Annotated in this window: 51 protein-coding genes, 1 pseudogene and 1 riboswitch (1 of these 53 only partly in view); of the genes and pseudogenes, 17 read left to right on the top strand and 35 right to left on the bottom strand. The window is 42.4% G+C overall.

The features are described 5' to 3' along the window. The 3 genes from MED222_RS13400 to MED222_RS13410 all read left to right on the top strand — a co-directional run. Window positions 1–537: the final stretch of an ABC transporter permease gene (locus tag MED222_RS13400; RefSeq protein WP_032555193.1), read on the top strand. The gene continues 780 nt to the left of window position 1, outside the view; 537 of the gene's 1,317 nt are visible here — the last part of the coding sequence; the start codon falls outside the window, past its left edge; the stop codon is at window positions 535–537. Further along, window positions 534–1,688, top strand: a complete 1,155-nt coding sequence (locus MED222_RS13405; protein ID WP_009846573.1) for an ABC transporter permease — start codon at window positions 534–536, stop codon at window positions 1,686–1,688. The genes MED222_RS13400 and MED222_RS13405 overlap by 4 nt, the downstream gene beginning before the upstream one ends. Window positions 1,689–2,244: 556 nt before the next feature. After that, on the top strand, window positions 2,245–3,786 hold the full coding sequence (locus MED222_RS13410; protein ID WP_009846571.1) for an alanine/glycine:cation symporter family protein: 1,542 nt from the start codon (window positions 2,245–2,247) through the stop codon (window positions 3,784–3,786). A 101-nt stretch (window positions 3,787–3,887) separates the two neighbouring features. On the opposite strand, the gene MED222_RS13415 is transcribed toward MED222_RS13410, so the two are convergent. Beyond that, entirely contained in the window at window positions 3,888–4,073 is a 186-nt protein-coding gene (locus tag MED222_RS13415) for a hypothetical protein (protein ID WP_009846570.1), read from the bottom strand. A gap of 331 nt (window positions 4,074–4,404) precedes the next feature. Next, window positions 4,405–5,139 carry a chromosome segregation ATPase gene (locus MED222_RS13420; RefSeq protein WP_009846569.1) on the bottom strand — a complete coding sequence of 245 codons (735 nt, stop codon included), beginning with the start codon at window positions 5,137–5,139 and terminating at the stop codon, window positions 4,405–4,407. 609 nt (window positions 5,140–5,748) lie between these two features. Next, window positions 5,749–5,883, top strand: a riboswitch (glycine riboswitch). 128 nt (window positions 5,884–6,011) lie between these two features. On the opposite strand from MED222_RS13420, the gene MED222_RS13425 reads away from it, so the two are divergent. Beyond that, complete coding sequence (locus MED222_RS13425; RefSeq protein WP_009846568.1) at window positions 6,012–7,382, top strand: alanine/glycine:cation symporter family protein; 1,371 nt, start codon at window positions 6,012–6,014, stop codon at window positions 7,380–7,382. 108 nt (window positions 7,383–7,490) lie between these two features. On the opposite strand, the gene MED222_RS13430 is transcribed toward MED222_RS13425, so the two are convergent. Then, window positions 7,491–8,126, bottom strand: a complete 636-nt coding sequence (locus MED222_RS13430; RefSeq protein ID WP_009846567.1) for a LysE family translocator — start codon at window positions 8,124–8,126, stop codon at window positions 7,491–7,493. A 297-nt stretch (window positions 8,127–8,423) separates the two neighbouring features. Here MED222_RS13430 and MED222_RS13435 point away from each other — a divergent pair, with 297 nt between their 5' ends. Further along, window positions 8,424–9,896, top strand: coding sequence for a carboxypeptidase M32 (locus MED222_RS13435; protein ID WP_009846566.1), 1,473 nt, complete (start codon window positions 8,424–8,426; stop codon window positions 9,894–9,896). A gap of 253 nt (window positions 9,897–10,149) precedes the next feature. Here the strand turns inward: MED222_RS13435 and MED222_RS13440 are convergent, their stop codons facing one another. From MED222_RS13440 to MED222_RS13460, 5 genes are all read right to left on the bottom strand, one after another. Beyond that, on the bottom strand, window positions 10,150–10,803 hold the full coding sequence (locus MED222_RS13440) for a class I SAM-dependent methyltransferase (RefSeq protein WP_009846565.1): 654 nt from the start codon (window positions 10,801–10,803) through the stop codon (window positions 10,150–10,152). 586 nt (window positions 10,804–11,389) lie between these two features. After that, complete coding sequence (locus tag MED222_RS13445; RefSeq protein ID WP_032555192.1) at window positions 11,390–13,006, bottom strand: endonuclease; 1,617 nt, start codon at window positions 13,004–13,006, stop codon at window positions 11,390–11,392. Between the two features lie 210 nt (window positions 13,007–13,216). Then, entirely contained in the window at window positions 13,217–14,221 is a 1,005-nt protein-coding gene (locus MED222_RS13450; protein WP_009846563.1) for a metal-dependent hydrolase, read from the bottom strand. A 143-nt stretch (window positions 14,222–14,364) separates the two neighbouring features. Beyond that, on the bottom strand, window positions 14,365–14,793 hold the full coding sequence (locus MED222_RS13455) for a hypothetical protein (RefSeq protein ID WP_017099093.1): 429 nt from the start codon (window positions 14,791–14,793) through the stop codon (window positions 14,365–14,367). A gap of 173 nt (window positions 14,794–14,966) precedes the next feature. Then, complete coding sequence (locus tag MED222_RS13460; RefSeq protein WP_009846561.1) at window positions 14,967–15,776, bottom strand: sulfite exporter TauE/SafE family protein; 810 nt, start codon at window positions 15,774–15,776, stop codon at window positions 14,967–14,969. A gap of 328 nt (window positions 15,777–16,104) precedes the next feature. On the opposite strand from MED222_RS13460, the gene MED222_RS13465 reads away from it, so the two are divergent. After that, the gene (locus tag MED222_RS13465; protein ID WP_009846560.1) at window positions 16,105–17,082 is read left to right on the top strand and encodes a DUF1852 domain-containing protein; all 978 of its coding nucleotides are present in this window, start codon (window positions 16,105–16,107) and stop codon (window positions 17,080–17,082) included. A 46-nt stretch (window positions 17,083–17,128) separates the two neighbouring features. Beyond that, a complete protein-coding gene (locus MED222_RS13470) occupies window positions 17,129–18,157 on the top strand; it encodes a methionine synthase (RefSeq protein ID WP_009846559.1) in 1,029 nt (342 codons plus the stop codon). A gap of 99 nt (window positions 18,158–18,256) precedes the next feature. Here the strand turns inward: MED222_RS13470 and MED222_RS22640 are convergent, their stop codons facing one another. The 12 genes and pseudogenes from MED222_RS22640 to MED222_RS13520 all read right to left on the bottom strand — a co-directional run bounded on the left by MED222_RS22640 (window position 18,257) and on the right by MED222_RS13520 (window position 26,608). Further along, complete coding sequence (locus MED222_RS22640; RefSeq protein WP_032555233.1) at window positions 18,257–18,739, bottom strand: tetratricopeptide repeat protein; 483 nt, start codon at window positions 18,737–18,739, stop codon at window positions 18,257–18,259. Further along, window positions 18,737–19,168, bottom strand: a pseudogene (locus MED222_RS22635) (GNAT family N-acetyltransferase); the annotation flags it as partial. The pseudogene MED222_RS22635 and the gene MED222_RS22640, both read right to left, overlap by 3 nt. Window positions 19,169–19,253: 85 nt before the next feature. Continuing rightward, window positions 19,254–19,760 carry a GNAT family N-acetyltransferase gene (locus MED222_RS13475; protein WP_009846557.1) on the bottom strand — a complete coding sequence of 169 codons (507 nt, stop codon included), beginning with the start codon at window positions 19,758–19,760 and terminating at the stop codon, window positions 19,254–19,256. Between the two features lie 46 nt (window positions 19,761–19,806). After that, window positions 19,807–20,274, bottom strand: a complete 468-nt coding sequence (locus MED222_RS13480; protein ID WP_009846556.1) for a cold shock domain-containing protein — start codon at window positions 20,272–20,274, stop codon at window positions 19,807–19,809. A gap of 86 nt (window positions 20,275–20,360) precedes the next feature. After that, window positions 20,361–20,573: a hypothetical protein gene (locus tag MED222_RS13485; RefSeq protein WP_009846555.1), complete on the bottom strand. Its 213-nt coding sequence runs from the start codon at window positions 20,571–20,573 to the stop codon at window positions 20,361–20,363. 221 nt (window positions 20,574–20,794) lie between these two features. After that, window positions 20,795–21,295: an opioid growth factor receptor-related protein gene (locus tag MED222_RS13490; RefSeq protein ID WP_009846554.1), complete on the bottom strand. Its 501-nt coding sequence runs from the start codon at window positions 21,293–21,295 to the stop codon at window positions 20,795–20,797. A 319-nt stretch (window positions 21,296–21,614) separates the two neighbouring features. Continuing rightward, complete coding sequence (locus MED222_RS13495) at window positions 21,615–22,088, bottom strand: response regulator (protein WP_009846553.1); 474 nt, start codon at window positions 22,086–22,088, stop codon at window positions 21,615–21,617. Next, window positions 22,075–23,430 (bottom strand): ATP-binding protein, encoded by a 1,356-nt coding sequence (locus MED222_RS13500; protein ID WP_009846552.1) that lies wholly within the window; start codon window positions 23,428–23,430, stop codon window positions 22,075–22,077. Before MED222_RS13500 ends, MED222_RS13495 begins: the two co-directional genes overlap by 14 nt. 6 nt (window positions 23,431–23,436) lie before the next feature. Next, entirely contained in the window at window positions 23,437–24,855 is a 1,419-nt protein-coding gene (locus MED222_RS13505; RefSeq protein ID WP_009846551.1) for an SLC13 family permease, read from the bottom strand. 294 nt (window positions 24,856–25,149) lie between these two features. After that, a complete protein-coding gene (locus MED222_RS13510; protein WP_009846550.1) occupies window positions 25,150–25,530 on the bottom strand; it encodes an MmcQ/YjbR family DNA-binding protein in 381 nt (126 codons plus the stop codon). A 29-nt stretch (window positions 25,531–25,559) separates the two neighbouring features. Then, a complete protein-coding gene (locus tag MED222_RS13515; RefSeq protein ID WP_009846549.1) occupies window positions 25,560–26,036 on the bottom strand; it encodes a hypothetical protein in 477 nt (158 codons plus the stop codon). 95 nt (window positions 26,037–26,131) lie between these two features. Continuing rightward, a complete protein-coding gene (locus MED222_RS13520) occupies window positions 26,132–26,608 on the bottom strand; it encodes a GNAT family N-acetyltransferase (protein WP_009846548.1) in 477 nt (158 codons plus the stop codon). A gap of 492 nt (window positions 26,609–27,100) precedes the next feature. On the opposite strand from MED222_RS13520, the gene MED222_RS22465 reads away from it, so the two are divergent. Then, on the top strand, window positions 27,101–28,057 hold the full coding sequence (locus tag MED222_RS22465; RefSeq protein ID WP_009846547.1) for an IS110 family transposase: 957 nt from the start codon (window positions 27,101–27,103) through the stop codon (window positions 28,055–28,057). Window positions 28,058–28,079: 22 nt separating this feature from the next. Here the strand turns inward: MED222_RS22465 and MED222_RS13530 are convergent, their stop codons facing one another. Both MED222_RS13530 and MED222_RS13535 read right to left on the bottom strand, forming a co-directional pair. Continuing rightward, window positions 28,080–28,607: a hypothetical protein gene (locus tag MED222_RS13530; RefSeq protein WP_009846546.1), complete on the bottom strand. Its 528-nt coding sequence runs from the start codon at window positions 28,605–28,607 to the stop codon at window positions 28,080–28,082. After that, window positions 28,597–28,896, bottom strand: a complete 300-nt coding sequence (locus tag MED222_RS13535; protein ID WP_009846545.1) for a hypothetical protein — start codon at window positions 28,894–28,896, stop codon at window positions 28,597–28,599. Before MED222_RS13535 ends, MED222_RS13530 begins: the two co-directional genes overlap by 11 nt. Window positions 28,897–29,291: 395 nt before the next feature. On the opposite strand from MED222_RS13535, the gene MED222_RS22460 reads away from it, so the two are divergent. Continuing rightward, on the top strand, window positions 29,292–30,248 hold the full coding sequence (locus MED222_RS22460; protein ID WP_009846544.1) for an IS110 family transposase: 957 nt from the start codon (window positions 29,292–29,294) through the stop codon (window positions 30,246–30,248). A gap of 45 nt (window positions 30,249–30,293) precedes the next feature. On the opposite strand, the gene MED222_RS13545 is transcribed toward MED222_RS22460, so the two are convergent. Beyond that, entirely contained in the window at window positions 30,294–31,241 is a 948-nt protein-coding gene (locus MED222_RS13545; RefSeq protein WP_009846543.1) for a RelA/SpoT domain-containing protein, read from the bottom strand. Between the two features lie 36 nt (window positions 31,242–31,277). Beyond that, on the bottom strand, window positions 31,278–32,021 hold the full coding sequence (locus tag MED222_RS13550; protein WP_009846542.1) for a hypothetical protein: 744 nt from the start codon (window positions 32,019–32,021) through the stop codon (window positions 31,278–31,280). 671 nt (window positions 32,022–32,692) lie between these two features. Here MED222_RS13550 and MED222_RS13555 point away from each other — a divergent pair. Next, the gene (locus MED222_RS13555; protein WP_009846541.1) at window positions 32,693–34,516 is read left to right on the top strand and encodes a M4 family metallopeptidase; all 1,824 of its coding nucleotides are present in this window, start codon (window positions 32,693–32,695) and stop codon (window positions 34,514–34,516) included. A 324-nt stretch (window positions 34,517–34,840) separates the two neighbouring features. Further along, a complete protein-coding gene (locus MED222_RS13560; protein WP_009846540.1) occupies window positions 34,841–36,052 on the top strand; it encodes a DUF3103 domain-containing protein in 1,212 nt (403 codons plus the stop codon). 92 nt (window positions 36,053–36,144) lie between these two features. On the opposite strand, the gene MED222_RS13565 is transcribed toward MED222_RS13560, so the two are convergent. Both MED222_RS13565 and MED222_RS13570 read right to left on the bottom strand, forming a co-directional pair. Beyond that, window positions 36,145–36,462: a Dabb family protein gene (locus tag MED222_RS13565; protein ID WP_009846539.1), complete on the bottom strand. Its 318-nt coding sequence runs from the start codon at window positions 36,460–36,462 to the stop codon at window positions 36,145–36,147. 213 nt (window positions 36,463–36,675) lie between these two features. Then, window positions 36,676–36,915, bottom strand: coding sequence for a hypothetical protein (locus MED222_RS13570; RefSeq protein WP_009846538.1), 240 nt, complete (start codon window positions 36,913–36,915; stop codon window positions 36,676–36,678). 256 nt (window positions 36,916–37,171) lie between these two features. On the opposite strand from MED222_RS13570, the gene MED222_RS13575 reads away from it, so the two are divergent. Next, window positions 37,172–38,056 (top strand): LysR family transcriptional regulator, encoded by an 885-nt coding sequence (locus MED222_RS13575; protein ID WP_009846537.1) that lies wholly within the window; start codon window positions 37,172–37,174, stop codon window positions 38,054–38,056. A gap of 166 nt (window positions 38,057–38,222) precedes the next feature. On the opposite strand, the gene tnaA is transcribed toward MED222_RS13575, so the two are convergent. The 3 genes from tnaA to MED222_RS13590 all read right to left on the bottom strand — a co-directional run bounded on the left by tnaA (window position 38,223) and on the right by MED222_RS13590 (window position 43,234). Further along, window positions 38,223–39,695 (bottom strand): tryptophanase, encoded by a 1,473-nt coding sequence (gene tnaA / locus MED222_RS13580; protein WP_009846536.1) that lies wholly within the window; start codon window positions 39,693–39,695, stop codon window positions 38,223–38,225. 745 nt (window positions 39,696–40,440) lie between these two features. After that, window positions 40,441–42,135 carry a GTPase family protein gene (locus MED222_RS13585; RefSeq protein WP_009846535.1) on the bottom strand — a complete coding sequence of 565 codons (1,695 nt, stop codon included), beginning with the start codon at window positions 42,133–42,135 and terminating at the stop codon, window positions 40,441–40,443. Beyond that, a complete protein-coding gene (locus tag MED222_RS13590; protein WP_009846534.1) occupies window positions 42,122–43,234 on the bottom strand; it encodes a YcjF family protein in 1,113 nt (370 codons plus the stop codon). Before MED222_RS13590 ends, MED222_RS13585 begins: the two co-directional genes overlap by 14 nt. A 239-nt stretch (window positions 43,235–43,473) precedes the next feature. Between MED222_RS13590 and MED222_RS13595 the strand changes: the two genes are divergently transcribed. Then, entirely contained in the window at window positions 43,474–44,001 is a 528-nt protein-coding gene (locus MED222_RS13595; protein WP_009846533.1) for a peptide-methionine (S)-S-oxide reductase, read from the top strand. Between the two features lie 187 nt (window positions 44,002–44,188). Here the strand turns inward: MED222_RS13595 and MED222_RS13600 are convergent, their stop codons facing one another. Together MED222_RS13600 and MED222_RS13605 are read right to left on the bottom strand one after the other, a co-directional pair. Then, window positions 44,189–45,805, bottom strand: a complete 1,617-nt coding sequence (locus MED222_RS13600; RefSeq protein ID WP_009846532.1) for a polysaccharide lyase 6 family protein — start codon at window positions 45,803–45,805, stop codon at window positions 44,189–44,191. Window positions 45,806–45,891: 86 nt separating this feature from the next. Then, on the bottom strand, window positions 45,892–47,664 hold the full coding sequence (locus MED222_RS13605) for a sodium:solute symporter family transporter (protein WP_032555190.1): 1,773 nt from the start codon (window positions 47,662–47,664) through the stop codon (window positions 45,892–45,894). Between the two features lie 543 nt (window positions 47,665–48,207). On the opposite strand from MED222_RS13605, the gene MED222_RS13610 reads away from it, so the two are divergent. Both MED222_RS13610 and MED222_RS13615 read left to right on the top strand, forming a co-directional pair. Then, the gene (locus tag MED222_RS13610) at window positions 48,208–48,819 is read left to right on the top strand and encodes a toxin-antitoxin system YwqK family antitoxin (protein ID WP_009846530.1); all 612 of its coding nucleotides are present in this window, start codon (window positions 48,208–48,210) and stop codon (window positions 48,817–48,819) included. Window positions 48,820–49,875: 1,056 nt separating this feature from the next. Next, window positions 49,876–50,610 carry an oligogalacturonate-specific porin KdgM family protein gene (locus tag MED222_RS13615; protein ID WP_009846528.1) on the top strand — a complete coding sequence of 245 codons (735 nt, stop codon included), beginning with the start codon at window positions 49,876–49,878 and terminating at the stop codon, window positions 50,608–50,610. Window positions 50,611–50,747: 137 nt separating this feature from the next. Here the strand turns inward: MED222_RS13615 and MED222_RS13620 are convergent, their stop codons facing one another. The 3 genes from MED222_RS13620 to MED222_RS13630 all read right to left on the bottom strand — a co-directional run bounded on the left by MED222_RS13620 (window position 50,748) and on the right by MED222_RS13630 (window position 54,250). Continuing rightward, entirely contained in the window at window positions 50,748–51,464 is a 717-nt protein-coding gene (locus MED222_RS13620; protein ID WP_009846527.1) for a 3'-5' exonuclease, read from the bottom strand. Further along, on the bottom strand, window positions 51,464–53,326 hold the full coding sequence (locus MED222_RS13625; protein WP_017103045.1) for a DUF294 nucleotidyltransferase-like domain-containing protein: 1,863 nt from the start codon (window positions 53,324–53,326) through the stop codon (window positions 51,464–51,466). The genes MED222_RS13620 and MED222_RS13625 overlap by 1 nt, the downstream gene beginning before the upstream one ends. A gap of 204 nt (window positions 53,327–53,530) precedes the next feature. After that, window positions 53,531–54,250, bottom strand: a complete 720-nt coding sequence (locus MED222_RS13630) for a FadR/GntR family transcriptional regulator (RefSeq protein ID WP_009846525.1) — start codon at window positions 54,248–54,250, stop codon at window positions 53,531–53,533. Window positions 54,251–54,691: 441 nt separating this feature from the next. Here MED222_RS13630 and MED222_RS13635 point away from each other — a divergent pair, with 441 nt between their 5' ends. Further along, window positions 54,692–55,414: a FadR/GntR family transcriptional regulator gene (locus tag MED222_RS13635; RefSeq protein WP_009846524.1), complete on the top strand. Its 723-nt coding sequence runs from the start codon at window positions 54,692–54,694 to the stop codon at window positions 55,412–55,414. Window positions 55,415–55,561: 147 nt separating this feature from the next. After that, window positions 55,562–56,929 (top strand): MATE family efflux transporter, encoded by a 1,368-nt coding sequence (locus MED222_RS13640; RefSeq protein WP_012603742.1) that lies wholly within the window; start codon window positions 55,562–55,564, stop codon window positions 56,927–56,929. 250 nt (window positions 56,930–57,179) lie between these two features. On the opposite strand, the gene MED222_RS22630 is transcribed toward MED222_RS13640, so the two are convergent. Next, on the bottom strand, window positions 57,180–57,671 hold a 492-nt coding region (locus MED222_RS22630), incomplete at its 5' end, for an NAD(P)-dependent oxidoreductase (protein WP_009846522.1).

Raw genomic sequence — 57,671 nt, 5'->3', positions numbered from 1 at the left:
TCAACACTAACGCCCTACCTTGTCTTGTTTTTGATGTTTGGTATCGCGTTTAGCTTTTGGTTCTATGTCCTCTTAGACTGGCCGTTTAACGGCAGTTTTGTGGCATTAACCATTGCCCAACTGCTTACTGTCATCAGTTGTATCATCATGGGGTGTTTGTTTTTCTTCTTAACGCTTGATCCAGCAAGGGCGATGAGTTTCGCTGGCGCCTTTACAGCACCAAGCTTTGCGTTCATGGGTATTACTTTTCCAGTCACCGACATGAACACGGCGGCGCAAATCTGGAGAAGCTTATTGCCCGTGAGTCACTACATCGAAGTACAAACAGCACAATCCAGTTATGGCGTGAGCGCGGCACAATCGCTAATCAGCCTCTCCTCGATGTTGTGGTATGCAGTTCCTGCTTTCGTGGTGATGTTATTAATTAAGAAACACTTGGCACAGTCAGCTTTGTCTGCACAAACGGCTTTATCTACACAAGCGGCTATATCATCAGCACAGCCAGATACATCAGCACAACAAGGAGTAAAACGATGAGCTTTACTCAACTACTCAAGCAAGAACTGTTAGCGGTACTGCGCAACCCTGTTGTACTTCTTACGGTATTTGGTGGTGTGTTCTTCTATTCATTCTTGTATCCGTTGCCTTACGTAAACCAAGTTCCTCAACAGCTTAAAGCTTCCGTTGTGAACTTGGATAAGAGCCAAAGCAGCTACCAGTTAGAAAGAATGGTAGATGCCACATCTCAAATTGACTTGGTACGCCGTGACTCCACCATTGCCGATGCTAAGCAAGCTGTTCTTAATCAAGAGATTGGTGGGTTCCTCGTCATCCCAGAGAACTTCTATAAAGACTTGCTCCTAGGTAAGAGCCCTACGCTTTCTTACGCCGGTGATGCATCTTACTTCTTAGTCTACGGAACCATTGTTGAAGGGCTTGCCAAGGCAGGCGGCACGTTAGCTGCACAAGTTAAAGTCAGTCACTTGTTAGTTGAAGGTGTGCCGTTAGAATCCGCAGCCAAAGGCTACAGTGCATTCAGCTTGAACCTAAAACCAACCTTCAATAGTCGCATGGGCTACATTGATTACGTGGTTCCAGCCGTCTTTGTGTTGATCCTGCAACAAACCTTAGCCATGGCTTCTGGTTTAGTTGGCGCGACCCAAAACGCTCAATCGACGTTTGGCTATTGGAGTAAGACCTCTCCAGCGAAACTGATACTTGCTCGCTGCTGTACCTTAGTCGGCATATATTACGTGTTGTCGATGTACTACTTCGGCGCGAGCTTTTCGATGTATGGCATTAACCTACTTGCCTCCATAACAAACATTTTGACCTTACTGCTACCCTTCTTATTGGCTAGTTGTTTGATCGGGATTTTTATTGGTGAGCTAGTGCCAAGAAGAGAGTTAGTCACGGTTGTGGTGTTAATCAGTTCAATGCCGCTGATCTTCTCTTCAGGTTTTATCTGGCCTGTTGAAATGATGCCTGAATGGTTAGTACTGCTGTCACAGTTATTCCCAAGCACACCCGCTATCCAAGGTTTTTTAGCGCTCAATCAGATGGGTGCATCTTGGCAAGAAGTAGCGTCTCAATGGACATTGCTATGGATACAAGTCGCTCTATGGGGCTCGTTACTCGCACTTAAGCTTTACCACAAATCGAGTAAACGTATCATTGGCTCTGTTTAACTCTATTCTCTATTCGTCATGCGCTAAACCTCACGCTCATTGAAACCATTAACAAAGCTCTGATAAAGGGCTTTTTTAATGTCTTTTAGCTTGATTACATCTTCAGCTATCAATTGTTTAAACACCTCCCCAAAACATATTGAACATTAAACTCACCGACTTCCCTATGCACCTCCACTATCATTCACCTTAGTTCATGCTATAACAGCTACTACATATACCTTTCTAACCTAAAAAATACCTGCTTATTCCCAAACAATGACAAAACCCGAATAATTGTAAATTTATTGTAAAAAAATCTTTGAAGGTATTATTTTTGTGTATAGGATTATCGGTATGACTTGGCAGGCCGAATGCCATAGTCTAATTGGTGCACATACCAAAAGGATATCCATATAAAGCAAGATCAGTACTTATATTTATTTCATTTTTCGACCTAGCTACAGCCGTTTATGTTGCCGTCGAATTGCAATAAATAAGTCGCTGAAATGTAAAAAATCAAATAGAAAAAACACAACAGCAACAAACATAATTTAATAAAAAGACAGGGAAAACCATGAAAAACATACGTGAATTATTTTTTGGGTTTATATTATTATTTAGTTCCAGTGCATTTGCAGAAGAAGGATCATTTAATCAAGCTATCAGTAACTTAAGTCAAAGTGTTGATGGTTTTTTCAACGAATATACAGGTTGGTTCGTTGGACTGATATTTAAAAGCGTACCGGTAGGTGAAGCAAACTTCCCAATTATTGTTGGCTGGTTACTGCTCGCTGCGATCATCTTTACTGTTTACTTTGGCTTTGTTCAATTTAAACGTGTCGGGATGGCCATAGACATTATTAAAGGTAAGTACACAGACCCTAACTCCAAACACGAAGGGGAAGTTTCTCACTTTCAAGCGTTAACAACCGCGCTTTCTGGAACTGTTGGGCTTGGTAATATTGCCGGTGTGGGTGCTGCACTCGCAATTGGTGGTCCTGGTGCAACATTCTGGATGATCTTGTGTGGTCTTCTGGGTATGGCGTCTAAGTTCTGTGAGTGTACCTTAGGTGTGAAATACCGAACTATCCTACCTTCAGGTGTCGTTTCCGGTGGTCCCATGTACTACCTAAGCCAAGGTCTTGGTGAAAGAGGGTTGGGTGGACTAGGTAAAGCCCTTGCTATTGGTTTTGCATTAATGTGTATTTTAGGCGCATTGGGCGGCGGTAACATGTTCCAAGCTAACCAAGCACATGCCATGTTAACTTACGCATTCGATGTACCAAGTGAATACGGTGTCATCACAGGCCTTGTACTCGCCGCTTTAGTTTTCTCTGTGATTGTTGGTGGTATGCCTTCTATCGCATCGGTAACGGAAAAAGTTGTTCCTTGGATGGCTGCTCTGTATATCGGTATGGCTCTGATTGTTATCGGTTCTAATCTTGATCAAGTGGGTCCTGCGTTCAGTGCAATCTTTACAGGTGCGTTTACTGGCGAAGGTGTGGTTGGTGGATTCATTGGTGCCTTAATCCAAGGTCTAAAACGTGCAACGTTCTCAAACGAAGCAGGTGTAGGTTCAGCAGCTATCGCTCACTCAGCGGTTAAAACAAAAGAGCCAATCACTGAAGGTCTAGTATCACTATTAGAACCGTTCGTTGATACAGTCATCATTTGTACAATGACAGCCTTGGTTATCACTATCGCTGGTCTAAATACAGGTCCATTCGATGGTTCTGGCTTAACGGGTGTAACGCTTACTGCTGCATCGTTTACTGAAACGGCAGAAGTGTTCAAATACACACTCGCTCTAGCGGTAATCATGTTCGCGTTTTCTACCATGATCTCTTGGTCGTACTACGGTCTTAAAGCGTGGACTTACCTATTTGGTGAAGGCAAAACAACGGAACTGATTTTTAAAGTGATGTTTTGTGTGTTTGTTGTTATCGGTGCGACGATTCAGTTTGGCGCGGTAATCGACTTCTCTGACGCAGCTATCTTTGCGATGTCTATCTTCAACATTCTAGGCCTGTACTTCCTAATGCCTGTTGTGAAGAAAGAACTGCAATCATTTGTTGCTCGCGTTAAATCTGGCGAAATCAAAACTTACGAAAAATAGTGACTCGTCAATAATTTATTGTCGAATAACACTGTTCTAAAAATTTTTGTAAGACCCTTTGCTTGAGAAAGCGAGAACAGTACTGCAACTTATCCAAATCCCTACCAGCTAAGCTTGTGGGGATTTTTTATGTTTGAATTTTCTTGTTTAAGCCGTTCAGGATCTTGGCTTACTGGTTTACGATCCAAGGCTTCTTCTACTTCAACCATTTCTCGTTGCGCCAATGCCGAATTACAATCATCAAAGCAATAAGCTACGGTACAAGTCTCGCACAGATATTCAGGCATCGCTCCATCCTTTGTCCTTTGTCCTTTGTCCTTTGTCCTTTGTCCTTTGAGATAGTCTAATCACCGAGTGGCAACAAACCACATATTCATCCTAGAACATAACAATTATGCTAATTTTCTGGCGTGTAAATATGCGTGCAAAGTCACCAACTATCCAACAAAGCACATATCAAGATCAATTTTACGTATCTAATCACTAATTTCAGAAATAACAATGTAAAGCGCATCTTAGCCATTTAGCGGGTGAAGAACGCAAAACGCCCACATCACGTGTGCGATGTGGGCGTTTAAATTCTTACTGCAAGCAGTCGTGATATATTAAGCGCTCAGCTTATAGACCCATCTCTTCAGTGAGAGTCTTGATCTGCTTGATATCCATGGTGTGAACTTCAATCATTTGTCTGATGTCACTTAAGCGGGAATTGGCATTATCCTGTTTCTCACAGGCGTCAGATTTTGTATCCCATGACGTACCATCTAAGAAAACATCACACGCTTTCTTCAAAGAACCAAGATTCTGTTCGATGTCATCTCTTTCTTTCTCGAGTTTTTCAAGCTCTTGAGATATCTGTAATTCTTTGCGGAAAAGCTCACGCGAACGTTCAAAAAGGGTCGACTGCATATCAGCTTGACGGCTCAACTTTTGATTGTTTTGTTGAGTTTGTTCTAACGTTTGCTTCTGTTCGTTTAACTGCTGCTCTAACGAGTAGTTTGCTTTCTCTAAAACTGCAGATTGTTTCGCTAAGTCTTGGAGTTCTTTTTGATGATCTTCTGCCTGTTTCACTAGAGCAGCTTCTACTTTCGCATCAATTTCGGTATCAACTTTTGCCACTTTCTCTTCAACTGATGTCACCAACTGAGTTTTACTATCACGCAGTTCTTGATAACGAGTTTCTAGTACCTGATAAGTGGATTCCCACTTCGAAGCCGTGACTGTAGATCCGATTAAGCCGCCTAACGCCAAACCGATAACCGCAGCAATGCCGATATAGAGCTGACTACGTTTATCGCGTTCCTCAATAACAACCACTTCATCTTGTTCGCCTTGTCCAGATTGCTGGTTCACTAGCGGGTACTCCCAAAAATTTGTTTAACGTTACACGGTCACTGATACTGATACTGATACTGATACTTTAAGCTCAGTTAAACCTATTGCCCAAGCCAGAAGCACTTGAGCTTTGCTAACACGTTTATCCTATCTGCTCACAGACAGACTTAACGAGTTAACTCCGAAATCATCAGGCTGGCAGTATACAAAAGGAAGCTGCTAACGATAACTATCACTACCCATTTTTGCAGTTTTTCGTTTGTCCGGTAACGAAACAGCACAAATGCCAAAGCCAATAAAAAAACAATCGCTATTAATCGAGTCATAACTCCTCCTTGTTTCTCTATTTTATACCATTTAAATAAGCAAGTTACGTCAGAGACTCGTTGTTTGATCATTTAATTGAACAACATTTAAGCAAACAGATATTTTGTAGCTGACATCACATTTTATATGATCTAGGATACGCCTACAGATTACCTAATTATTTAGGTAATTGTTCCGATGAAGACTGCAGGAGAGTGGTTTTTAACTAAATTTTAACATTTAGTTAGATCAACCCGCCGAAGAAGTAAATCTTTCAGGTGCTTTATGCTGGAGAAATCCAGAAAAGTGAGGACTGTCGTTGGAGGAACCTCTGGAGAGAACCGTACTACTTTTTTTGTAGCAAGCGGTCGCCGAAGGAGCAAGCTTAGTGCCCGTTACTTATCTATAAGTGATTCGCTAAGTGAAACTCTCAGGCAAAAGGACAGAGGAGTGGAAAGCAACAGCCTTAATTAACAAAAGAATTCTATCTAGAAATCCGTATGTATTAAGTAGTGCTCCCGATCCCTGTGATCTGCACTGCCTTCCCTCTTCTCCTTAAATTTTATATTTATTAAGGGGAATCTATGAACCAACTACAAGCTACACTACAAACCATCAATCAATTCGTTTGGGGACCACCACTGCTTATTCTGTTAGTGGGGACAGGTATCTATTTTACTTTTCGCTTAGGCTTACTCCAGTTTAGACACCTTCCAACCGCGCTAAAAATGGTGTTCACCAAAGACAAATCCGGTACGGGTGACGTATCAAGCTTCGCCGCTTTGTGTACAGCGCTTTCCGCAACGATTGGTACAGGCAATATTGTAGGCGTAGCGACCGCAATCAAGATTGGTGGTCCTGGCGCCCTATTCTGGATGTGGCTTGCCGCTGTATTTGGTATGGCGACCAAATACGCAGAATGTCTACTTGCCGTTAAATACCGCAGAACCGATAGCAATGGCGAAATGGTTGGCGGCCCAATGTACTACCTGCAATACGGTGTCGGCTCACGAATCTTAGCGGTCATGTTCGCTGTCTTCGCGCTCGGTGTTGCTTGCTTCGGTATCGGTACCTTCCCACAAGTAAACGCAATTTTAGACGCAACTCAAATCTCATTTGGCGCATCACGTGAAATGTCAGCGGTTGTCCTCACGATCCTTGTGGCGGTTGTAACCCTTGGTGGTATTCAATCTATCGCTAAAGTAGCAGGGAAAGTCGTTCCTACGATGGCGGTGATGTACGTCGTCGCGTGTTTAAGCGTTCTGATTTCAAATGCAGACCAACTACTGAATGCCATTACCCTTGTTGTGACTTCTGCGTTTACCAACACGGCAGCAACCGGTGGTTTCTTTGGCGCGAGCATCATGCTTGCTATCCAATCAGGTATCGCTCGTGGTGTGTTCTCGAACGAATCTGGCTTAGGTAGCGCACCAATGGCTGCAGCAGCGGCTAAAACAGACTCATGTGTGAAGCAAGGACTTGTCTCTATGACAGGCACCTTCTTCGATACCATCATCATCTGTACGATGACAGGTCTGGCACTTATCTTAACAGGCGCTTGGCAGACGGACCTTTCTGGCGCTGCGATGACCACTCACGCGTTCGCTGTTGGTTTGAATGCAGACACCCTTGGCCCTATGTTGGTTTCTGTTGGCTTAATCTTCTTTGCGTTTACAACAATTTTAGGTTGGAACTACTACGGTGAGCGCTGTGTTGTTTTCTTGCTGGGTACCAAAGCAGTATTGCCTTACAAGATTATCTTCATCGCCTTGGTTGCTTCTGGTGCATTCTTAAAGCTCGACATGATCTGGATAATGGCGGATATCGTGAACGGCCTAATGGCAATTCCGAACCTAATTGGGCTTATCTTACTGCGCCATGTTGTTATCGAAGAAACCAAGCTATTCTTCAAACCGTTAACTTCCTCAAAGGATTGCGAAGCAGTTAAAGCATAATAAGAATTGAGCGATCAAAAACGCCCGCAATGATGTGCGGGCGTTTTATTATAAAACTAATGGCTATGTGCCAGTGATTTAGATTCCAATAAACTAAGTCACTATGACTTAGCTAGGTTCTTCCATTAAAAGCTTCACACCCAGCCCCACCAGCACCATGCCCGTCACGCCTTCCATCCACTTCATAAAGCTCGCATTCTTAAGCAAGTTTTTAGCCGAGTTAAGTGCCCCTGCCAAACCGCATTGCCACACCATCGCAATCATAAAGTGTACCGAAGCCATCAACATAGATTGCAATAAAGGCGAACCTTCAGGGTTGACGAACTGAGGTAAAAAGGCCAAATAGAAAACTGCCGTTTTTGGGTTCAGCACATTAGATAAAAAGCCTTCACGCAAAGAACGCTTAGCACTGTATGCTTGCTGAGCTTGTTCACCCACCTTCAAACCGCCGCCGTTTTTCATCAAAGCTCGTAAACTGCTTAAGCCAAGCCAGATCAGGTAAACCGCACCTACCATCTTAACGGCTTGAAAGAGTTCAGCTGACTGGGCGAGGATTGCAGAAATACCCACAGCAAAGAAAAACGCGTGTACATACAAGCCGCTACAAATACCAAAGCTGGTCATCACGCCGTCAGATAAGCCAGAACGGCTCGTATTGCGAATCACCAAAGCCGTATCTAAACCCGGCGTTAGCGTTAAAATAGTAATGGCAATTAAAAATGCCTCAAAGTTCAAAATATCCATATTATTGTCATTGTTGTTCAGCGATCTATCATCAATACCGTGTATCTGAACAATTCGCAAGCAACAATTACCACCAGCTATACAAGTCACTGATTTTGTGCACAATAGAACAGTTTAATTTGTTAAGAAATAGTAAATTCAAGGCATCGTACCGCCTCATGCTTTTCTCGCTATATCTTCGACTCCGAAGGTCAGCGTCTTTTAAAGTAGAGCCATAATCAAAGTACATGAGAGATGAACCTTAACGCTGACGCTGTCCTAAGGATCATTTACAGAAACCAAATTAAGAGTAGTCAAATGAGCGCATTCAAAAAACTAGTCGAGCACTCTCAAAAATGTTCACGCTTTCAACACCTAGCCTCGATTTGTGGTTGGGACCAAGCTTCAATGATGCCTGCCGGTGGTAACCAAGCGCGTAGTGAAGCGATGGCCGAGCTTTCGGTTCATATTCACGGGTTGATGACGCAACCACAACTTGGAGATTGGATTGCAGACGCTGAAAACGAAGCGCTGAACAACGAACAACAATCATCTCTGCGTGAAATTAAACGCCAATGGCAACAAGCTAACCTACTTCCAGAAAAATTGGTGGAAGCGAAATCTCTAGCCGGTTCTAAGTGTGAACATGCATGGCGTAGCCAACGTGGTAACAACGACTGGGTTGGATTCGAAAAGAACTGGCGTGAAGTGGTTGAACTGTCTCGCGAAGAAGCGCAGATCCGTGCTGACGCGGCGAATCTAACGCCTTATGATGCAATGCTGGATATCTACGAGCCGGGCACCAGCTCTGCTTCGCTTGATTCCTTGTTTGCCGACGTTAAGGCTTGGCTACCGAACCTGATTGACGAAGTGATCGAAAAGCAATCGAGCGAGCAATTTAATGCGCCATCTGGCATCTATTCGACCGAGAAACAGAAAGCACTTGGTTTAGAAGTGATGAAGCTGCTTCAGTTCGATTTTGAACACGGCCGATTAGATGAAAGTGTTCACCCATTCTGTGGCGGCGTGCCTTCAGACGTGCGTATCACAACCCGATACGACGAAGCGGAGTTCGTTCAAAGCTTAATGGGTATAGTGCATGAAACAGGGCACGCGCGTTACGAACAAGGCTTACCAAAACACCTAGCAGGCCAACCGGCGGGCGAAGCGCGCTCTATGGGTATCCACGAATCTCAATCTCTGTTCTTCGAGATGCAAGTCGGCCGCAGTGACCCGTTCATTGGACACTTAGCAAACTTGGCGGGGCAGCAATTCTCTGGCTCAGAGTTTGAAAAAGAGAACTTCCAGAAGATCTACACTCGCGTGAAGAAAGATTTCATCCGTGTGGATGCTGATGAGCTCACCTACCCTGCACACGTTATCTTACGTTACGAAATTGAGCGTGACTTGATCAACGGTAAGATCAAACACACCGATGTGCCAGAACTATGGAATACTAAGATGCAGTCTTACCTTGGTTTAAGCACTCAAGGCAACTTCACTAACGGCTGTATGCAAGACATCCACTGGACAGACGGCGCATTCGGTTACTTCCCATCTTACACACTAGGTGCGATGTACGCGGCTCAGTTCATGGCTTCAATGAAGAAAACGGTGGATGTGAACTCAGTAATTGAAAGTGGTGACCTATCACCTATCTTCACTTGGTTAGAATCGAACATTTGGAGCAAGGGCAGCCTGCTGAGCACCGACGATTTGGTGAAAGGCGCAACGGGTGAAACCTTGAATGCGCAATACTTCAAAGATCATTTAAGAAGCCGCTACCTTTAATGGAATAAATCGATAGAGGCTGATCAATTTATTGATTCAGCCTTTTTAATCACATTTTCAAAACATACTTAGGTTGATTTGAAGATTTATCCCTTCATCGAACCTAACAATCACGGAATATCCTGGTACCTGCTAGCGCGGAATTGGACAATTCCGAGTTGCGTCTTTTGCTAATATAGCAAAGCATGAATTATTGAAAGTATGGAAAAATTCGCTTACGTGAGTGTCCAGTATCACTGGAGCAGATCATTTGTTATATTTTTTTACCTGAGAACAATGCAACACACCCTATAACTTCCACTTTTACATCAGTAAAGTGTTCATTTAACGATGTCACCAATGAGTCTAAATCATCGTTGTTATTACTAAATATGCCTTTCTTATTGTAAACACCCATCAATTTTTTAGCGAAAAAATTCAGTTTCGTACCCTTACCTAAAATTGTACTACCAAACAAAACCCCACCTTCGTTCATATAGCTTTTTAAATGCTTAAACATAATGCCTTTACCAATTAAATTTCCAGGCAAACAATGAAGTAAATAATTAACACTAATTGAGTCAAATTTTTCGATACTTAATTCAAGAGGCTCAAGTACATCCCCACAGTAAACTTCAGGTTGAAAATGACTAATTGCTTTTGAGGTTGTATCAAGACTATTTTCATTCAAATCTAGCAAAGCGATACGTTTTGTTGTTTGTGGTAGGTAATTCTTAAGGTAATAACCTGAGCCAACGCCAACATCTAAATGATTAGATGAAACTAACATTGAAAATTGCTCACTAATAAGTCTAGTTGGGCATTTCCAAAAATAGTTATTTGATACTCCTAAAACCCAGAAATCGTATATTGATAGTACTTTCTTCGAGTAAACCGCTTGTCCAGCAATTGAGGCTTCTTGATTCATGTTAATTTCATATAGTTATAAATTATTAAAGTGCAATTTATACTAAAAAGTGAAGATTGCAAATCATACCAGAGATAAGAAATATAACATTTTAATAACGTGCCAGCACACATTGCTTCCGATTCAAGGCACGTTATCAATCAAAAACTTCCCTTTAGTTCTCTACTATTCAGTAGCCGAGAAATAGTTGAACAACATATTCGTGCGTAACTGTGATTTAAGATCAGTCTGTTGTGGATTAGAAAATTTAGCTACATTGTTGGATCTCTAGGCATGAGGAAAAGTAAGGCAAGTTGCAGGGTTTAAAACTGAGTTCAATCCCTCTCTGGCTCACTTTTGGGCATAAATGATCTACAGCTTCCCCTAAATTAACAATTCAGAGATAACTAAAGGTATGGAAAGTCGCTTAACGTAGCGTCTAGTATTGATGGTGCAGACCACTGACAAGTATACGGGTCTTCTGACAATATGCTTTTTCAAATATTTAAAATCATGCTCTCTAATGCCCCTCAATAAAAAAGCCCAAACAAAGGGTTGGGCTCAATTCAATAATCATGAAGCCATTGTCATGGTGGTTATATTCCGACTAGTTTCCCCAGATTTGGCTTACAAACTCTGGATGGTCAATAAACGGATTACGATTCCCTTGAAAATCATGTACCGCCTTATTTCGGTCGATTTCTTTTTGGCTTACTGGGTCTTCAGAATGCCAACGCTTTAGCATAGTAAGTAGCCAAGGTTCAAAAACGGTTGTATTGGTTCCATCCAGAACGGCATCAGAGCTTGTAGAGTTCCCTTCCCAATTAGCGATTTCATTTTCATAACGTGTTGCCATGTAGAAATATGCTCTTGCGAAATCACCTTTAAACTCATCAATTGGCTCAAACACCGTACCCACATAACCAAGAGAGTTCGCTGCGCTGCCTAACTTAGAACCATTGCTTGATGTGTATGTCGCGCTACTCACCTCACCAAATGGCCAATTACTACGTTTCGAGTTAACGTAGCCGTCAGTGGCAAATAAATGGTGACCGTCAGAGTTCATTGGCTCGACTTTCCCTCCAAACCAGCTTTTCGGGAATGAGTGCTCACGGTTGTAGCAATCACCTTCTTTGCTGTATTGACCACATTGATCGGCCACCTTAGTAAATTGGATTGAATCAGAGCCTGAAGGTTTCTCCGAATACATATCGAGAATCGACCCATCAGTGTCATAGTATGCGTCTAGGTCAGCCTCAGACACCAACGTCCAAATAGCGGTGTAACCCTGACTGCTATGATTATCAATAATTTGATATAAGGCCGTTTTTAACGCAAAGCCCACTTTGCCTTCAGCGTCTTTATAATACTCACCTAAAACTGGTGGTTCAGTTGGTGGTGTAGTTGAACCACCAATTGTAAATTCTGTACTCTGACTTGCTTGGAAATCACCACCAGATGCCACAACGGTTCCGTTTACCGATAAACTGTATGAACCATTCCCCACACTGCAGCACATTCCATCTCCATAAGAGTCTAAGACTTCTAGGATGTAGCTACCATCCGCTAAACACATTTCCACTTCATTGATGGTGTTATTTTGATAGTCTGAACCAGAATAAAGAGTTTGAGAAACTGAGTTTTTGAGAGACCAACTGGTTTCAGAACCATAGTTATCCGTCACTAGCGTGAGTGCGGCACTTGTGTCATTGCAGCTTTGTGTGGGTGGAGTCTCCGTCGGCTGAAAGTTATCTAAATACACCACTTCCGAACCATCAAAACCTGCATCATCATAAAATCGTACGCCCACAACGATATCTTTAGTGCTCGTAGCGCTGTACAAGTGAGTCAATGCTTGCCACTGATTCGTTAAACCATTATTCGAGTAGCCTAAATAGCCATCAACAAAAAGGCGAGCTTTCACGTTGCCTTCCGTATGGTAAACATCGACAGAGAAATCATAAGTTTTCCCTTGTTCAACACGTATCGTTTGCAGAAAATCGGTATTACTTTGAGTGCCTGTATTCACTGTTACTTGCGCAGAGAAACTGCCGTTATTAACAGGTACGTTAGAGGGTGAAACTGCAATGCCGGAGTCAATCACACTCCATCCAGATGGTACGTTTCCTTCCCAGCTTTCGAAACTTCCATTTTGCATTTGCGCATGCGCACTCGCTGAACAAAGTAATGCAACGCCACTTAGTGTTATTATTCTATTTATCATATAACCTTCTGTTTAATTAGATAAAAAACCAACTAAGCTTAGAAAGTATTCAAAAGATGGATAGAGACATAAATCACACTTATAAATGTAAGCACTATCAGTTTTATTAATATATGTGATGTAAGCGATGCAACATCGACCTGTTAAACAAACGAATAAAAAAGGCTGAGCAGGTTATCTGACTCAGCCTTTTTACTGTTTAGAACTAGATCATTTATCGCCAGTGAGCATATCGAAGAAGATCTGTCTCGACTCTGGGGTGTTGTCTCGATGAGTTTCGTATTTTATATGCGAATTGGTATCAACAGATTTTGATAACTTGATGCTCCAAAGTGCTTTCATTTGATTCGGTACAATTGAGTATCGGACGTCGATAATACGCAACTCGTCCGTTGGGTCCTGAGCAATATAACCATTAGAGAACCAGCGGAAGCGTTCAATATCTTTGGCTTGTTGAGAATCCAAGTCAAGCCAAGGTAAGTCCCTGCTAACGTTCAGCTTAGCGACCGACTCTCCTGGATATACGTTTACCGATGTACCAACCCGCACTGCGTCTACATGATAATGAGCCTCTGTTTCGTACACCACTTTCCAAACTAAGATATTCGCAAAGCTTGGTTTTGCCTCTAATCGAATCGGCGTATGTTGTCTTTGTTCCGCTAATTGCCACCCAATCGCCTCTGCCCTATCTCTTTGTATCATCCCTAATGTTGGATAAATTAGAGCCCAAGCAAACGCAACACGTGCTAGCCAAGGTGCTCGTTTCAACGTTGCAAACACAAGCAAAACTAAGATGGGCAGCGTATAAACAGGATCGATGATTGATATGGTATTCCAAGCAAAACGCGCATTAGTCAAAGGCCAAAGTAACTGCGTGCCATAAGTGGTACAAGCGTCTAACAGTGCATGAGTGCCATAACCCAGAGCGCAAAACAGCCAGCTTTGCTTGAAAGTAAGCCCGCGCCTTTTTGCAATCAGATGATGTAGAACAAAGGCACAGATCAAACTGCCAATGGGGATAAAGAAGAGTGAATGAGTAAATTGTCGATGAAATTCCAAAGCCAACAAAGGATCACTTTGAGACTTAATCAGTGCATCTAGATCTGGAGCCAATCCAGAAAGTAGCCCTAATACACCTGCAACAGCCAAATGTTGTTTTTTGCTTGCTGACTGTGCCAAAGAAGCGCCTAACACGCCCTGCGTTAAAGGATCCATAAATCACTCATTGATAGCATTCCGTTGAATCAAACAAGATACATTTAGCTATAGCAGTGAATTGGGTTAAATAACAATGTTTTATCAAGATAATACTGTTGATAAAACACCCTGACATTAATGAATTCCATGAAGAGTTAGCGTTAAACGTTTTGCTGTGTGGCCTTGCTTAACAGCATTTCCCAATCAGATTTATCAACCTGTCCTTTGTGAACATTCACTTTGTAATAGCCAGTTTTAGTCAGTGATTTAACCTGAATATACTGACGAGAAAAGACAGAGTTTTTGATCACTAAGTTCGCTTTAACGTCATGTAGATGTATGTCTTCACCAACTAAAGATAAATGTCTTCGGGTGAACTTGGAGACCAAAGCATAGACAGCGATCATGATTAAGATAGAAGTAACAAAAGGGAAAAACTGGATCTCAGTCTGATAAAACAAGTTGATAGCTAAAGATGCGATCACGTAACTTATTATCATTGATAGAGCCACGTTCCAACGTGGGCCGTTGCCCTTAAATGAAATTTCTCGTGCCATCACTCGCTCCTTTAGATAAGTACTTGACCACATTTGAATATTTATTAAACGCGAACAACCTTATTATGAACTATGACGCATTAAAAGGAGTAACTCATGTTATTGAAGGGCTCAGATCGCAATTAGACATTTACATGCATTTTTTCGCACCTAAATGTCTAATGAATAAAGAAACTGAATCAGTTACAGGTTACTGAATTCTTTAATTAACGAGCAACCATACTTGCTGCGATAACCACCAACAGTACTGAGAAGATCTTCTTAATCGTTGGAACCGGTAAATGGTTAGTTGCTTTTGCGCCTAGCGGAGCTGTAAACCAAGATGTGCACACGATGCCTAGCAGCGCAGGCAAATAAACAAAGCCAGCAAAACCTTCTGTTAGAGCAAAGTGGCTGCTGCCCGAGGTGATATAACCGATAGACCCAAATAATGCGATCACAATGCCACAAGCCGACGCACAACCAATGGCCTTTTTCATATCGACAGAGAAGAACGTCAATAGTGGAACCAGCAATGCCCCACCACCAATGCCTATCATGGCTGACAAGCCGCCCGTAATAGTTGTAAGAACCGTTAGTACGCCCTTGTTCGGTAGCTTTCGTTCTTTAGGCGCGTCATTTTTGCTGCTTAAGAACATCTTGATCGCAATAAGAACCACACTCACGGCAAACACAATACGAACCACTTTTTCCGGTAAAAGAGCCGCCATAAAGCCACTAATCAATGCACCCAGAGCAACACCCAACATGATCCAAGGTGCCAAATCCCAAGGCACGTTGCCATTTTTGTGGTGAGCAAGCGCAGAAGAAGTTGAGGTAAACAAGATTGATGCCAAAGAAGTCGCAATCGCTGCAACGACCACTTGGTCAGCAGGTAAAACTTCTAAGTGAAGTAAAATACTGCTTAACACAGGTACAATGATAAGCCCCCCGCCAATCCCCAAAAGCCCGGCAAGAAAACCAACACCACTGCCTAATAATGCACAGTATAAAATCAACAACAGCAACTCACTCATTTCGTCCATCTCTTAATTAAATTAATTATCTTAAATAACACACTATTAATGTGGTTATATTTCCATCAAGCCAATTAATATAACTGACACCACCTAATATTTTCAAACATAATAGATCATGAATATTCCTCATGTTGATTGTGAAAGAATACCATTGTTAATCATTTATCGAACCAAGTATAAAAATACCAAGCGATTAACTTAATACCGTATTAATTTTTCATACAGTATTGCCTTCAACTATTAATCCGGTCACAAGCAAAAATAAAAGCAATTTTAATTCTAAAGACCGAGAAAGTCAGACAACAGATTGGGATATCAGATCAACATGAATACAGAATTTAATTTTACAATTAAGAGCATTAGCCTCGACGAGAACTATCAACCTGCGGACAGCACACGTATCACCACCAACTTCGCTAACTTGGCGCGTGGTGACAGCCGCCAAGCAAACTTGCGCAATGCACTGCAGATGATTGACAACAGTTTCAACGCATTAGCACACTGGGACAACCCAAAAGGCGACCGTTATTCTGTAGAGCTTGAAATCATTTCTGTTGATATGGACATTGAAAGCAACGGCGAAGCATTCCCTTCCATTGAAGTACTGAAAACCAATATTCTAGACCGTAAAACCAACGAGCGTATTGAAGGCATTATCGGAAATAACTTCTCTTCTTATGTTCGAGATTATGACTTTAGCGTACGTCTATTGGATCATAATAAAGGCCAAGATAAATTCAGCATTCCAGAAGATTTTGGTGATTTGCACGGCAAGCTTTTTAAATATTTCGTTAACTCTGACGCTTACAAAAAGAACTTTAATAAGCCACCTGTTATTTGCTTAAGCGTGTCAGATAATAAAACCTATTACCGCACTGAAAACCAACACCCAGTATTAGGTTTTGAATACCAACCGAATGAGTCTTCTTTAACTGAACAATATTTTAAGAAGATGGGGTTACAGGTTCGTTACTTCATGCCGCCAAACAGTGTTGCACCTCTAGCTTTCTATTTCTTTGGTGATCTACTGAACGATTACTCAAACCTAGAGCTTATCAGCACCATCAGCACCATGGGTACATTCCAAAAAATCTACCGTCCTGAGATTTACAACGCGAATGCGGTTGCAGGTAACTGCTACCAACCAAACTTGAAAAACTTGGATCACTCGCTAACTCAAATCGTGTATGACCGAGAAGAACGAAGCAAATTAGCTATCGAACAAGGTAAATTCGCAGAAGAGACTTTCATTAAGCCATACCAGTCAGTTCTAGAGAACTGGTCTGCCAACTACGCGCTTTAATCGAGCAATTGCGCTCTTAAATCACCAAGGATAGGCAGTATACGTTATGAAAACATTATTACCGACTTCAACAGCAGGCAGCTTACCTAAGCCATCTTGGCTAGCACAGCCAGAGACACTTTGGTCTCCATGGAAACTGGAAGGCGACGAATTAACCGACGGCAAACAAGACGCGCTACGTGTCTCTCTTCAAGACCAGCAACAAGCCGGTATTGATATTGTGAGTGACGGCGAACAGACACGTCAGCACTTTGTAACAACCTTCATTGAACACCTGAATGGCGTGGATTTTGAAAAGCGTGAAACCGTTAAAATTCGCGACCGTTACGATGCGAGTGTACCAACAGTCGTTGGCCCTGTTTCTCGTCAAAAGTCGGTTTTTGTCGAAGATGCTAAGTTCTTACGCCAGCAAACGGATCAACCAATTAAGTGGGCTCTACCGGGGCCAATGACCATGATAGATACGCTTTACGACGCGCATTACCAAAGCCGTGAAAAGCTAGCATGGGAGTTCGCAAAAATCCTTAACGAAGAAGCAAAAGAGTTAGAAGCGGCTGGTGTTGATATTATTCAGTTCGATGAGCCTGCGTTTAACGTATTTTTTGATGACGTGAACGATTGGGGTATTGCTTGTTTAGAAAGAGCCATTGAAGGGCTTAAGTGTGAAACTGCAGTTCATATTTGTTATGGCTATGGCATCAAAGCAAATACGGATTGGAAAAAGACACTAGGTACCGAATGGCGCCAATACGAAGAGGTATTTCCTAAGCTTCAGCAGTCGAATATCGATATCATCTCATTAGAGTGTCATAACTCTCATGTGCCGGTTGAATTGCTTGAGCTCGTTCGAGGTAAGAAAGTGATGGTCGGTGCTATCGATGTTGCAACCAATTCAATTGAAACGCCGGAAGAAGTTGCCGACACTCTACGAGAAACACTGAAGTATGTTGATGCCGATAAGCTCTACCCGTGCACCAACTGCGGCATGGCTCCCCTTCCTCGTGAAATTGCCTCAGCTAAGCTCAATGCGCTAAGCGCTGGCGCAGAGATCGTTCGTAAAGAACTTTCAGAGTAACGGTTTAAACTCAAACTAAAACCGAATTCTTGAAGCCTAAGTATCCTATTAATACTTAGGCTTTTTCTATATTAGTACATGATCTTTATAAGCAGCGGCTTACCAGGTTTTATCTAAGTCTTGAGCATATAAAGAGATCGCGCGTTGGTACTCTTTAATCGCATCGCTATTAGTCGTAGATACCAAAAGCTCAAGTAACAGCGACGTCGCCTCTTTATGGCGATCCAAATTGTACAAACACATTGCGTAGAAAGGTTTCACCTCTATCGAGTCAGGATATTCAGCCATAGTCTGTTCGAAATAGCCTAAAGCCTCTGCATAAAGACCAAGGCTTCGATAAGTACTCGCCAAACCGAACAGCGCATCAAAACGCTCTACTGAAGAAAGCACGCCAGACAGAGATAGCACATAATGCTCAATCGCCTGTCGCTCTTTACCTTGATTATCGTAAGACCACGCGATCTGCAAGTGCGCTTTCGCGGCATAATTTTCATCAGTGAGTAGCGTTGCCAACAAGTCACGTGACTCTTGGTACTTCTCTTCTTTTCGCAATTCGATTGCTTGTTTGATAATGGTGTCCATAGTTCTTCCTAAAATCAGTTCCATTTCAACGAGTCCTTTCACTTCAGACAACTGAGTAAAACCTTTTGATTGATAAAGCTTAATAGCGGGGTTCTCACTGAACACTCGCAACACTAACTGAGCCGATGATTGATTGTTCGCATGTTCAATAGCTAAATCGAGACACTTAGAACCAAAGCCTCTATCTTGATATTCAGCTAATATCTGCAAGTCCCTAAGAAACGTTGTATCACAGTTGTAACTGAAGCGGATAACACCAATACGGCTATCCCCTACATAAACTTCATAGTTATCCAGTTCATCCCAGCTGCGTAAAAACTGACTATGACCCCAAGCGATGCCACGAGCTTGGTAGTAACTCGCCATATTCGTTTTAGTGATCGATTCAGCGAACTTAGGATCGGAACCTTTGACTAACCTTACTTCCATATTGTGTCCTTTGTTTCTAAATCAAACATTGAGCAATACGTAATTTAAGTACCAAGAGTATTGCATCGTGTTTAAACCATCCTAATCAATCTGGTTCCTTGGTTAACGCCTTCTCTAACCACATTGAACTGATGTATTGACCGTTTTTCTTCGCATATTCATTGAACACTCCGACTTCTCGAAATCCAAAACGTTTATGAAGTGCTATTGAAGCCTCATTAGGTAAAGCAACACCTGAGAGTACGCGGTGAACACCATAATCACTAATCGATGCAAATAGCTGAGAATAAAGCTTAGAGCCTAAGCCTTTACCTTGAGCTTCTGTCGCAAGATAAATAGTGACCTCTGCGGTATCTTCAAATGCCGACATAACCCGGTATTGCTGAGAACACGCGAAGCCTAATAACGCATCACCTTCTGTCGCGACATAAAGTTGATATTTACTTTGACTAGAAAATTGAGAAAACCACTGCTGGCGATTTTCCAACGACAACTTCTCTTCTTCAAAGCGCGCATTGGTATGTTCAATATAAAAGTTGAAGATATCGGTGATGCCTGCAATATCAGGTAATGTCCCTACTCTGATTTCCATGTAATGTCCTTTTAGTTGTCTATTTTGAATGACTAGTAAACAGGCATCAATAGTGACTGCAGAACTGACTCTCGCAAGGAATACCATCACGATCACCATCTATTTTCACATTGGGACAGTTTGCCAAATAAAACTTTGCTTCATCACAAGATAACATCTCACTGCAGTACATTTTTCCTTGGCAGCTAAAACCCATACTCTCATATGCCGGATTTAACTTTGGCTCTAACAAAAAAAGATAAAAAGCTGCCCCTATAAGACCAACGATAAGTGCAGACAAAATAAGTGATAAAGGATTGGATTTGAGTGGTTCTATACCAACTAACTGAACACTCGAAGCGCTGAGTTTAGAAGAACTATGTGATAGTTGAAATTCAACGCTATCTCCCACTTTTGGAGAACGATAACCCTTTCGAAATTTGGATATATGAACAAAAATATCGCCCTTTAATTCATCTGAGTTGATGAATCCAAACCCCCTCTCATCAACCCATCGAACAATTTTTCCATTCATAACTATTCCTCTCCAAACCGTCTCTTGGTCTTAGTTCAAATCACTAACAATATTCCGTTACGCTTAATAGGGTTCAAGTTTTCCCATTAAGGACTCTTAACTTTACCCATTTTAGTCAGGATGCCTTTGCCCTTCTCATAAACAAAAGATAAACCAAAGTAGACTGAAACCCACAAGACAAAATCAAGAGCGGCTAACTTGATATCAAGTGGATCTGAAAAGATGTTATAGGTGTGCCCAAACTTTGCTTCAATTGATTTAACTAAAATCACTGTAACGATAAAAATCACAATCCTCATGGTTTTTCCTATCTATATCTTTAAACTAAATCGTACACATGCGTGTGGAAATTGTTTAAGTTATTCCAAGTATATAATGCGTTTACGGCCCTACATGTCATTGGCTTTTTCTATAAACCAAGTGCCTTTACACGGGCCATTGGTTAAATGCCAACGACCATCAAATCTATTGCTACTGTCATGTGCTGAAAGTCGATAATCCCACTGGCTATTGCGGACTTCTAACCATTTAACGCATTACGCCAATATTGCACCGTTTTATCAGAGACAGAACCGGTTTCGTTCGCTGATGCGATCAAGAAGCCACATAAGTTGGTCGCAACTTCCTCATTGCCTAACAAATATAAACTACGAATAGCTCGCGTTAACCTTAGTTGGTTATGATCATGGTTTTTAAGCCATACATGATTTGCGGGGCTAAGCGGTAACAACGAAGATATTTCGATACCCTCTCGCTGCATGCCCCAAAACTCAAGCATCAGGTCAAGCACTTGTATATGAGCAGCGCGAAGCTCTTCTGAATTAGCAAAAAGCGCCCTATCTTCTTGAGTAACCAACGGTGCATGTTGATTAAACTTAGTCCCCTCATCTATTGGGAAAAATACTTGAATGTACTTATGGTCATGCTCCAACCAAAAGTGATTGTAAGCTAACAACTGTTCTATATTTCGACCAAACTTATCCGGCGCTTCACCAGATATAAAGCGAGCAATCTCACTCATTTTCAAATCCTACTGACTATAAACCCCCACTTGTGGGCGAATGCATTATTACGCAGTAAGCCGTGAAAAGCCTAGTCCTTTACGTTGTAAGCACCGATCTGACTTCGAACGCCAAATACCGCACGTTAGGAATACTTGTTAATACTTCCAACTCACTGTTCTAACAGACGACACTGATACCCTGCGACGCATTTTAGCTCTGTAATATGTTCAGGGAATCGTTCCTGAAGAAAACACAATGCATCCGCTAGGGTTATCTGGTGCATACAATTTCAAGCGACTGACATAAGTGACTAGCGTAAGTCGCTAACATAAGAGACTAACGCAAGCGTCTCAACACAACCTGCTGGTCGAGATCATTCTGATAGTCCGTGTAATCAAGCCCTTGATCAAATATGTACTCAGTGACAAGAGTGCGAATGCACTCAACTAATGTGCTTGCTTGCCAAGGCTTCTCAAAATAACGGTCGATGCCTGCTGCATTAATCGCATTGATGGTATCGGTGTGAGTGGCCTGCCCGGTAAGAAGAATTTTCTTTGTATTCGGAAAGCGGCTGTCATGGAACACTTCAGTGAGTAACTCCACGCCCGTTTTCCCTGGCATCACATGATCAGACACGATGACGGTAATGTGTTCGCCTTCTGCGTCAAGTTCATCAATGAGATCAAGCACTTCTTGTGCTGATTCACAATCTTCAATATTCAGCCAACTCGCCAGCGGCTCTAAATCTTGTACCACTGCGCTCAGTACTTCTCTCTGGTCATCGACACAGATTAAATTAAGCTTCTCCATGTTCACCCTCTACTGGTAACTTGATTCTAAATACAGTTTTAGAAGCATCACTTTTCACAATGATACTTCCGCCATAACCCGCCACAATCCGCTTAACGATTGATAAACCCAAGCCCAACCCAAACGATAAACCACCTTTTTTAGTGGTGAAGTTGGGCTGAAATACCTTTCTACGAGTCGCCTCGTCTATCTCAGGGCCGTTATTCGTGATCGTAACTAATATTCTTTTCTTACTTAATCTGGTTTGAATTTCTATTGCAGCATCGTCTGAATTCGACATTGCATCGCAAGCATTCTTTACAATGTTGACCCAAATCTGAACGAGCTCTGTTTTCGAGCCTTTAAAAGTCGGCAAATCTGCAGGGCTCAATCGCACAGATACTCTACGTAACTCACTTTGTAACAACGACAAGGCATGGTTAATGGAGTCGTTAATATCAACCGCTTCTTCGGTGTCAATATCAACTCTGCCAAGTTGTTTAACCGATTTTACGATGCCAACGGTGTGTCTAGATGCCAAACGTAAATCATGTAAATCACAGCCCATCTGCCAAAAGCGAATCGCTTCTTCTGGGTTTTTCAACCAATGTTTTGAAATAACGTCTGTTGCAGATAAAGCGTCAATTGGAATCGCCTTTGCAAGAGAGCGTGCAATGTTTTTGTCTAAACCATATTTTCTTTCAAATTGTCGCCCACGTGTTCGCGCTTCTGACGACGACGTTTTCTGACCATGCATTAACCCAAAATCGAAAAATTGACTGGCTTCTGGATGCACTTCTTCAAGCAGATCCATGATGACCGTTTCAAGTCGACCAGATTTACTATTTACTACACCAATAGCGTTGTTAAGTTCATGAGCAATCCCTGCAGCTAATTGACCCAAGGTCGTCATTTGCTCTGCAGTATGTAACTTCTCTAGCGCTTTTTGTTTCGCTATCGCTTCTTGTGTTGCGCGGCGTTGACGACGCGACAACTCATTGACAATCACAGGTGTGAACTGTGCGGTAAGAGGGCCAAATTTCCGTTCATCTTCTGCAGGCGTGTCTTTATCGATCCACGCTAACTCAACATCGGTTTTAGCAACAACCGTTGAAGATGCTGTCCAATTACCTGAAAAGAAGCTATGAACGCCTATAAAAGCCCCACTACCCGCGCTAAACACGCGTACTCGTGGTGCATTCGCTTCGGTATAAAAACCTTCCAGTTCTCCACTAAACACATAATATAAACGAGTGTTTAACGCTGATTGTTCAATAATGGTGTTACCGGCACGGCACGTCACCCGACGTTCTGTCTGATTAAAATAACGCTCGATAAGTGCTTCTAGCTTTTGTTGATACACGTATCGTTATCCTATGTGACCAATTGAATGTAGCAGCCACACCATAACAAAACTCAGTAGCACACCAACCACACCCAAAATAATACCGATTCTGGCCATTTGATTACTTTGCACATGACCCGTGGCATGAGCCAACGCATTCGGTGGCGTACTGATTGGCAGCGACATACCTAATGAAGCGGCAAAAGTCACAACCAGAATTAACGTTAACTCACCGCCTAGTGGCGTGAGTGAAGCCATAGACGAACCCAATGCAGCCATAATTGGCATTAACAAGTTAGCCGTTGCGGTATGAGACATAAAGTTTGCCATTACCAAACACAAGAACGCCGCTCCGAACAACACCACATAGGGTGAGTAAGCATCAAACGGAATGCTGTGTACCACGAGCCTTGCTAAGCCAGTTTTATCGAGAGCTAAACCAAGTGCAATACCACCTGATACAAGCCACAGTACGTCCCAAGAAATTTTCTTCAGGTCTTCTTTATTGATGATCCCTGTGAGTGAGAACACAGCGACAGGAATCAGAGCGACGGTATAAGAGTTCATGCCATGGCTTGAGCCCATTAACCAAAGAATGATGGTCAGCGCAAAAGTGACGTATACCGCAATGGCTTTGGGCGTTTTAAGGAATTTACCTTTGATGCTTAGCTCGATTTTCTTTTGGTCAGCTTTGTACATAAAGCCTATTAAAAACCACGCTAACGCCATCATAATAACGACAAACGGCACACCAAACGCCATCCATTCACCGAACGTAATGAGGTTATCGCCAACTAAATATTTAAGGGCGATAGCGTTCGGGGGGGTACCGATCGGGGTACCAATTCCGCCGATGTTAGCGGCAACAGGGATACAAAGCGCAAACGCTATACGACCGGGGTCTTTCGGGCCAAACACAGCCAGTACCGGCGTTAAAATAGATAGCATCATTGCCGTTGTTGCCGTGTTAGACATAAACATCGAAAAGATACCGGTGATCAACATTAAGCCGAGCATCACAAACTTTGGGTCTTGTCCAAATGGCTTCAACAACACGCGAGCTAAGTTTACGTCTAATCGATATTTAGTGGCGGCCATCGCTAAGAAAAAACCGCCCAAAAACAGCATGATGATTGGGCTAGCGAATGTCGCCATGATATCGCTGTATTTTAACAACTCACCAAAATGTTCCTGCCCATGCTCAAACCTTAAAAAGATCAGCCCTTTATCCGACAACATCAACAATTGCAGAACGATAATAACAACAGACGTCGCGTAGATCGGGATGGGCTCGAACACCCAGCACAATGCCGCCAATAAAAAGATCGCAATAACGCGTTGTTGAATAATCGTAAGGCCTTCAAATGGAAACGCTGATAGCGGCATTACGAGGATAATGAAAGGAATTAAAATAGGGATAATGTATTTAATATAGTGGCGCATAGCACAAAAACTCTTCCTGAGATAACAACTACTTAGAAATTAGATTTAAAGTTCTAATTTAGATCCGACAACGAATTATCGACCTCTTATCTCTATCTCACTATCGGCTAGATCAATGATTACGTAATCGCGATATCTCCTTTTTCGTTTCTGTGCGCTACCTCTACGTTTGTGTGTGATTTACTGTTGCATATAACTTGATTAATCTCGTCGTCAGGATCTTCCATAGGGCTACTGGCCTGTCGATAAAGATTAAAAAGTATTACGTCAACGCCGAAATCTACCTTGAAGCATTTACGTGCGTGGTTCAGATAGGTGTTCTATGCCCAACTCTCGTTGTTTACGTTTACTTAAACCACTAGCAACAATACGATAAGACTCAGACAAGTAATACTTAAGGTCATCGTCTAATTGACCGGAAGTTTCAACTTGCTGTATCCATTTCATCCCACGGTTAGCAAAGTACGGAGCCGGTTTATAACCCTCACAATCACTGAGAAAATCGTAATTTAAGTTGGATGTCTTAAAAGTAAATGCCGCTTTTTTGCCATCACTCCAACCACCAATGGCAAAGACTTTACCACCCACCTTCCAGACATCTGAATTGCCCCATTGAACGACATGACTCGTCCCAGTAAATGTCCCGCAAAAATGGTTAAACTCATCGTAATTCATACTCATTTCCTTATGCACACAACCTCGGATTAAATGTCTAACGTCAGTTCTTGTATGTCAATTAGATCGACTTCCCTACCTAATATTCGCTTGTACTCTACTAAATGATGAACTGGGATTACTGGCAATTCGATACCGAGATAGCTTTTACTGACTGACTCTGAAAAATCGATTTCGAGTTGATGCCAAGATCCATCTAGAGCCGACTGTATCTTCGTATTATGAGATAAACCAATTTCAATTTTTTGGTCTTGGTAAACTAACTGGAAATACTCGAGATCCCAACCGTATTCTGCATAGTGAATTAACGGCTTAGATATGAATTGCGATACGCGAGCCAAAACCTTGTTTGCGTCAAAGTTGTGGATATAAAGGTCTATGTCTGCGATCTCACGACTGCCACCATGTATCGTTGCAGCTAGCCCTCCGACAATTTGATACTCAACACCATCAGCATCCAAGAGTTCTTTGAGCCACTTCAGTGCTACTTTCACTTTTTCACTCATCTAATTCCCTTAGCTGAATTTTCCCTATACCAAAACATCTAATTGAGCAGCAATCATCAGTTATAGATGCCGTGTACATTTGTTATGCCGCTATTTCAACTTAAATGGCTCTTTGAATATTCAAACAACTTGAAATCATCTGATTGGTCTGGCTGAACTTCACCGACTTTGATATAGCCTAACTTTTCGTAGAAATGGTGGTTTCTGTAGGACTGATAAGGGGTGAACAAAGTCCAGTTTGCGATATGCGAATACTGGTGTTCAATAAGGCTCATGGCTTGAGAGCCAATATGTTTATTTTGATACTGAACATCAATGTAGAAATATCGGATCTCAATACTGCTCTGCTCACCACACTCTACGCAAATTGCCCCAGCATAGTCGCTGTTGTACAGCACTTTATAAAAGTTGCCTTTACTAACCTCAGCTTGGAACCACTCTGTTGATTCTATGTTTGGCGGGAACGCACCGTATTTTTCCACATCGTCTGCAAATGCGCTGAGTGCAGACTTCTGCAGCTGTTGGATATCGGCAGTGCTGGCAAGTTCAAGTTGGAGGGAGATATCCGGCATAATTATCCTTAATTCATATACTTTCGACCAAGTGCCCATTTATGTAACGCATTGTACCAGCGCAACATTTTCCTTTAGCACATAGATATTATGGAAATATAAACCATTCACACTGCCAATAAAATCGCCAACTTACCAAGATCAAGCATAGCTCTCATGCTTCAGCCTTTGTGTTAGCGAACCAATAAGCTCATTAGCTTTAGACTTAAATGCTTCTGGCCAAATCACTAAGCTCAACAATGGAATGAAAAATGCTAAGCGTTAGGAATCCCTCTTGAACAGTTTGTATGGATAATAAGCACTCCAATCGGGTAATGTGAGACCCAGGCTTTAGCTGCAACTAAAGCTTTCTATGTAGCAGTTCGTTTAAACGCTGGCTCCTCTATCGAGAGACCGATAACAAACATGAACGCTACATAGGACTTCAAGCATAAACCTCGAATAGTCGACTGGGTCTCGAACCCGCATTACGCAAGCATGAGTTAGCTTATTATGAATACCAAAATCAATCAAAGCATCAACGTTGGAGTTGATACCGGCAAAACACAATTAGACATCCACATCAGGCCACTAGATCTATTTTTCTCAGTAGAGAACAATGATAAAGGCATCAAAAAAGCACTCAAAACAATTAAGAGTCATAGTCCTGAACGCATCGTTATTGAAGCAACAGGCCGGTTAGAAATGCCTTTTGTTCTTGCATGTGCAGAGGCTCAATTACCTATTGTCAGAGCAAACCCTGTCCACATAAAACGATTCGCTGGTGCTATTGGCCGCAGAGCCAAAAATGATCGTTTAGATGCAGAATTGATCGCTCACTATGGAGAAGCAATCAAACCAGCTATTACTGTCATAAAGCCAAAAAACATACGCCTAATGAGTGACTTAGTCATTCGCCGAAACCAGTTGTTATCCATGAAAACCATGGAAAAGAACCGAATCCAGATACTTCCCGCCTCTCTCCATCCGACTATCAAACCAATGCTAACCACGATAAAAAATCAAATCACCAAGTTAGAAGAAAAGCTCGTTAAACTCATTGAAGATAGCCCTGAATACCAAGCTAAAAACACAATATTGCAAAGCGTCCCAGGAATAGGAAACATTGCCGCTGCATCAATAATTAGCAACGTACCTGAACTTGGTTACATCACGAATAAACAAGCAGCATCACTGATTGGTGTCGCTCCAATAACACGTGAAAGTGGTCGCTACAAAGGTAAGCGCGTAATCCAAGGCGGTCGAGCGCAAGTACGAACCGTTTTATACATGGCGATGATGTCAGCCATGCAATGTAACCCCATATTCAAAGCGACTTATGCTCGACTTTTAGCTGCCGGAAAGCCTAAGAAAGTCGCAATAATCGCGTGTGTTCGAAAGATGGTTGTGACCCTAAACTCTATGCTGAGAAATGGCGCCATGTGGAATGAAAGTACAGCCAAAAACTAATCATTGACGCCATAGTCGTTTGTTAGCTTTTTTGGGCTACATACTTTGCGTGAATATCAAGGACAAATGGCTCCACTAAAGCTATACATCGGTCTAGATCGCCATCCGTTATATCTACTTTATCACCATCTAAAGTATTACCATTTCGATGCACAAGGTCATGGCGTAACTCAAGTTGTTTTAATAACTCTCTACTGATATTGAAACGAATGCCAAGAACTTTTTTATAATACATTTCAACATCATTAAGCCGATGCCATACCAATGCTTTCATTGAATGTATCAGATACTCATCAATAGGATTGTTTAAAGCAAAAGGAACCGTCACGGTAGCAGAACGAAACTTGTCATGGCTGGCTAGTTTTCGGAGTGATTCAGGAGAATTAGTAATCTCAAAAATGAACAGGTTTGAAAGATACTGTTCCATTAAACTTATCACGTTTGAAAAATACAATTGGTTGTGAAAACTATCTCGACTTTGCGCTCTTATTTGTGTAAGTCCTTCAGTGAAAGTATTGAGATATACATCAAATGCCGTATCAGAACTCATTAGCATGGTACTCCACTCTAATTTGCTCTTCTAACGTTCCATCCGCAGTCACAACATCTAGCGTCCAATCAACGCCAACATTGGAAGACCAAACATTAATGTTAAACTCATTACCATTCTCGTCTTCAAACGAATCATAGTTTTCGCTCACACTGTCCCTATAGCGATCTGCTGTAAAGTTAGGAGATGGTACGCTAACAACCGTAATTTCTTCAGAACCGCGATAAATAAGTAGATAGCCACCTGAAATAGGTGGCATACAGTCATTACCTTCTAACGTAAACTTCATCGTCTCATTTCTCAAAATACAAATACGTTTCAATTATAACAGCATAGTTTTAGGCTTACACCTTCAGAAAGCTAACGCCCAATTAAGGTGTGAAGCACGCTACCACAGAACCCAATTTGACTACTGTAAACACTGAACTAAACCCAAACCAAAAATGCCAAGCGTGCTGAATCACTCTTAAATTGTTTGTATGGATAATAAGCACTCCAATCGGGTAATGTGAGACCCAGGCTTTAGCTGCAACTAAAGCTTTCTATGTAGTAGTTCGTTTAAACGCTGGCTCCTCTATCGAGAGACCGATAACAAACATGAACGCTACATAGAACTTCAAGCATAAACCTCGAATAGTCGACTGGGTCTCGAACCCGCATTACGCAAGCATGAGTTAGCTTATTATGAATACCAAAATCAATCAAAGCATCAACGTTGGAGTTGATACCGGCAAAACACAATTAGACATCCACATCAGGCCACTAGACCTATTTTTCTCAGTAGAGAACAATGATAAAGGCATCAAAAAAGCACTCAAAACGATTAAGAGTCACAGTCCTGAACGAATCGTTATTGAAGCTACAGGCCGATTAGAAATGCCTTTTGTTCTTGCATGTGCAGAGGCTCAACTACCTATTGTCAGAGCAAACCCTGTCCACATAAAACGATTCGCTGGTGCTATTGGCCGCAGAGCCAAAAATGATCGTTTAGATGCAGAATTGATCGCTCACTATGGAGAAGCAATCAAACCAGCTCTTACTGTCATAAAGCAAAAAAACATACGCCTAATGAGTGACTTAGTCATTCGCCGAAATCAGTTGTTATCCATGCAAACCATGGAAAAGAACCGAATCCAGATACTTCCCGCCTCTCTCCATCCGACTATCAAACCAATGCTAACCACAATAAAAAATCAAATCACCCAGTTAGAAGAAAAGCTCGTTAAACTCATTGAAGATAGCCCTGAATACCGAGCTAAAAACACAATATTGCAAAGCGTCCCAGGAATAGGAAACATTGCCGCTGCATCAATAATTAGCAACGTACCTGAACTTGGTTACATCACGAATAAACAAGCAGCATCACTGATTGGTGTCGCTCCAATAACACGCGAAAGTGGGCGCTACAAAGGTAAGCGCGTGATCCAAGGCGGTCGAGCGCAAGTACGCACAGTGTTATATATGGCAATGATGTCAGCCATGCAATGTAACCCCGTATTCAAAGCGACTTATGCTCGACTTTTAGCTGCCGGAAAGCCTAAGAAAGTCGCAATAATCGCGTGTGTTCGAAAGATGGTTGTGACCCTAAACTCTATGCTGAGAGATGGCGCCATGTGGAATGAAAGTACAGCCAAAAACTAATCATTGACGCCATAGTCGTTTGTTATAAGCCTGATTGTGCAGAACTTAACGACCATCAAAGCATCGTTCAATCTCGGAATCTACTACATCGAGTAGCGCTGATAATCTATTTAATCCTACTTTCTTCTTCTTCTTTGCAACATTTTTATAGTGTAACTTGTGAGAAACTCTATTAAGTAAGAATTGAGATAGAGTCATAATCTGTACTTCTGCAATCACTTGATCTTTAGTCTCTGAGTTTTTGAGCTTGATAATAATATGCTTCGCATTACTTTCTTTATTAGCAATGTATTCAGGTCTATATCTTTTGACCACAGAAAAACTTTTCCCAATAACTTTTTCCACTTCCAACAAATCGCTTTCGAATATTGTTACGACTCGAACACCCAATAAATCCTGCAATTCTGTCAGCTTTTCAAAGCGAGAATTAAGACGAGCTAGTTTATCGACTGTAGAATCCCATGACTTAACTCTGATTTGAGGTTCGAAAGCTAGTTCATTTCTAATGAAATGTAGTTTTTTATTAATCAAATCTGATGTGGTTAGTTGTAGAGAATTTAATACAGGGGATATTTCAGAATATTCTTTGCCAAATTCATTCTTTATATCCTTCTTAGTGACCAGTCTATTCTTTTCTTCTACTTTTTGAACTTTTAATAAAATATGCCAATCAAGTATTTTATACAGCCGGTCATACTGCCCACTACCAAAAACCAAGCTATGATTATTAGCTAATTGCACATTTTGCCCTACCTTAGCAGGATTAAAGAGGCTTTTACCGCTTTCCAATACTTCTAAAGCTGACAATAGCTTTTTATTTGCTATTTCAGGGTTTGGCTCCGTTTTAAAACCTGAATCTAATGAATGCAATTTAGCCTGAAAGCACTCACCGGATTTTAAATGATAAGTAACACATCGAAGAAATCTTAAATAACGGATGCCTAATCTTTCTTCTTTATTTAGTACTGCATTTCTACTTTGATTATAAGCCATTTTTACACCTATCAGCCTAAGCTAACCTTCATAGTTTCACAAGCTCTCGCCATGTTTCTTATTATACAAATTTATATACTGCCTAGGTATATCCGAGTCAGAAATTCTAAACTGTAACAATTTAGATTCATACATGAGTTTAACTAAATCGCTATCTGTACTCATAAAAAGGCAACGGTAAAATATATACTTAACCTCATGAACAGTTAATTGAGAAGCAATTAACTTTATATAAAACCTTCTCTCATCAACATTACTTATATCTTTAGTAACAAGTAACAACAAACTCTCTAAGGTGCCTAAATATCTTGATTGGTGGACTAATGTATAGTTTATTTTCTCAAACACTATTTCTGACTCATCATCATTGAATGAACCTTCTTTAGGGAGTTTAATTATAGACTGAAATTTTCTTAACTGATGAGATAACACAGCGATACCAGTTAACTTTTCTTTTTCAACTGTTATTGTTATTTCATTAAGGTTGCTTCTATAGAAATCAAGGATTCTATAAAAGGCATCATCGAACTTTTGTGCCTTAAATATTTCTCTTGATTCATTCAACTCTTCTCTTTGAATGAGAATTGTAATAATCAAGCCTGCGAACGCTAAGCCTGAGAAAAGAGCGTTTACAATTCCAAAACTATCTCCCAATATAGCCGCACTAGACATAGAGTAGCTTGATATGGGTTGAGTTAGATAAAGTAATATCCCTAGGTAGCCAAAAATGATAAAAACTACAGTAACTCCCATAGCTATCGATATTTTTCTTATAGTCACGATTAACTCTCTGCGTAAAAGTAGTAAATTGGCATTGTACCATTAATTCGAGTGATTTTTTTGATTAAGGCTTATAACAGCTATTAGACAGAAATTTTTTATATTTAAATGCAGAGTGTTCCGCCTAGTTTTCTATGCTGCCTATCTTAATCGACTTACCTTACTCATAACAATGACTTATCGTTCTTAATTTGTGATTGAACAAGAAAATGTAGAATTTTCATGTCTAACAAAACTAAATGTAGAAAAGTTGAGAACTGTGCTTAGTAGTAATGTTAAAACAAGTTTACTATTGACAATAAAGACAATATCCCCACTTCAAAAAATCAGTTATTTACCAATCTGTAATTAAGATAAAATCAGAAAAATATCGGCTTCAACTTAGATACTTTCATTCTATAAATTAAAACAAATCGGATTTTAATAACTCCCGACCCTTCATACGTTTACGATAAATAATAAAATTGGATTTTATAAAAACAATTTGATCAATAAGGATTTTTGTAAACTTTGAATTACATACTCTAAAAATAAATCTCCCTGATAAACTTGTCATAATTCCAAATGCTCTTCCAATCTTGATTCGCAACACATGGCACAGATGTGTTGCATATAGACTTCCTATAAAGCCGTTGGGAAGAAGGAGTTTATATTAAAATCAGGAACGAAAAATGAACCAACAACGTCAACTAAGCTGGAAAATAGCAGCTATTCTAGGTACATCTTTTGGCTTTAATGCACACGCTGCAGAAATGGTCAGAGTCGATAATGATGCATTACTACAACAAAGCCTCGTCGCTCAGTCGAAGAGTGTTGCTCCACTTGAATTAGGTTTTTCAGAAGTTAAGCGGGTGGTATTGCCCAATGGAAAAACCAAAGTCCGCTATCAACAAACTCACCTAGGTTTACCCGTCTTTGATACCTCCGTTGTCGCCACCCTTTCCAAGAACCAACCCACTCAAGTATTCGGTTCAATGGCACAAGGGATCAGTGGAGACTTGTCCAGCATCGCACCAAAGCTGAATGAGGAACAAGCGATTGAAGCCGCTATTTCCTCTCACCGCACGTTTACTGTCGGCAAAAAGTCGATTGAAAATAAAAACGCGAAACTGATGGTGAGATTGGATGAGAACCAAGTCGCCCAAGTGGTGTATCTGGTCGATTTCTTTATCGCGGCCTCAATGCCAGAGCGCCCTTTCTACTTTATTGATGCTACGACTGGCGATGTGCTCCAAAAATGGAATGGACTAAACCACGCTAAAGCACTAGGTACTGGCCCAGGTGGCAACCTCAAAACCACTCGATATGAATATGGCAGTGACTTCCCTAGCTTTCCCATCGACAAAACAGGCACTACTTGTACGTTAGAAAATGATTCAGTTAAGACAGTCGATTTGAGGAACGGAACGTCTGGCAGCGCAGCCTACAGCTACAACTGTGCCGACGGAACTAACTACACCGATCATAAATACATCAACGGGGCTTACTCGCCTCTTAACGATGCGCACTATTTTGGTAATGTCGTATTCGATATGTACAAAGAGTGGATGAACACGTCGCCTTTAACTTTCCAGCTGACGATGCGCGTTCATTACGGTACCGATTATGAAAACGCCTTTTGGAATGGCTCATCCATGACATTTGGGGATGGCAAAAACACCTTTTACCCATTGGTCGATATCAACGTGAGTGCTCACGAGGTTAGCCACGGATTCACCGAGCAAAACTCCGGCCTTGTGTACCAAAACATGTCGGGCGGTATCAATGAAGCCTTCTCCGATATTGCAGGCGAAGCGGCTGAATACTACCTGCGTGGTAATGTCGATTGGGTGGTCGGAAGCGATATATTCAAATCAGAAGGCGGCTTGCGTTACTTTGATCAACCTTCAAAAGATGGCCGCTCGATTGATCACGCCTCTCAATACTACGATGGTTTGAACGTTCACTTATCTAGCGGTGTTTATAACCGCGCCTTTTACCTTTTAGCGAACAAATCGGGTTGGAATGTACGTAAGGGCTTTGAAATATTCACAGTCGCAAACCAACTGTATTGGACGGCAAACAGTACCTTTGATGCCGGTGCGTGTGGCGTAGCGAAAGCCGCTGCAGACATGGGCTATGTGGTTGCCGATGTTGAAGATGCTTTTAATACCGTAGGCGTGAATGCGAGTTGTGGTTCAACGCCACCAACTGGCAATGTGCTGACGAAAGGCACACCAATTACGAACCTAAGCGGGAACCAATCTTCAGAGAGCTTCTACACGTTCACTGTTGATTCTGCATCCAGCGTGACGGTTTCAATGTCTGGTGGTTCAGGTGATGCCGATCTTTATGTGAAATCGGGAAGCAAGCCAACAACATCAAGTTACGACTGTCGCCCTTACCGTGCTGGAAACAATGAGCAGTGTAGTGTGAGCGCTCAACCGGGTGTGACCTATCATGTGTTACTGCGCGGATACTCGAACTACTCTGGCCTAACGTTACGTTTAGATTGAGTTGGAGCGAGCCTCTCAAACAAGTTGTGAATCGAGAACTAGCGGTTAACCGCGAAATAAAAACCTACTCACTTTGAGTAGGTTTTTTTATGACACACCGTAGTAGCTAATAATATTGAAAGTTATTTACTGATACGTTTATTAATTTATAAATATCAAGGTTGCTTAGGTATTATTTTATAAAAACAGTTTAAATTGAGATCCTGTGCTGCACAACGAAACAAAAATAACTGACTAACTTTTGAACACATTCACGTTACTGATAGGTTAATCCTTATAGGGCAAATGCTCTATTAATGATAAAAATTAAAATAAGGATTATTTATGAGACCATCTTTTCCTATCAGTATGGTGCTTGCAACGACAGTGGTTGGCTTCCAGTCTTTTGCGCAAAATATTGAGACAACTGATTCATTAGGTATTGCAGAAAGTAGCGCTGCGCAAAAGCAATCTCTGGCGTTACAAATCAGCGAGCGTTATTCCGATCTTGAGCTTTCATTGAAGGCTCAGATCTCAGAAAAGAACTTATCCGCGCCTGTAGATAAATTGAGCTCTACTCAGCCCTACTCTGCATTTTCAAGCCGGATGCAGAAAGCGGATCTTGGTTATCGCAAGATGAAAGGGATCAACGACTTCAGCGACTCTGTGTTAGAGGTTCGCATGGCTGATGAAGCGATGATCGAAGCTTGGAAGAATGGTGAAAACCCGCTGTTTGCTTTCGAACCATCAGGCGATGATTCAAACTGGCAATACATCGAAGCCTATGATGTGTATGGGCAGGTTCACGAACTAAACGTGTACCAAATGCCAGACGTCCCAGTGTTTGTGGTTGATAGTAACGGTGCTGAAGAGCTCAAAGCAGGCCTAATGGCGATGCAGGCAGAGATGCAAAAGCTGGGTACTACAACGCAAATCAATGCCGATAGCGATACCAATGCCGCCGAGAGTAAACCTCAAAAACCGTCTTTGATGAACAGGGCACGTCGCTCGATGGCCTTGTCAGAGCCTGAGCCGTTGAATACCACACAATTAACCAAAATCCGTTTAGCCGTCGACCAAGAACCTTGGATCTCTGGTAAAGCGGAAATCTACGCTATCGTGACGGGAGTCGATTCAAGTCGTTTAGAGCCCCAGATCGACCTCGTTGAGATGCCTTATCTGGACTACGACAAACAGACGTACTACCCAAACCAGACCGTCATCTTCTGGCCTCGCTACCGCTGGGGAGCTGCGGACATGATTTTGATGGAGCAGGATGATGGTACTGACTATAAAGCGTTAGCAAAACTCTTGGTTCAAGCCGCAGAAGAGATACTGAAGATGATTCCTGATCCAGAAGTTCAGGGGTATGCGATCATCCCTCAGATCACAGGCAAGATTATCGATGTGATTCCTGATGGCGTATTAGTCAATGATGACGACTTCGTGGACGTGTACTACACCTTAATGCAGAACACACCTTATGTAGACCGTCCGGGCGCAGGCGGAAATGCTGTCGCATCGTTTGCACCAGTCACCATTTCACCAACAGAGTAAGTCGTTTCTTATTTAGTTAGGGCTTAATCGCTAGGCCCTAACTCTTCATTATCGAAGGTAAGTCAAACACAAAAAATCTACTCAGAACCTAATTACAAGGAGTAATCAAACACAATGATGTCTTCTAAAAGCGGACGAAACACATCTTTCAGCGCATCATGCTCAGGGTGCGGAAGGTAATTCTGGCGGCCTTCTTCATCGGCGAACGTCATTAACACCGAGTGGGTATAACCTTGATTCTTGTTTTCAGGGCTGTCATTTAATCCCCATTCTACTGAAGTGACCCCTTCAACCTTGTTTGGCATCGCTTCAAACAGCATCTTTAGTTTTTGAACCTCTGAAGCCTCAGCGTTTTCTTTAAACTTAATCAGTAAAATATGACGAATCATTCCCGTTTCTTTTTGAGTCATTCCTTGTCCTTTCGAGTCGTTCGCTTACTGGTTTGTAATGCTTAACCAACTCCCAATAGCGATCTAAAGTTAGAGCACAACAAAATGCCACACGTTACACAACATGCCAAGGCTAGATCACTAGAGTTTATAAAATACTCCACAACCCAATAACGAAAAATGCCGCACCGAGGGCGCAGCATTTCTCATGACAATGGTAAGCACGTTTTAACGTTAATCACGACGACCTGTAAGCTGGATCGTTTGGTCTTGATCTACGTTCTTTTGGAATTGGATTCCGCCGTTAGACGCTTCATTTCTTCCTTCCAGTGTTAAGTCAGATTCAACACGCTCAGCCTTTACTTGATTAGCTTCGCTCGTTGCCATGTCGATAGTACCGGTATACGTTCCGTCAGCAGCGAAAGCTGTGTTCATTGAAAGAGCCATCAAGCCTAGTGCGATAAACTTGTTCATACATCACCTCATATTATTTTTAATTATTTGTTCGTTTGATATCTGTGTTTATTTGTTGGGGTAACTTTAGCGCTTGAGTGAAAGCCATTCGAGGAAAAGCAAGATTTACCAAACGGAAAATCAAGGGATTAGCGAAGTTCTGACGCGGTGCTGTCTTATAAGATTTTTATTGGCACTATGATATTAGAGTCACATAATTTCAGCACGCCTACCGCACCGAAATTACTGCCTATAAAAGGATTCATTTGGAGAGCCTGTGGACATCAATCTAGACATTCAAAATATCCTCGTTATCAAGCGTATGTATGAACTTCGCAATGTTGGACTGGTTGCGGAGTCGCTAGGAAAAACCTCCGGAGCGATCAGCAAGAACCTTTCGAAATTAAAGTTACAGCTCGACGATCCACTGTTCATTCAAACCAAAAACGGGTTTGAACCCACGACTTTTGTTGAAACCAACATCGAAAATTTTGAGCAGATACTCAGCAGTATTGAAGCTATTAAACACCAAGTATTTTCGCCAGAAACTTACCAAGGTGATATCAAAATCTACGCAAATACCCTGTTCTGGGAGCGCTTTGGCTCGAAGCTCTACTTTGCTCTGAGTAAAGAAGCCCCGCATGCTCACTACTCATTCGTTCGGTGGGGAAGCAATGTGAGGAACAGGCTCATCGACGGCGAAGAATCCATAGCGGTTCATTACTTTGATGAAACCTTGCCACAGTCAATTTCTCAAATGGAATTCGGCAAAGGAAAAGTGGTGTTCTTCGTGAGAGAGGATCATCCAGCGAAAGACTTTGAGTCGCTCGCCAACTACCCAATCATTCTATTTAAAACCCCGGGATGGAATGACAATAAATACCCGATCCTTGATCGCCTTAGGAATATCGGATTTCACGTCAACCCAAGAGTGGAAGTCGACCACCCTGCGATGATTCACGATGTTGTGTTCAAATCCGACTATTTTGGTATCACCCTCAATGGCAGCGTACCAGAAGGCTGTCGTAGTATTGATTTACCCGAAAAACTGACGATCGATGTGGGTTATGTGATGAGCTGCCGTCGTTCACAGAAAGACGCGCCTTTGAATCAATGGCTATTCCAAATGCTAAAGTCTACGCTGAAAAGCAAGCAAGCATAGTTCAACATCTAAAGGCCTAAATGATTAACGGGTTAAGTACTTAAAAGCGTAAAAGCTTAAAGGCTTAGCTGCTTAACGACATAACTCCCCTATCATCCAAAAAAGAAAAGGCTCCCGAGGGAGCCTTTGATTAGGGTTCTAGTGACTATTCGCTTATGTTTTTATTTTAAAATGCTTCTTCGAGCGTTTGTTCATTCTTTTTTTCTGTTTGTTTCTCGCTGGTCTCTACCTCTTTCAAGCGCGCGGTGAAGTGTCTTAACACCGGTGGCTCGTAGGTAAAGTCGAGCCCTTTCACTTTCCCAGCATTCTCTTTCACTTTTTCGAATGCTTCGATGATGAAGTCCATGTGCGTTTGTGTGTAGGTCGCGCGAGGAATGGTAAGGCGCAATAACTCAGCAGGACATGGGTGTTGTTCACCGGTTGCTGGGTCGCGACCTTGCAGCAATGAGCCAATCTCAACCGCTCTGATACCAGCGACTTTATAGAGTTCACACGCCAAAGCATGTGCTGGGAACTGACCTGCTGGAATATGAGGAAGCAGTTTACCCGCATCCACAAACGCAGCGTGACCACCTGCTTGCTGGCACACGATGCCCATCGCTTCTAAGCCGTCAACAAGGTATTGCACCTGGCCAATACGGTATTCCAACCAGTCTTGACGCATACCGTCATAAAGGCCAACCGCAAGACGCTCCATCGCGCCGCCTTCTAAGCCACCATAAGTTGGGAAGCCTTCTTGCACGACACACAAGGTTCGACACTCTGTGTACACATCCATGAAAGAGTCGTCTTTAAAGCACAACAAGCCGCCCATTTGTACCATGGCATCTTTCTTAGCAGACATGGCTAAGCCATCCGCGTATTTGTAAGACTCACGCGTGATCTGTTCGATTGTCCAATCCTGATAACCCGCTTCACGTTGTTGAATGAAGTAGGCATTTTCAGCGTAACGTGCCGAGTCCATGATCACAGGAATGTCGTACTTCTGAGCGATTTCATACACGGCTTTTAGATTGGCGATGGACACTGGCTGTCCACCAGCAGAGTTACAGGTAATGGTGCTCACAATATAAGGAACATTGGCTGCGCCCGCTTCTAAGATCGCTTCTTCCAGCTTCACCACATCGAAGTTGCCTTTGAAGTCCGCATTCACAGAGGTATCAAACGCTTCTTTGGTATAAACGTTTTTCGCCACACAGCAATTCACTTGGGTGTGACCTTGTGTTGTATCGAAGAAGTAGTTCGACAGAGCGACCATTTTGCTTCGGTCGAGCCCTTTCTCCATTTCACGCTTCTTAATAAGAACCGGAATGTAGATCTGCTCTGCACCGCGTCCTTGGTGTGTTGGAATCGTCAACTCGTAACCGAAGATATCCTTAACCGCATTCGACAATGCGTAGTAACTGCGGCTACCACTGTAAGCTTCATCCCCCATTAACATCGCGGCTTGCATACGTTGGGTGATAGATCCGGTTCCGCTGTCTGTCAGTAAGTCGATAAACACATCATCACTATCCAGTAAGAATGGGTTCATGCCCGCTTCAACAATGGCTTGCTCACGATATGCAGAGGTTGTTCTTTTTACTGGTTCTACAACACGAATACGAAACGGCTCTGGTAGATGTTTGAAGTTTTCCATAATAGTACCTTTCTATACATTCCGATCAGGTCGAAATCTATTTTCTTTAGATGTCACGAATCCTCATCATTAATTTAATAGCTCCGCATAAAGATAGACGGAAATTAACAATGAAAATAAACAAGTTAAATAATGAGTTATTAATCGAACCTAAACAGAGGCTGAGATAATTAGCGAAAACGACAAAATAACGAATATTCTGCACGAAATAATAAGTGCGACATTCATGCGTTCAAAGGTTATCAAAGCTGCTGATAGGTAAACAAAGCGCGCTGCTTTGCTGGCGTGTGACGCCTAGAGGATACTACTCTGAAGAAAGGCGGAACGAGAGCTGGTGATCTAAGGTATACCAAGCTAACAAGGTTAGCCATGTTGTTGATTGCCATTTCAGATACATGTTCACAATATATCCCTACGTTGAAATCAAGATGATCCGAAATTTAAATATAGTGCAATTGTTTTATAAATAAAGCTTAGAAAAGTATAAATGTGATCAACATTTAGAATGATAATTAAATACGATAGCATGTTATATAAACTGTGAAGACCATCATTTTACATACTATTAAACTAGTTCGTGATCGCCTTAATAATAACGGACATTTTTAAATTCAATGCTTATCCGATATAGGATGAAGGTGGCTATTTTCGACAAAGCTATCTTCTAGAAATCTACTGAGCTAAAAAGATAAGCTCTGATGAGTCTCAAGCCTCATCAGAACCGTTTTGCAGCCGCAGTCGTGGATTACTTTTTCTTCACGACTTGCTTGATGGCCATTTCAGCCAGTTTTGGCGTCGCTGCTTTCAATGCACTGGGGGCAACCTTCTTACCCACCTTGACCGCTTTATTCAGTTGGCCTTTAACCGACGTCCCTCTTTTCATGGCCTCTAAACGTTGGCGGTTTCTCTGAACGTTATTTGCGTCAGCGATATGCTCGATCAACGTCTGCCTTAAAGTATCTAAACCAAACTGTACCTTTTCTGGCGCAATCGCCAGCGGTAACACGATATCGGTTTGCAGCAATATATGATTGTATTCGAGCGCTTGAGCAATGATCTTTGCTTTGGTCGATGTTGGATTCTCTAAGTCATACGGTGGTTGCCAATCGTCTACAGGCTTTAATCGGTCTACCTGATTCACAACCGACACCACAATCGGCTTCTTGCGTGAGATGTTCTTAGGATCGTCATAGAAAGCATCAAATCTATCTTTCAATTGCTTATCCAAATCACGTGCAGACTGATTGGCTTTAAGCACCCATAGCACCACATCGGCTTGGGTCATCTCTTTCAGCATTAAGGCTTCGGTTTTAGGATTGCCATCAAGCCCCTGAAGATCAACCACGCGAACATCATTGTCGTCGACAAACGCGTTGTACACCGTTGAAGTGTCGGTTGATGGCAGCACATCCACTTCTGCAACCAACTCTTGCTTGAGCGCATTGATAAGTGAAGATTTACCAGAACTGGTTTGCCCCACCAGCACGATTCGCACAGGTTCTAACTCTGGAGCAAAGCGTTGTTCGTCGAGTTCAGAAACATCCGACGCTCTCAGTGCTTCATCTTCAATGCTGAAACGTCCGCTGTAGAGATCAATCGCCACCGCCGCAACTTCATCTAACAAGGCTTGTTTAGCGGCGTATTGCATGTCATCAACCACACCTCTTGTCATTGAAGATGTCGCTTGCTCTCTCCCTAAATCAGAAACAACTTTTAGCGGGTTCAAATAGAGGTTTTTGAGGTGATTCCCCCAAATAGCGGCCTTAACGATCTTTTGCCCTAGTTCGCCATATTTATCATAGGCTTCGTAGCCCGCCTTAATGTAAGAAACCTTGAGATACTCAATGCCCGGTATATGCTCTCGCACTACCAGTTTGTAGCGTCGGCTTACCTCTTCGAACAGCTTTAGCCCTTCAGGAATCGAGAAATCGAGCGATTTCTTATCAAACTTTTTCGCCACAAACTCAAGTACTTCTAAACCGGTTTGGTCTAGGTTGCCCCACTCTATGTCGACCATTAATTGTTGGCGTACATGATGTTTTGAATCATTCCAGATCGACAGTTCTTTTTGAGACCAATCAGTCGAAGCCTTAACCAATGCATCGTTGATATCAGCTTTGTTATGTTGTGATTCAGATTCAGATTCAGAAGCATCTTCGCCAAGGCCGTCGCTCTCTTTATTTGAGAAGGGCTCCGTACTTGAAGATCGGCGTGAAGAATCGCGTGAAGAACGACTAGAAATGAACAAGGGAATGGTGAATACCAAGGTACTCACGGCAATGGCAATCGACATTTCGAGTAGGTAACCGTATTTGATCGCCAAGAAGACACCAAAAACCATCATGATAATGCTTGGGAAGATGGCAGAAATCAGAGCAATACCCCAACGGCCGCTCGATAGCACCGCCAGTAATCGAAATAGGTTTCTAATTTTCTTCATAGCCCGACGCCGCCTTTCCTTTTTTCAGGGATTCTTTGTAGATCTTCTGCATCTCTTGTTCAGACACTTCTTCGCCTTTGTTCTTATGATAGAAGTAAAAACAAGCCGCGCGACCTAAGCCATAAGAGGTGCCGAAACTCATTGCCGCTGCAGCCACCGCCCCTACCGTTTGACCATAAACTGGAATCAGCTTTATCAACTGTCGAGTGCCCAGTTTCATTCCGTATTGCAAAGCAAAGCTGCTTCCCAGAGTGCCTATCAGCTCACTGAAGACTCTCTTGTTCCACTCGACCCCATATTGATTCGCTAAACTATGTAGCATTTTCGCTTGAATCGCAGGTACCGACACCAAACCAACACCCGGAATCAGGTCGCTCGCTGCCGCACTTCCCGCATACCAAAGCACTTCGTTTTCTACTTGATCAAAGTTGGCTTCTTCCTGTGTGGAGTGCTCTTTGTCTTGCACCATCATTCCAATAACAGGAAGAATACTGGTCAGCTTTTCTAACAAGATGTCATAGTTGTAAATTGAACCACGGTTATTATTCGAGTCATCCGTTTCAAAATCGACCGATACCGATTCAAACTCTTTACCCCAAGCCTTCTCGACTTGGTTGGTGTTGAACTGAACCTGCCTTGCTCGATCTGGTTCACTGGAAGACAACACTGCAGTATGAACCAGCAGCAAGTGCTTAATTTTCTTCTGTTTCTTAATCTGCTTTAGAGCCGCAAGCACTGAGGATTGTTCAGGTTCGTCGGCTTTCATTACAACGACTAACGCATTACCTGCCTGACCAATCTCTTCCAGATCCTCTTTCGCATCGTAATTCGCTTCGCTTAGTCCTCTGGTATCGAGAAAGCGCATCACGGGTTTGTCTTGTGGGAATTCGTAAGACATCGCCGTCATGGTACAAGGCGCAAAACCATTGCCAACTTCAACAGAAGAGTTGCCAGTCACCGCTTGAATAAACGATGACTTACCTGCCCCCGTTTTCCCCAACAGCCACAAGGTCGGCAGATGCTGACGCTGGTATTCATGGGCCTGAGTCAAGTCTGGGTTCTTGCTTGGATTTATGAAGTCTTTTATTTGATCAAACATGTTTAGAGTAACGCTCACTTGATGTTGAGATTCGAGTTGATGACAAAGCAGTACTGACTTATATAATCACAAATCATATTAAACTTATGTTTGTTCAGTCGCACAGGTTTACAATACCTAAACGCTTGTTTTTATTTGCGCGCTCATTTTTATAGACGCTTTTTTATACGTACGGGTATCATCGTATTGATTAACGCATCGAACAAACATCAACAAACACAGAGAAGTAAAAGGTAAGTATGGAACAAATTTATTTAGCTGGCGGTTGCTTATGGGGCGTACAGGAATTTATTAAGTACGTTCCTGGTGTTATCAGCACAGAAGCAGGTCGTGCCAATGGAAGTGCCCAGCTAACAGAAAACAGGACGACACAATGCGATAGCACGCAATGCAATGGCACACAAAGCGATTACGATGGCTATGCAGAATGCGTACAAATTGAATTTGATCCAAGCGTTACGTCTGTAATGATTTTGATGAAACACTTGTTTGAGATTATCGACCCTTACAGCGTGAATAAACAAGGTGTCGATGTGGGAGAGAAATACCGCACAGGCGTATACAGCACCAACGCAGCACACTTAACAGAAGCTAAACACTATATCGCTTCACGAGACGACGCCGACCGTATCGCACTCGAGATATTGCCGTTAACTCACTATGTTGCGAGTGATGATATCCACCAGCATCACCTAAGCCACTTCCCTGAAGATCACCACTTATGTCATATCCCTTGGGATCTGCTGCATAAGTATAAATCGCAGTAGTCACGACGTAAGATTGAGATGGTCACGACCTAAGATCGATAAAGCCTCAACAGACATTACCCGTTGAGGCTTTTTAAGTGTTATTGGCCAAGACAGCTATCTGAATTTATTCGATAGCTCTAACCATTAAGCATTAGCCATTAAGCAATAACCCATAGCCAATAAGTAATAACCCATAGCCAATAACTTACTTAGTCGTATTCTCAAGCACGTAGTCCGGACCCGCTGTTTCAGCGGTTACCACTGCAAGTTTAGATACATCTGCACCTTCACCTTGGTAAGCGTTAATGCCGTTAGTAACGGTCATTGCGGGCAACTCAACAGAGAAGCTCGAGATCTGCTCATATGCTGTCACTTGGCCAACATATGTTTCATTGTCATACGTTGCGCCCATTAGCGGGTAATCTTGCGTTGCACGCACACTGACAAACTCAGGAGATTGCGAGTTATCAACCACGTTGTGTTTGAACGCCACATCAACACCTGCATAAATCTTTTCAACTTCCGCATTATTGAACAGGCTAACACGGTGAGTTTGGTTGCCATAGATAATGCCCCACTCAGTGTCGACTAGAGAGTTGTTCTCGATGGTGATATTTTTCGGCGTCCACTGCTTGTTCAGTTCTTTGCCCTTCACTGATTGATCTAGCTGCTCACCATTCGCTACGTCGATGATACCTGTGTTAATAACAATGCCGCCACGTAGGTCAGCATTGCCTTCAATCACACCGTCACGTCCACGAGTATTCGCAATGTAGTTATTACGGATAACATGGTCTTCGTCGTAGATTCGAATACCACCCGTTAAGTTCTTTTTATTACCTAGAATAATGTTATTTTCAACGCTACTACCTTTACCATGACGCAAAGAAATCAAAGCTGAACTTTCAAAAATTGTATTACCAGAAATTGTGTTGCCACCCGACTTAACTGAGACAAGCTCGCGCTCGCCATCCATGTCGATCATCAAGTTATTAACGAATTTTGAATTAGAGTCCCACTGAGAAGATTTTGAATCACCAATACGAAGTGCTTCCCAGCTGTTGCCGTTGTAACGAATCGCCTCTTTGATATCGAATTCGTTAAACTGGTTCGGCTTTTGATCCATGAAGATATTATTTGCGATTAGATGGTTGTCTGGCGTGTCATCTTTTTGTACACCAATCAACGTGCCGCGTTTTTGCTTACCTTCAAAACGATTGTTGATGACTTTACCGTCTTTACCCCACAAAGAAACCCATAGGTATCTTGGGTATTCAGAACGACGCTCATCTGGTTGATATTCATAAGCGTGGTTGAAATAGTAAAATGTTGAATTCTTTAAAGTGTTGTTGTCGCCCATCATTCGTACGCCGCCAAACCTTTCGTTAGGGCCGCCTTCGGTAAACACTAGGCCATCAAGCGTGATGTCATCGCCTTTCAGTTCAAATTGAACTAGGCCAGTTAACCAGGCGGAACCCGTTTGCTCGGCTTTAATGGTGATGTCATTCGCCGTGATCGTCACTTGACCTAAGTTCGCGTATTTACCAGCAGGGATCACCACTTCGTCGCCATCTTTTAGGTTTTCAAATTGTGCTTTAAGTGCAGCAACTTGTTCTTCTGAAGCAGCGGCTAAAGTGTCGCCATCGACCTCAGTTAAGCGGTCACTGCTCAACAGGTAACTACGGTCGATTTCGCTAATAGCTGGCGCAGCTTGTTCAGCGACACTGACTGCGGGTGCTGTTTTTTCTTGTGTTGTACAGCCAGTTGCAAAAGCGAGCGTGAACGCGCTAATAATGCTTACCGATAATAGTTTTTTGTTCATCGTACATCTCACGTTAAAGTTTGGATTATAAAAAATGACGGCCACCCATTTAGGTGGCCGTGATGTTATTTAGGATGCGTATTAAATTAGCCTTCGGCTGGAGTTACTTCGTCTTGTTGCTCGACTTTGTCATCGACCGCTTTAACAAGTAACAGGCCGACAGAGAACACAATCAAACCACACAGAACGAAGACCATGCGTCCCCACATTGGGTTTGGCAGTACGAACATAGTCATTACGCCCACACCCGCTACCGCGATAAGTGAACCCAACATACGACGTTGCTTGTTATCCAGTTTCTTCTGTTCATTACTTTCAGCAACTAGTGGTGTCGCTAGGTTGTTGAAGAACTTGTCTACGTCTTTCTCACGGTGCTCAGCAAGAGGCTTGTAGAACAGTGTTGAAAGTACGAAGAAGCCAGCAGTAAATACGATGTGACCGATAAGGCCGATAGCCACTTTCAGGTCAGCCCACTCACGGCCTGTTAGTTCATTTAGACCGAACCAGTTTTGAATCATGTCCGCTGTGATAACGAAACCAACGAAGTAAGAAACTACACCACCTACAACTAGCGTACCCCAACCTGCCCAATCCGGTGTTTTACGGATGAAGAAGCCACAGAATGCTGGAATTGTCATTGGGAAGCCGATCAATGCGCCCACGTACATCATGGTGTCGAAAAGGCTCAGACCTTTAAGAGAGTTGATGAACAGAGCAACCAAGATGATCGCGATGCCGAAGAAAGTAGACGTTAGTTTAGAAACAACCATTAGCTCTTTCTCTGTCGCTTTAGGGCGAAGAATCGGCTCGTAGAAGTTCTTAACGAAGATACCTGAGTTACGGTTTAGACCTGAGTCCATTGAAGACATTGTTGCTGCGAACATAGCGGCAATCAGAAGACCAACCATACCTGCAGGCATGTATTCTTGAACGAAGTAAAGGTAAGCGAAGTCAGCGGCTTTGCTGCCAGCTTCCGGGTAAGCAGCTGCTAAATCAACACCTTGACCAGCCATGAACCAAGAAGGCATGAACCAGATGATTGGACCAAGCGTCATTAGTACACAAGCAAGCAGTGCTGCTTTACGTGCGTTGTTTGAATCTTTTGCAGCAAGGTAACGGTAAGAGTTAAGCATGTTGTTGGTAATGCTGAACTGCTTTAAGAAGATGAACACAGCCCAGATGCTGAAGATGCTCATGTAGTTCAGGTTATCACCCGTAATGAATGAATCTGTTGGGAAGTCGTTAACGATCTGCGTAACGCCGCCACCGTGGTAAATCGCAACTACAGCACACGTCACCGTTACCGCCATGATGATAACCATCTGCATAAAGTCAGATGCGATTACCGCCCAAGAGCCGCCCGTTACTGACATCACCAGTACAACCAGACCCGTTAGGACAATCGTCGTTGTCATATCAAAGCCGAAGATACCCGATGCGATGATCGCAAGGCCGTTCAACCAGATACCAGCAGAGATAACGCTGTTTGGCATGCCAGACCAAGTAAATACTTGCTCATTCACCTTACCAAAACGCATACGAATCGCTTCAATTACCGTCACAACGCGCAGTTGGCGGAACTTCGGAGCGAAGTAAAGGTAGTTCATTAGGTAACCGAATGCGTTCGCGATGAAGATAATCGCTACGGCAAAACCATCGGTAAAAGCTTTACCTGCTGCACCAGTAAATGTCCAAGCACTGAACTGGGTCATAAATGCGGTTGCACCTACCATCCACCACAGCATATTACCTCCCCCACGGAAGTAATCACTTGTCGTACTTGTAAACGTTCGGAACATCCACCCTATCGCAATTAAGAATAGGAAGTAGATGCCAACTATCAGGGTATTGAGTTCCATCTTGAGACCTTTTTATTCATGTTTTTTTGTTAAGGTCACTATAGATAGATGGCAACCATATTTGTACTACAATAATTTAAATGCGTGACAGTGATCTTACAGTCCAGCACCCAAATAATCATACAAGTGATCGAGTTCAAATTTGCAACAACAGTCAACACGATGCATCAAACTTACACCTCCCAAACGTTAATTTTCAGTTCAAACATCAAAGACAAGAACCATAAAACACTAAGATACTGATAGGTAAGAAAATAAGCACAAAGGACAAATAACTAACATAGATGCTAACGTCATATACGAGCCATCTACAAGGTAAATGGATAGAGAAACTCCATTTACCAACAAAGTGAAAATGTTTATTTTGTATGATTACTAGAATCTACAACTAAATAAAAAACCGAACCGTTCCGAAGTTCCGCAACTTGGCACCTCAATAATGAAAACTTGAAAACCACTAATAAAAGCTGACAGTCTTTCACGGAAGTGAAATGCTTTTAACACACCGATTACACTTTCCCCGTCCATTAAAAAGGTGTCATTATGAAGAAATACGTCCCAATCTTAATTGCTCTTAGTACGATGTCTTCTATGAGCTATGCAGCCACCAGCAATGATGATGTTGTTGACTATTTGCAGATGCGAAAAGGCGTGGCTTACCAAGTCAACCATTCAAAGCCATTTACTGGCCAATTTGAAGAGAAGTTCGATAACGGCCAAATCGCGACCAAAGCCCAATTTTCCGATGGTCTAGAGCTTGGGTTAGAAACAAATTGGTATCAGAATGGCCAAGTCGCTTCTAAAGTGAATTACGTTAAAGGTAAACTGCAAGGCAAGGCTGAAACCTGGTACCCCAACGGTCAGGAAAAAGCTGAGCTCAGCTATAAAGACAATGAGCTGTCGGGTGCTGGCTCTCGTTGGTATCCGAATGGCGAACAAAGCCTAACAGCCGAATTCAGTCACGGGAAAAGAAATGGATTAGTAACGAACTACTACCCTAATGGCAATAAGGCTAGCCAAGCGAAATTTGATGAAGGCGAAGTAGCAAACGGGAAACTCACTCGCTGGAATACTAACGGTGACAAGGTTGAAGAACTGACCTTTAAAGACCACAAAATCACGTCTAAACAAGTTTGGATGCTGACAGAAAGCTAGTCCAGTATAAGTTTGTGCTAAGGGCTAGTTTACTGAGACTGTCCTAAATTCTGTATAATTGGCCCATAGCACTGCTCTTCCTGAGCGCATATTACTAGAACGGACTGCATTGTCATGAGGCTACTTTTCAGAGGTAATCTCAGCGTGAATAACGTTGATCTTATCTATCAACCTCACCTACCTATCAACCCCACCTCTTCGTACCTGATACATTGAAAAGTGCAACTGCAGTAGTGGGTCAAACGGATTCACTTGAACGTGCGGTGAGCAACCGAGAAGCTTAATCGTTAATCGTCTTGATAGATGCCCCAGATAACCCTCAACTCAAATTTCAGACAAAAAAACGCTCATGTTGCCTGTATCAACATGAGCGCAAGGGCAGATCTTCACTACCATGTCCTACCTTTCTAAACGAAAGCAGAAGTTATAATTAGAATAGTTGGGAGCAATAATTAAGGTGTCACCTAAAACACCTTAATCATTTTTTTTAACATAGACTGAAGACTGACAGCCTTCTCCACCTCTAGCTTACTGTCCCCAAAACAGATAAAGCCCACATGTTTCAATTCATTCAAAAATTCACATCGTCGATGGTTCATCCGACAGCATTAGACAACCTGCCCTCATACCAATCTCAAATTCAAGATCAGCTTTGTCGCTCAGCCATCATAGTGATCTTATTCACCCACCACCCGAACGCCAAAGAATAATAATGTATTACAAATAAAATCTACAGTGAAACATTACTATTTTTGCTATAGCGCACATTACAGAAAGAAGCCCTAACAAATAAATCAATATTTATTCTTTTAAAACAATGCATTACTTAATCCTATCAATTTGTAACGATCTGTGTAAATGAGATTTATGATAACAACAAGATCTAATTCACAGATCGACCTTCACATTATCTATAGCATATTTGTATTATTTTAATGCAAGCAGAACTCAGCGAATTCAACAGATTCAAAAAGACTGTTGCATTAATCAAACGAATTACCCTATTTGGCTCTAACTTGAGGCCAATACTCAACCTATAAATATGGAATTAATACCATGAATAAAACTAAAATCGTGATTGCTGTGGCATCTGTACTCGCTGCTGGCTCTGTATCTGCGGCGTCTTTCGATATGAGACACGAATACAAGAGTCATACAGATCAACACGCTACTCGTGTAAAACTGGGCGATAGCATTGGCAACTTCCTTGTAGATATCGAAGCGAAATTCAAGGGAGAAGACGGCGAGTTTATGGAAGATTTGAAGAATAATGGTTGGGAACTTGGTCTTAATTATCGCCATGTGCTTAACGATAACTGGACGATGACTTACGGTATGCCAATAGAAGGTCGCGAGTCTGGTGTCACATACAAACCTCAAGTTCGCGCGACATACAGTGTCGACAGCATTGACGGTTTAAGCCTAAGTGCACGTTACCGTTACGATATGAGACAGAACACAAAATCAATTGCAACTGACTCAGACGGCAAGCCAATCTTAGATAACGGCTACTTAACTTATCAAAACGATGAAAACCAACGTCGCCATCGCTTAACAGCAAACATCAACTACTCAATGGAGAACTGGCGTTTCGGGTTTGAAGGTAACTACTACAAAGCAGATGATTACAACATCTACGACAACGATGATACAAACTACGAGTTAAATGCAAGTATTCGCCACATTATGGGTCAATGGGCACCATATGTAGAGTTTGGTGATGTGAGTACTTCATCGACTAAAGCGACTCGTGAACTGCGTAGCCGTGTTGGTCTAACTTACAGCTTCTAATCGATAGCTATATAAATAATCTAAGATAATTACTGTCCTAATTTTCTAAGACCTAAACAAAAGCCAGCTTAATCGCTGGCTTTTCTTCTTTCAAATCAGGTCATTCAACAATGATTCGCTTACAGGAAGATACAACCCTAACGGCTGATCCGATATAAAAAGGAAAGTGTCACTTCATCATTAGGCACGACTCGCTTCTGCTGAGCCAAAAACAATTCCGCTGTCGAAACGGCATCGGCTAATGCATTGTGGCTGTTGTACTCAGGAAGCCCATACCTGTCTCGCGTACCCGCTAGAGTTAAATCCACCTCTTCATGGTTACTGATCGCCTTCTCCATGCTCTTCTCAATACATAGTGTATCTAGCCAAAGTAAAGGCAACTGCCTTAAGCCATAGCATCTTAATAGATACTGGCTAATGAACTTCTCTTCGACCACACAAGCGTGCGCGACGATGATCTTACCTTTTGCGGCTTCGAAAAACGTCAGCATAGCATCATGAATTGAAGCGCCCTCTTCCAGCATTTGTGGTGTGATGTGGTTGATAACTGCAGTTTCAGCATTGATCTGCGAATCGTTATCCAGATAAATATGCTTGGCGGACGCTAAGTCTATTCGCCCCTTGACCACATCGACCCAACCCATAGATAGAATAAGGTCTTGCTCGCTGTCTAAGCCTGTAGTTTCAAGATCTAAAACGATATATTCGCTATCTTTGGCCAAGTCCGTCATCTCTGGGCAAGGTTGATCCACAAGAGCATGTAACGCCTCTGGCAGCTTAACCGTATTCAAATATTGCTTTCGTGTGCGCTTAATTTTCTCAAGAGGATGAAAGTAATTTAAAAACGATTTCATTAGCGTGCTCCGAAACGGATTTTCGCGGCTTCTTGAAGGTCAGCAATGATCCTAAAGGCATCTTTCAAGTGTTTACGCTCAAAGCTACCAAAGCTATCTGGGTTGATGTTGTTGTCAGGCACATCCCCGTTCTTCAGCGCTTCAAGTTGATGACCAAATCGGAAAGAGAGAATGAACTGGTAAGAGCCCAGAATGTTCTTGAATGCGTCGTCGCTCAGCATGCCTTTTTCATTGGCAGCTGCGAAACGTTCATCGGTTGCTGACAAATCACATTCCACCGCTAATCCGTAAATACGCGCAAGATCAATAATCAAGTTAATGGCGTACTTCTTCACATTGAGTGTTTTCTTGTTCTCACCCGATTTCTCTAGAACCAAACTATTGAAAATACCCAATGGCGGGTTGGTGTTTACCGCATCTTTCACTAGTGTGCTTAAAAACTCACGGTTACTGCGAATGTTAGAATGCAACTCATCACGAAGAATGCCTTCGAACTCACTGTTGCCATAGATGGTTCGAATTTCTAGGAACACACTGATGTTGAGTAAGCGTTCGTACTCAGGGTTAGCCACCCACTTCTTGTAGTAGTGCTTCCAAACGCTGAGTGGCTGACACCATTTTGGTGTCGCAGCCATGAATTTACCCGGACACAATGGATAATCACAACTCGCTAATCCGTTAGTCACCATCATCGCTAAATGTTTGAAGTAAATACGGTCACTGTCTGTCGCATCGTCAGAGAGTACAATCGCACTATCTTGATCCGACAGCATATGAACTTCATTACGAGCGTGCGAGCCCGCAACAATCCAAGAAAAATCACAAGGTGGTGGGCCTAACTTATCAATCGCTATCTGAATCAATCGGCGTGTGTAGGCGTCCATAATCATGGTCATGACCTTACCTACGGTTTCCGGTGCAACCTTGCCTTCCACCAGCGCTTCAAAAATAGCTTGTCGCTCTGGGGTAAACGAAGACATGGTTTTCACACTGCCCGCGTATTTGATTTTCTCGATTAAGAAGATCGCTTGGACACGGTGGTTTTGAACTAAGTGAGACGTAGTGAGAAGACCAACGACCTTATTCTCTTTCACAACGGGCAAGTTACGGATGTTGAATTGCATCATGATAGACGCAGCATGCAGCACCAGATCATCCGGTTTTACCGTCAGTGGAGAATGCGTCATCACCTCGGAGATCAGGCTATCAGTGCTGACACCGTGGGCGATCACTCGCTTAGTCATGTCACGGTCAGTAATCAAACCAACAATGGTTTCACCCTCATAGATCACGGCACATGGCGAGCGTTGATGAAGCATTTCAACCGCGACCGACTGAATAGTTTGTTCAGACTTAACGATAGCCACCTGCCCGCTTGCCACTTCTTCAACCTTACGAATGAACAAGCCTTTTTCTTTATTTGACCACACAACATCAAGTGCCGACTTCAACCGAACCTGCGCCTGTGATGCAAAGTGTTCTGCGCAGCTTGGGAATGCCTTGAACAACGCTTGAAGCGCCGAATGTGGAATCACATAAAGTAAGCTATTTTCGATTGCGATCGCTCTGTAGCCTTTCTCGTCATTAACTTCAGAATCTAAGAACGTAAAGCCGAACAAGTCTTCACTGCCTAAACGAGCACGAAGTACACCGTCTGACTTTCTTTGCTCCATAGAACCGGTTCGGATGATGTAGAGCGACTTTTCCTTACCCGACTCACATAGATCAACCACATCCCCCTTGCCGAGATAAGTGATCTGAACATTGGAGGCAAGTTCACGAAGTGCTTGTTTAGGGATCTTATCGAAAGGATCTATCTGACCGATAAATTGAAGAATATTTGGCAAAAGAGATTGAGGCATAACCATACTCGCATTTGTTTGATTAGTATTATTATATAATTAATATATCGAGTTGCGAGTTGATTTTTAGGTTGAATAGCAGAATTGATCAAGTTTTAGAGATCAGAATAAGAAGTGCAATGTCAGAAACATAAAAATACAGATACAAAAAAGCACGCTAAATGCGTGCTTTAAAATTTGTAAGGGCACATCAAGTGCTTTCAGTTAGCTTGTTACAGGCAATCGGTGATTTGATTCTTGCAAGTGACTTGCCGAAACTTGGCGTGCTTTATCACTATTGCCTGCCATAATGGCTTCGTATATTGCGCGATGTTCGTTAATGCATGTGCTGCCTTCTTCTGAAGAGTGCACAATAAAGTTAACAAACATCGTCGTCAATATGTTGCCAAACGGTAAGTAGAAATCATTACCCGTTGCATTGAAGATAAGGCTATGGAACTTCATATCAATATCTAACCAGCGAGCTTGATCAAGCGTTTCTTCGCTAGAAATTTCTACCATTTTTTGGAAAATTTCTGATAATTCAATACGTTGCTCTGCAGTTGCAAACTTAGCTGCCAATGCACACGCTTCAGGCTCAATCGCACGACGTAAACCTAAAAACTGATGACAAAACTGATCGGTATCAGCTAGTCCATCCATCCATTCGATAAGCTGAGGATCTAAAAAGTTCCAGTATGCACGATCAACAACGCGAGTGCCGATTTTAGGGCGTGACTCTAAAAGGCCTTTTGAAGTTAGAAGTTTCACCGCCTCTCGCAACGCCGTGCGGCTAATACCAAACTGCTCACACAGAGCCATCTCACCAGGGATAATCGAACCCTGAGGTAAATTACCCGACAAAATACCACGAGCGATTTCACGTGCCACCTGCACATGAAGGCTTCGCTTAGAGCCTGAAATAGATTTGAAAGTTTCTGCCATGAGTCTACTTACTTATTAGATATGTATTATTTAACTCGTACTATAGCACTGAAAGTATAATGCACCAAATGAGGGGGATAATAACGTGAGCTCCCTTATACTCTATGGTTCTATCAAAATCCCACAAACTTTTCGAAGCTTATCACTACCAGTCGTACCTTCTTATTTATACATACAAATAGTTCCTATTTACGCAATTTTGGCATGCGTAACATCACAAAAATCACCTTAACTTGTGAGTTCCCCTTCACTGCGACGCATTTCTATCGTTGTACACTTGATTGAACTAGGTGTTATTGTATGATTTATTAAAAAATAATAGGTGACTGTAGATGTTTGACTCGATAGCCGCTACAAGCATTATCCCTCAAGCTTAAAGTCGCGCTAACTTAAATCTATCCGCTGTTTTTATACTTAATACGTCAGCCTGAGGTGGTTTATATGGCTATATTTTCATTGGTGGCAGATTCAAGCCGCCGAATTCATGTTCAAGTGGCTCGACAGATTGCGCGTAAAATTCTGTCGGGAGAGCTCAAAGAAAAAGAGAAATTACCCAGTGAAATGGAGTTGTGTGAAGTCTTTGGCGTCAGTCGAACTGCACTTCGCGAATCGACAAAGCTACTTTCAGCCAAAGGGCTTATCGAATCAAAACCTAAAGTGGGGACTCATATCAGGCCACGTGCTCAATGGCACTTTTTAGACCCTCAACTCCTAGATTGGATTCAAGATCTGGAAGACACCAAACCCTTCTTATCTCAATTTTTAGGCTTAAGAAAAGCGATTGACCCAGAAGCGTGTGCGCTTGCGGCATCCAACGCTACGGTAGAGCAACGTAAAGAGCTTTCGATTCTTTTCCAAAAGATGACCATCGCGGCAAATGGCTTTGATTATGAAGAGTGGACAACCAACGATCATCTGTTTCACCAAACGATTTTCTTGTCGACGGGTAACCAGTTTTACATTCCGTTCGCGAACATTCTGTCGACGATTTTCAAACAGTTTATCGACCACTCTGCCGAAGGCGGTCGCTTCTGTTTAGAAGAGCATAAAGCGATATATGATGCGATTATGTCAGGCAATGCGAATCAGGCTCGAATAGCCTCTCAAGCTTTACTTGATGATGAAAATCAAAAGCTGTCTAGGGTTGAATTAGCCATCGCATAACCAAGATTGACCAGACTGACTCGTGTATCCCAATACACGAGTCAGTCAGTTTTAGCGCCCATTTTTAACCATCCATTACCGTAGTGTTTCATCTTTAAATGTTGAACTCGGGTCCTCTCAGAGAAAACTTACGGTTACACACATAAGGTGTTGTTTGTGTCTACACAATCGTATGTAAGGAAAAATTTCTCTCTCGCCTGGCCCCTAGCCCTAAACGGTATATTGATGCAGTCGATGTTGATGATCGATACGCTGCTGGTCTCTCCTCTTGGTGAAATACCTTTGGCTGCCATGGGAATTGCGACGACTATGGTTGCCTTTGTACTCGGTATTCAAATGGCGCTGGCAAACGGCACTCAACTAGTATTAAGCCGCGCCGTAGGTTCTGGCATCACCGCTTCATTATCCAAAGCGTTTTGGGCAGGTCTGTTCATCAACTTAGGTATCGCGACAATATTTTGGTTTCTACTCACCTTTTTAGAACAGCCTTTAATTCAAGCCTTAACCGACGATAAAGCCCTTTACTTAGAAATCAGCCACTACCTTGATATCTCAAAGTATCTCGTCATTTTCACTGCATTAACGCAAGTGATTATCGCCCTATTTAACGCATTAGGAAGAACCAAGATACCGTTTAAAGGGTATTTGATTGAATTGCCGATCAACGCTGTACTTTCTTATGGGCTCATTCACGGCTTTTCAAATTTCGAAGGTATTGGTGTTCAAGGCGCCGCGCTAGGCAGTGTTATTGCTATCACCCTTCGCCTTGTGTATCTGGTTCTTTGCGTGTATTTCAGCTCAGCAATTTCACTCAAATTAGACGCCCAACGATCAGAGTTCATGACAAACGTTCGCCGTCACTTTATCGAGATATTCCCTGTCGCAGCAAATGTAACCATGCTGTTGATTGGCGCAACGATTTATCAGTTACTGTATTCGCAACTTAACATCAACGCGTATGTTGCGATTACTTTGGTGATGCCTTGGATTAGGGCTGTCTCTCAATTTATTACCGCTTGGGCTCACTCTTCCGCAATTACTATCAGCCAAGCGATTGGCTCTAAAAAGATGGATGACCTAGTCAAAAACGTCGATACCAGCATTGATATTGCGGTAGTCATTTCTTTTGTGTGTGCAATCTTGTTCGCAGGCTTAAGTATGGTGATTGGTGACATTTACCCGAACTTGGACGAGTCTACATATCAAGCGTTGGCCGTTATCGCCCCACTCTACATCTTTTTACCGATTGTTCGTGGCTACAACACAGTCCATGGAAATGTATTGAGAGCACTAGGAAAAACAACCGCAGTCTTCAAAATCAACTTTACTGGTCAATGGGTAATTTCAATTCCATTGTGTGCATTGATCATCTTTGGATTAGACGGCTCTATCTTTTGGGCATTTGCCATTCAGCCCTTTGAAGAGTTAGTAAAAGCGCTGCCCTTCAGACATCTTGCTCGCAAGTCATTGAGAGAGTTCGACTCAAACAAAGCCAACGAATTGATGTATGACTGATCGCCACCAAAAAGTAACAAAGTTACTGTCCCGAGAAAATGTCTGAACTGCTTGTGTAGTCTCAGGCTTATCTCATTTAGATCGATATAGCTCAAACGAAGAGCCTAGACATTTCGCTACGCCATAAAGAATAAGGCTGCATTAAGTACACTTCCTTAAAAAATATCGTTCCAAGAATGTCTAAAAACAAGCATAAAAAAACCCACTCAAATGAGCAGGTTCTTTATCCAACCGTGTCTAAACGACGTGATTACTTCTCTAGTTTAGCGAAGTAGTCGAAGATTACTGGTACGTCGTTTTGACCAAGGCCAGCATCTACAGCAGCTTGTAGGCTTGTTGCGGTACCTTGAGCGATTAGAGACTCAGTACCTAGCTCTTCGCAAAGAGCAAGGAAGTAACCAAGATCTTTGTTTGCGTTAGCAACAGAGAAACCTAGCTTCTCTTCGCCGTCTACCGCGTAGAATTTACAGAATTGCATGAACGGAGAGTTAGATGGACCTGCAGACATAATGTCAAACAATTGCTGACCATCAACACCAGCGCGTTGAGCGACAGCGAAAGCTTGAGACATAGTCGCAACCGTTGTCATACCCATGAAGTTGTTTACAAGCTTAGTCACGTGACCAGCACCTAGAGCGCCAAGGTGGAATACGTTTTCGCCTTGCTCTTCAAGAACAGGTTTAACTTTGTTGAAAGTTTCCATGTCGCCAGCAGCCATGATGTTCAGAAGACCATCTTTAGC

It is taken from the genome of Vibrio sp. MED222 (assembly GCF_000153005.1).
Taxonomy (GTDB): domain Bacteria; phylum Pseudomonadota; class Gammaproteobacteria; order Enterobacterales; family Vibrionaceae; genus Vibrio; species Vibrio tasmaniensis_A.
This window is presented reverse-complemented; position numbering and strand designations above follow the sequence as displayed.

What these genes read in the sequence shown, in the direction of transcription:
- MED222_RS13405 (WP_009846573.1), top strand. Translation starts at nt 534, where the DNA reads ATGAGCTTTACTCAACTACTCAAGCAAGAACTGTTAGCGGTACTGCGC.
- MED222_RS13410 (WP_009846571.1), top strand. Translation starts at nt 2,245, where the DNA reads ATGAAAAACATACGTGAATTATTTTTTGGGTTTATATTATTATTTAGT.
- MED222_RS13415 (WP_009846570.1), bottom strand. Translation starts at nt 4,073, where the DNA reads ATGCCTGAATATCTGTGCGAGACTTGTACCGTAGCTTATTGCTTTGAT.
- MED222_RS13425 (WP_009846568.1), top strand. Translation starts at nt 6,012, where the DNA reads ATGAACCAACTACAAGCTACACTACAAACCATCAATCAATTCGTTTGG.
- MED222_RS13430 (WP_009846567.1), bottom strand. Translation starts at nt 8,126, where the DNA reads ATGGATATTTTGAACTTTGAGGCATTTTTAATTGCCATTACTATTTTA.
- MED222_RS13435 (WP_009846566.1), top strand. Translation starts at nt 8,424, where the DNA reads ATGAGCGCATTCAAAAAACTAGTCGAGCACTCTCAAAAATGTTCACGC.
- MED222_RS13440 (WP_009846565.1), bottom strand. Translation starts at nt 10,803, where the DNA reads ATGAATCAAGAAGCCTCAATTGCTGGACAAGCGGTTTACTCGAAGAAA.
- MED222_RS13445 (WP_032555192.1), bottom strand. Translation starts at nt 13,006, where the DNA reads ATGATAAATAGAATAATAACACTAAGTGGCGTTGCATTACTTTGTTCA.
- MED222_RS13450 (WP_009846563.1), bottom strand. Translation starts at nt 14,221, where the DNA reads ATGGATCCTTTAACGCAGGGCGTGTTAGGCGCTTCTTTGGCACAGTCA.
- MED222_RS13455 (WP_017099093.1), bottom strand. Translation starts at nt 14,793, where the DNA reads ATGTGGTCAAGTACTTATCTAAAGGAGCGAGTGATGGCACGAGAAATT.
- MED222_RS13460 (WP_009846561.1), bottom strand. Translation starts at nt 15,776, where the DNA reads ATGAGTGAGTTGCTGTTGTTGATTTTATACTGTGCATTATTAGGCAGT.
- MED222_RS13465 (WP_009846560.1), top strand. Translation starts at nt 16,105, where the DNA reads ATGAATACAGAATTTAATTTTACAATTAAGAGCATTAGCCTCGACGAG.
- MED222_RS13470 (WP_009846559.1), top strand. Translation starts at nt 17,129, where the DNA reads ATGAAAACATTATTACCGACTTCAACAGCAGGCAGCTTACCTAAGCCA.
- MED222_RS22640 (WP_032555233.1), bottom strand. Translation starts at nt 18,739, where the DNA reads ATGGACACCATTATCAAACAAGCAATCGAATTGCGAAAAGAAGAGAAG.
- MED222_RS13475 (WP_009846557.1), bottom strand. Translation starts at nt 19,760, where the DNA reads ATGGAAATCAGAGTAGGGACATTACCTGATATTGCAGGCATCACCGAT.
- MED222_RS13480 (WP_009846556.1), bottom strand. Translation starts at nt 20,274, where the DNA reads ATGAATGGAAAAATTGTTCGATGGGTTGATGAGAGGGGGTTTGGATTC.
- MED222_RS13485 (WP_009846555.1), bottom strand. Translation starts at nt 20,573, where the DNA reads ATGAGGATTGTGATTTTTATCGTTACAGTGATTTTAGTTAAATCAATT.
- MED222_RS13490 (WP_009846554.1), bottom strand. Translation starts at nt 21,295, where the DNA reads ATGAGTGAGATTGCTCGCTTTATATCTGGTGAAGCGCCGGATAAGTTT.
- MED222_RS13495 (WP_009846553.1), bottom strand. Translation starts at nt 22,088, where the DNA reads ATGGAGAAGCTTAATTTAATCTGTGTCGATGACCAGAGAGAAGTACTG.
- MED222_RS13505 (WP_009846551.1), bottom strand. Translation starts at nt 24,855, where the DNA reads ATGCGCCACTATATTAAATACATTATCCCTATTTTAATTCCTTTCATT.
- MED222_RS13510 (WP_009846550.1), bottom strand. Translation starts at nt 25,530, where the DNA reads ATGAATTACGATGAGTTTAACCATTTTTGCGGGACATTTACTGGGACG.
- MED222_RS13515 (WP_009846549.1), bottom strand. Translation starts at nt 26,036, where the DNA reads ATGAGTGAAAAAGTGAAAGTAGCACTGAAGTGGCTCAAAGAACTCTTG.
- MED222_RS13520 (WP_009846548.1), bottom strand. Translation starts at nt 26,608, where the DNA reads ATGCCGGATATCTCCCTCCAACTTGAACTTGCCAGCACTGCCGATATC.
- MED222_RS22465 (WP_009846547.1), top strand. Translation starts at nt 27,101, where the DNA reads ATGAATACCAAAATCAATCAAAGCATCAACGTTGGAGTTGATACCGGC.
- MED222_RS13530 (WP_009846546.1), bottom strand. Translation starts at nt 28,607, where the DNA reads ATGAGTTCTGATACGGCATTTGATGTATATCTCAATACTTTCACTGAA.
- MED222_RS13535 (WP_009846545.1), bottom strand. Translation starts at nt 28,896, where the DNA reads ATGAAGTTTACGTTAGAAGGTAATGACTGTATGCCACCTATTTCAGGT.
- MED222_RS22460 (WP_009846544.1), top strand. Translation starts at nt 29,292, where the DNA reads ATGAATACCAAAATCAATCAAAGCATCAACGTTGGAGTTGATACCGGC.
- MED222_RS13545 (WP_009846543.1), bottom strand. Translation starts at nt 31,241, where the DNA reads ATGGCTTATAATCAAAGTAGAAATGCAGTACTAAATAAAGAAGAAAGA.
- MED222_RS13555 (WP_009846541.1), top strand. Translation starts at nt 32,693, where the DNA reads ATGAACCAACAACGTCAACTAAGCTGGAAAATAGCAGCTATTCTAGGT.
- MED222_RS13560 (WP_009846540.1), top strand. Translation starts at nt 34,841, where the DNA reads ATGAGACCATCTTTTCCTATCAGTATGGTGCTTGCAACGACAGTGGTT.
- MED222_RS13565 (WP_009846539.1), bottom strand. Translation starts at nt 36,462, where the DNA reads ATGACTCAAAAAGAAACGGGAATGATTCGTCATATTTTACTGATTAAG.
- MED222_RS13570 (WP_009846538.1), bottom strand. Translation starts at nt 36,915, where the DNA reads ATGAACAAGTTTATCGCACTAGGCTTGATGGCTCTTTCAATGAACACA.
- tnaA (WP_009846536.1), bottom strand. Translation starts at nt 39,695, where the DNA reads ATGGAAAACTTCAAACATCTACCAGAGCCGTTTCGTATTCGTGTTGTA.
- MED222_RS13585 (WP_009846535.1), bottom strand. Translation starts at nt 42,135, where the DNA reads ATGAAGAAAATTAGAAACCTATTTCGATTACTGGCGGTGCTATCGAGC.
- MED222_RS13590 (WP_009846534.1), bottom strand. Translation starts at nt 43,234, where the DNA reads ATGTTTGATCAAATAAAAGACTTCATAAATCCAAGCAAGAACCCAGAC.
- MED222_RS13595 (WP_009846533.1), top strand. Translation starts at nt 43,474, where the DNA reads ATGGAACAAATTTATTTAGCTGGCGGTTGCTTATGGGGCGTACAGGAA.
- MED222_RS13600 (WP_009846532.1), bottom strand. Translation starts at nt 45,805, where the DNA reads ATGAACAAAAAACTATTATCGGTAAGCATTATTAGCGCGTTCACGCTC.
- MED222_RS13605 (WP_032555190.1), bottom strand. Translation starts at nt 47,664, where the DNA reads ATGGAACTCAATACCCTGATAGTTGGCATCTACTTCCTATTCTTAATT.
- MED222_RS13610 (WP_009846530.1), top strand. Translation starts at nt 48,208, where the DNA reads ATGAAGAAATACGTCCCAATCTTAATTGCTCTTAGTACGATGTCTTCT.
- MED222_RS13615 (WP_009846528.1), top strand. Translation starts at nt 49,876, where the DNA reads ATGAATAAAACTAAAATCGTGATTGCTGTGGCATCTGTACTCGCTGCT.
- MED222_RS13620 (WP_009846527.1), bottom strand. Translation starts at nt 51,464, where the DNA reads ATGAAATCGTTTTTAAATTACTTTCATCCTCTTGAGAAAATTAAGCGC.
- MED222_RS13625 (WP_017103045.1), bottom strand. Translation starts at nt 53,326, where the DNA reads ATGCCTCAATCTCTTTTGCCAAATATTCTTCAATTTATCGGTCAGATA.
- MED222_RS13630 (WP_009846525.1), bottom strand. Translation starts at nt 54,250, where the DNA reads ATGGCAGAAACTTTCAAATCTATTTCAGGCTCTAAGCGAAGCCTTCAT.
- MED222_RS13635 (WP_009846524.1), top strand. Translation starts at nt 54,692, where the DNA reads ATGGCTATATTTTCATTGGTGGCAGATTCAAGCCGCCGAATTCATGTT.